Genomic DNA, 56,240 nt, shown 5'->3' on the forward strand with positions numbered 1-56,240 from the left:
ACCTCGCGGTCGCCATCTATGTCGCGCACTGGCTCGGCTTGCCGCTCGCCCCTTCGGCGATCGCGGCGGGCGCTGCGGTCGCGGCTATCACGACGATCGGGTCGGTGAGCCTTCCCGGACAGGTGAGTTTTCTCACCTCGATCGCACCGATCTGTGTCGCGATGGGCATTCCGATCGAGCCGCTCGCGCTGCTCATCGCGGTCGAGATGATCCCCGACCTCGTGCGCACCGTCGGCAATGTGACGATGGACGTCGCCGCGACGACGGCGATTGCGCGGATGGGGCCGGCGCACTCGGCCGTCGGCGATGCGGGGGCCGAAGGATTGGACGGCGGGGAGGGCGCCGCACCCTCGTTGCCCGCGCTCGCTACCGCTCGCGCGCACGAATTTGAAGGAGCAAAGCCATGACCCGCGTTTCACTCGACGATGCCGACGTCCGGATCCTGGGGTTCCTCCAGGAGGATGCGACGCTCTCGGTCGCTGCCGTCGCCGCGAAGGCCAATATGTCGCAAAATGCGTGCTGGCGGCGGATCAAGCGGCTCGAGGAGAGCGGGGTGATCTCGCGGCGCGTGACGATCCTCGACGCGAGCGCGCTCGGGCTCGATCTCACCGTCTTCGTGAGCCTGCGGGCTTCCGAGCATAGCGAGGCCTGGCTCGAGATGCTCAATTCGGCGATCCGCGACATTCCCGAGGTTGTCGAATTCTACCGCATGACCGGCGACGTCGACTATCTGCTCAAGCTCAGGGTCGAGAATATGGCCGCCTATGATGCGGTCTACCGGCGCATCATCCGTTCGATCCGGCTCACCGATGTGAGCTCGGCCTTCTCGATGGAAGAAATCAAGTTCACCACCGCGCTACCGCTCACGGCGCGCCCGTCCTGATCGTCAGGGACGGGCGCGGCGCGGCGGGTCAGCGCGTGTAGCGCTTGCCGAGTTCGGTCGCGCGCGAGGTCAGCGGCTGTTCCTTGCCCGCGATGAAGATCGCGGTCGGCTGGGTGAGCGGTTCGAGCGGATCGCCGTCCCAGATCACAATGTCGGCGGCCTTGCCGGGCGCGATCGAGCCCATCTGGTCGGCGACGCCGAAGATGCGCGCCGGCGCGAGCGTGAGCGCCTCGATGCCGGCGGCATAAGGAAGGCCGCGCGATACCGCGAGGCCCGCATTGTAGCGCATCTCGCGCACGCGGTGCCCGGCATCGTTGCCGCCGATCGCGATCTCGACCCCTGCCGCCTTCAGGATCGACGCGTTCTGGAGCGAAGCACCGAGCATGTCGAAGTTCGAGGGAATATTCGAGGTCGGGTTGATGAGCACGGGGACCTTTGCCGCCGCGATCTCGTCGGCGACACGCCAGGCCTCCTCGGCGCCCGAGAGGATGATCTTGAGCTTGTAGTCGCGCGCAAGCTTCAGCACCTGCTGGATGTCGGCGGCGCGGTGGACGACGACGATCAGCGGCATCGTGCCGGCGAGCACGGGTTTCAGCGCCGCGACGTCGGCCTGCGAGAGCTCGAAGGGATATTCGTCGCGCGGCGCCTGCCGAGCCAGATCGAAGATCTGGCGTAGCTGGACGAACTCTGCGGCACGCGAGCCGCCGATACGCGCGGCGCCGTCCTCGCCGAGTTCGAGCATCATGCCGACTCCGGGGCGATGCAAGATGGTCGCACCCTCGCCGAGCGAAATGAGCGCCGCCTTGCCCGCGAAGGGCAGTTCGCGTTCCTTCTCGCTGTCGTCATAGTCGGGCATCACGACCGCATGAGTGACGCCGCCGAGCCGGGCGATCGGAATGAGCGTCGAGGCGGGATTGAGCCCGTATTGGACGTCGAACGAGGCGCTGATCCCCGAATTATGGGTCTTGTTGTCGACCGAGCCGTCGACCGAGCTGACCTCGATGAGACCGAGCGCGGTGTTCACCGCGATGAGCCCGGGGGTGACGATCGCGCCCTTGGCATCGATTATGCGCACGCCCGCGGGGACCGCGACATTCGAACCGGCGGCGGTAATCCGTCCGTCGCGCACGATCACCGTGCCATTCTCGACTTCGCCGACCGGGCCGGGGGTCAGGAGATGGGCGTTGGTGATAGCGAAAGTCTGCGCTGCGGCCGTGGGGGCAGCCGCAGCGAGGGCCAGGGCGAGGCTTACGAAAACTGGGAGCCGTCGTTGCATCTCATTCCTCCCCGACCGGTTGGCCGATTTCAAAATCGCTTCGGTAGCGTGTGGCGGGATCGCTCGTGTCGAGGACGAGCGCGCCGTCGATGAAGACTTTCTCGGCGATCGCGTAGACGCTGAACGGATTCTTGCTCCACAGCACGACGTCGGCCATCTTGCCGGGCTCTAGCGAGCCGGTCTTGTCGGCGATCCCCATGATCTTCGCGGGATTGATGGTGATCCACTTGATCGCCTCCTCCTGCGGAATGTCTATGCCTGCGCGGCGTCCGGCCGCCATGGCAACCGCGCTCTCGACGTTGAGCCGCTGGATCAGCCTTTGTTCGTCCGAATGGATCGCGACGCAGACCCCGGCCTTGCTCAGGATCGCGGCATTTTCCTCGATCGCGTCATAGGCTTCCATCTTGAAGCCCCAGCGGGTCGCCCAGGTCGCGACGCAGACGTCGTCGGCGACGAGCAGGTCGGCGATCTTGTAGGCTTCGACGGCGTGATGGAAAGCGCGCGTCTTGTAGCCGAACTCATGGCCGACATCGAGCATCACCGCCATTTCGTCGGCGCGGTAGCAATGGTTCTGGACGAGGATGTCGCCCTTGAGAACGCCGGCGAGCGTCTCGAGTCCGAGGTCGCGCTTCGGTGCTTCGCCGCCTTCGCCGCGCGCGCGCTTCTTTTCATAGGCGTCGACCTTGCGGCCATATTCGGCGGCGTCGATCCACGCGCGGCGGAAACCGGCGACTTCGCCCATGCGGGTCGCGGGTGCACGGCCGCGGCTGCCGTAGCGGCCCTTGGGGTTCTCGCCGCACGCCATCTTGAGCGTGTAGGGCGCGCCCGGGAATTTCATCTGCTGGACCGTCACCGCGGGCACATTCTTCACGCTGACGCCGCGTCCGCCGAAGAGGTTGGCGGAGCCCGGCAGGATGAGGAGGCTGGTCACGCCGCCGGCGCGAGCCTTGGTGAAGACCGGGTCCTGCGGCCAGATCGAATGCTCGGCCCAGACATGCGCGGTATAGGGATCGATATTCTCGTTGCCGTCGGCATGGCCTTGGACGCCCGGCGCCGGGAAGACGCCAAGGTGCGAGTGGGCGTCGATGATGCCCGGGGTTACCCATTTGCCGCGCCCGTCGATGACGCGCGCGCCCGAAGGCACGGCGATGTCGGCGCCGACCGCGACGATCTTGCCCGACGCCATCAGCACGGTGCCATTGTCGATCCGCGTGCCGGTTCCGGTGAGGATCGAGGCGCCGACGATCGCGGTGTCGGCGGCGGGGCGCGGTGCGTAGGTGCTCTGGAAAGGTTCGGGCGCCGGTTTGGCGGGCTCTGCTGCGGGCGCCGGGCTCGTCGCCGGACGGGCCGACGAGACATCGGAAGCGCAACCCGCAAGGAGTGCGAGTGCGGTGCCGAGGAGCGCGGCGCGCGCGGTGCAGCGGCTGCGGAGTGAGGGGGGAGCTATCGAGACATGTCGTGTCACGCCGGGGTCACCTTGTGCGAAGCGATGGGAAGGGCGGCAATTCGGCCGCCGTGCGGAGGTGCACGGCGGCCGGACGGGAGACGGATCAGAAGTTCTTCCTGACGCTCGCGTACCAGTAGCGCGGGTTCGGCGAATAGAGCGAGCCCATATAACCGAAGGCGCTGGAATCGAGCGGCGGATGCGCATTGGTGATGTTTCGCACGCCGACCCGGAGTTGGGTGCCGTCGGTGAAGCCGCCCTTGAGGTCGTACTGGAGATAGAGGTTTCCGGTCGTATAGGCCTTGAGCAGCAGATTTTCGCCGTTCACCGAAATATCGTTGTCGAGCACGCTTCCGGTGTAGCTCACGAAGCCGCCCGCGGTGAACTGACCAAGCTTCCACGTCAGCGAAGCCGAGCCGCGCCACTTGGGAAGCCCGTCCTGACGGATCAGGCTGCCGCCCTCGGGAATGATCGTGTCAATGTTGATCGTTCCCGCCGCGCGCGCATCGAGCAGCGTCTGGATGTCGGGCGAGGCGTCGCGGAAATATTTGAGCAGATAGGCGGCGTTGGCATTGAAATCGAAGGTGCCGATGCCGGTATCGCGAACCGAAAGGTTGAAGCCGAAATCGATGCCGCGAACCGTTTGCGGTTCGAGGTTGCGATAGATGTCGTCGACATACTGAACCTGCCCGACGGGCGCGATGCCGGTGCCGGCGAACAAGGCAATATCGTCGGCGGTCGGCGCCGCGCGCACGACATTAGGATCGGTCGAACCCTGCAGACGCTGGAGATAGTCGTTGATGAGCGCATTGCCCTCGCCATAGACGCCGACGATGCCCTTCTGCTTCACCTGCCAATAGTCGACGGTGAAGGTCGTGCGAACGCTGCCGCTGTTGAATATCGGCGGCTGGAGCACGGTACCGACGGTGAAGGTGCTCGACGTTTCGGGCTTGAGGTCGGGATTGCCGGCGCGGCGGCCGGTGGTCACGAAACTCTGTGCACAGTTGCCGAAGGTCGCGATGCGGCCCGCACGCAAGTCCGCCTCGCAGCGGATATAGTCGGTGCGCGTGTTGCCGCGGGTGACGATGGTGGCGTTGGTCTGTTCGAGGTTTGGAGCGCGGAAGCCCTGGGCCCAGGAGCCACGGATACGCCAGCCTTCGAACAGGTCCCAGGCCGCCGCGACCTTCGGCTTGGCGATGCTGCCGAAGTCCGAATAATGTTCGTAGCGGCCCGCAAGCTGCACTTCGAGACTGCGGATGAGCGGAATTTCCATCTCAGGCGCGATCAGCGGCACCGCGAGTTCGGCATAGGCGGCGTAGACGGTGCGCGAACCTTTAGTGTCGGGAGTCGGGCTGACCCCGAAGAGGTCGCTGTCCTGAACGATACCGGTGACGGTGTCGGTCCATTTGATCGTGCCGTCGACCCGCTCGTCGCGGTCGTCGAGCTGCGAGTCCCGGCGGACTTCGCCGCCGATCGCCATCCCGACATTGCCGGCGGGCAGCGCGAAGAGGTCGGCCTTCGACGCCTTGAAGTCCCACATGGCCAGCGTCGCCTTGCCGCGGCGTGTGCTTTTGATGCGGATCGCGTCGAGCGCGGCCTGGTTGCTCGGGCTGGTGTCGATGCCGGTCGGGTCGGCCGGGTTGCCGCCGTTGAACGGATTATAGGCCTCGGGGGTGGAGAGGGCGAGATTGCGCTGGAGCAGCGTCGCGCTGATCCCGTCCTGCACGTCGCGCACGCTCGACTCCGAATAGACCGCGGCGGTTTCCCAGTTGAACCCGAGGGCTTCGCCTTTCAGGCCGAGAACGGCGCGATATTGCCGGTTGGTCACGTCGACGATCGTCGGCCCCAGATCGGTGAAGCGATAATTGGTCATCGTCACTGGAAGGCCTGCGGCGGGAGCGTCGATCCCCGGAAGGCGATTTGGGTTGACGCTGCCGTTTGCGAAGGTGACCGGCCCGAAGGGATTCCAATAGTTCGATGCCGGAATCGACATGCGGATCGAGCCGATCGTGAAAACGCTGTCCTGGACGCTCCGGGTCTTTCCGTAATAATAGCCGGCTTCGCCGAACAGCGTGACGCCGTCCGTAAGGTCGTAATGGCCGCTCGCGAACAGGTTGATGCGGTCGAGTTTCGGCGAAATCGAGATCGGGTAATTGGCCTGCGAGTTCCAGCGTGTGTTGCGATCGGCGCCGGTCGTCGCGCGGGTGCCGTCGTCGATGCAGATGCCGCCGGCAAGCGCCGCTGAGCATCCGCCGTTGGCGGTCGGCTGGATCGAGAAGACCCCGGCGTTCGTCGTGACGTTGACGCCATTCTGACGGACACGGACCCCGGTGGTGAAGTCGCCCCATGGCGACAGCGTGTTGCGGTCGTCGAGCGCATTGTTGCCCGCAAAGACGGTGCCGGCGAAATCAGGGAAGTCGCGATGGTCGGCGGTCGCGGTGAAGTCCTGGTCCTGCGACGTCAGCGCGGTCCGGCGGGTATAGTTGAAGAGGACCGAGATATTGCCGCGGTTTTCGGCGAGGTCCTTGCCGAGATAGCCGGAGGCATTGAACTCGCGAAGGCCGGTGCCCTCGCCGCCGCCATATTGAAGCGACAGGCTGCCGCCGTCGATATTGTCGCGCAGCACGGTGTTGACGACACCTGCGACTGCATCGGTGCCATAGAGCGCCGCGGCGCCGTCGCGCAGGACTTCGACGCGCTGGACGCCGTACACGGGGATGGCGTTGGTGTTGTAGGTGATGACGGGAGCGAGCGAGGCGCTGGCCTGGCTTCCGGGATGCTGGACGACGCGGCGGCCGTTGAGGAGCACGAGCGTGTTGCCCACACCGAGACCGCGCAAATCGACCGAGCCGATGTCGCCGCGCGCAAAGTTGCTGCTCGTCTGACCGCTGCTGCTGTTGAAGGAGACGTCGCCCATTTGCGGGATCGAGCGGAAGAGGTCGTCGCCCGAGACGGCGGCGGTGGCTGCGATCTCGCTTTCACCGACGACGGTGACAGGAAGCGCGTCGGTAATCTTCGAGCCCTGGATGCGGCTGCCCGTCACGACGATGTCGGAAGCGGCAGGATCGGCGGCATTTGTCTCCTCGCCTGCGCTATCTTGCGCAAAGGCGGCGCCGGTGCCTGCGAGGCAAAGCGATGAGGATGCGAGCAGCAAGGCCCGGCGAAGCGGTGTATTAAGCTTAAGCATGCGTTGTCCCCTGATTGTCGACCCTGTGTCGTCCTCCATGCGAGCGGATGGATCGTTGACGCCCATCTCAATTCGCTCTGACGCAACGCCGGTTGAAATCCCCACCGCAATACGGCAGAAAATTTCAACCGGCTCTGCCGGAAGGCAATATTATGTGGGGAGAGCCCATAGCAGCCGTTCCGGCATTGTCTATTGATTTAATCGACAATCTCGAAAGAAGCGTCGACTTCGACCGCGAAATTGAACGGCAGGCGGTAGACGCCGATCGCGGATCGCGCATGTTTCCCGGCTTCGCCGAAGACGTCGACGATGAGGTCCGAGCAGCCGTTCATCACCGCCGGAATCTCGAAGAATTCGGGGCCGGCCTGGACATAGCCGCCGAGCCTGAGGACGCGGACGCGGTCGAGATCGCCATCGGCCGCCGCCTTGAACTGGGCGATGAGGTTGATCGCGCAGAGCCGCGCGGCGATGATGCCGTCGGCAAGGCTGCAATCGACCCCGACAGTGCCCTTGATCCCGCCGTTGGCATGGGTCGAGAGCTGCCCCGAGACCTGCACGATATTGCCCGAGCGTGTCGCCGAAACATAGTTGGCGACGGGTGGGCAGACCTGCGGCAGTTCGATCCCGAGACTGGCGAGACGGCTTTCGATGCGAGACATATTCACTCCTTGGTTGCGAGAGAGGGTAGGTGTTCGGCGGGCGCGGGTTCGCCCGCGGCGGCTTCGCGCGCCATGCGGCGGCCTTCCCAGCGGTCGATAACCGCGGCAGCGACCGAATTGCCGACGACGTTCGTGGCCGAGCGGCCCATGTCGAGCAGATGATCGACCGCGAGGATCAGGAGCAGCCCGGCTTCGGGCAGCTTGAAGTAAGCGAGCGTCGCCGAGATCACGACGAGCGAGGCGCGCGGGACGCCCGCCATGCCCTTCGAGGTCACCATGAGCAGGAGCAGCATGGTGATCTGCTGACCGATGGTCATGTCGATGCCGTAGGCCTGCGCGATGAAGAGCACGGCGAAGGTGCAATACATCATCGAGCCGTCGAGGTTGAAACTGTAGCCGAGCGGCAGGACGAAGGAGACGATGCGCCGATTGACGCCCTGCTTTTCGAGCTCCTCCATCGTCCTGGGGTAAGCGGCTTCCGAGCTCGCGGTCGAAAAAGCGAGAAGGACCGGCGTGCGGATGCCGCGAAAGAGACCGAAGGCGCGCGCGCCGATGATCGCGAGCGCCGCGAGGAAAAGCACGAGCCAGAGCACCCCGAGCGAGAGATAGAAGCCCGAGACGAAGCCCGCATAGGTGACGAGCACGCCCGGGCCCTGCGTCGCGACCGTGGAGGCGAGCGCGGCGAAGATCGCGACGGGCGCGGTCTTCATCACGAAACCCGTCACCTTGAGCATGATCGCGGCGACCTGCTCGACGAGCGCGAGCACGGCGGGGGCCTTGTCGTCGATCGCGGCGACCGCCGAGCCCACGAGGACCGAGAAGACGACGATCTGGAGGATCTCGTTCTCGGCCATCGCCTGGACGATCGATTGCGGGATGAGATGCGTGACGAACTGCTTGAGCGAGAAGTCGCCGGTCGCGACGACGCCTTCGGCGCCCGTCGTCGGCAGCTCGAGCGCGAGGCTCGCGCCGGGCTGGAGCAGGTGGACCATGACGAGACCGATCGAGAGCGAGACGATCGAGGCGCCGATGAACCAGCCCATGGTCTTCGCGCCGACGCGGCCGATCGCGGCGGCATCCTCCATATGCGCGATCCCGGCGACGAGCGTCGCGAAGACGAGCGGCGCGATGATCATCTTGATGAGGCGCAGGAAGAGGTCGGTGAGGATCGAGAGATTGTCGGCGATTTCGGCCGCCTTGGCGGCGGGGAAATGTGAATTGACGAACCAGCCGGCCGAGATGCCGGCGGCCATGGCGAAGATGAGGATGAAGGCGAAAGCTCTGTTCATGACTGTCCCGTTCCGGCTTCGCCCCGGCCGGGGCGTACAGAAGGCAGAGACGCAGGCGCGGCGAGGTTCCGCAGCAGCAATGCGGTCGACAAGCGCATTTTGTTGCGACATGGCGGGCGCGGACCGAACAGGCTGGTGGGGTTATCCGCCGCCGCTGCGTCAAAGCAGGGCAGGGTGCCAATCAGATAATCGAGGAGACGCGCGTGGCCAGTTTTCGGAAGATGCTTGTAGCGGGAACGGCAATTGCCGCCGGTCTTGGCTGGGCGGGCCAGTCGGTGCTTGCCAAGCCGGCCGGCGAGGTAGTCGCGATTACCGGCGCGACGATCTTCGATGCGACGGGCAAGGATCCCTATCGCGGCACGGTTGTCGTGCGCGATGGCCGGATCGAGGCGGTCGGCGCCGACGTCAAGGTTCCGAAGGGCGCGACGATCGTGCGCGCCGATGGCAAGGCGCTCCTGCCGGGTTTCATCGACGTCCACACCCATTGGTCGCCGTCGGGTTCGCCCGGTACGCTGCCGCAGATCGCGAGCGCCTATCTGGCCAGCGGCGTGACGACGGTGAACGACTTCCATCAGCAGCCCGAGGCCTTTGCGCCGCGCCGTGCCTGGCTTGCGGACATCTATTCGCCCCACGTCAATTTCGTCGCGCGCATGAGCACGCCGGGCGGGCATGGCGCCGACTGGGGCGATACCAACACCACCAAATGGGTTGCGACCGCCGAGAGCGCGCGGCGCGAGGTGCAGGCTCTCCAGTCCTACCGTCCCGATTATATCAAGGCATTCGCCGACGGCTGGCGCTACGGGCAGCTCCCGGAAGAAACCTCGATGAATGTCGAGACGCTCGCCGCGCTCGCCGACGAGGCGCACAAGCATGGCCAGCGCGTCCTCACTCACACGGTGACCGTCGAGCGCGGCAAGCTCGCCGCCGACGCCGGGATCGACGTGATCGCGCACAGCATCCAGGACGGCGTGCTCGACGCAGAGGCGATCGCCCGGATCAAGAAGGCGGGCACCTTCTACGCTCCGACGCTCGCTATCTATCAGCTCAAGCCCGATGAAATGGGCCCCGGGCGCAAGGACGATGCCGCGACGCGCCTGCGCATCCGCAAATATGGCTATGCCGAAGAAAATGTCCGCAATCTCCATGCGGCTGGCGTCACGATCGCGGTCGGGACCGACGCGGGCATCGGCGGTGCGAAGCATGGCATCTCGACACTCCAGGAAATGGAGCTGCTCGTGGCGGCCGGGCTCACGCCCAAGGCGGCGCTGCTCGCGGGCACGTCGAACAGTGCGCTCGCGCTCGGTCTCGCGGGCGACCGCGGCACGATCGAAAAGGGCAAACGCGCCGATCTCATTCTGATCGACGGCAGGCCCTGGGAGACGATCGGCGACGTCGAGAAGATCGACCGCGTCTATGTCGACGGCAAGCTCGTTCATGGCGGCGGCGTCAAGCTGCCCGCGGGCAATGCGGCGACGTCGCTTCCGGCGCTGCCCGCGGCAGCGCTGATCGACGATTTCGAGCGCGCCGACGGGCGCAGCTCGCTCGACACGCTGCGCCTCACCGACATGGACGGCGGTGTCGAGCGCTCCGCGGTGGTCATGAACCGCGTCACCCATGCGGGCGGTAACGGCTCGGCGCTCGCCTTCGCGGTGCAGATGTCGCTCAAGGACAAGCCCGAGGGCGGCGTTCTCGTGCCCTTGAGCCGCGGGTCGGTGCGTCCGGTCGATGCGCGCAAGTTTGCGGGTGTCCGGCTCGATATGCGCGGCGCCGGCCGCTATCTCCTCGTCGTCAACACGCTCGCGGGCGAATTCACCGCCCCGATCGAGGCGAAGGAAGGCTGGTCCGAGCTGCGTGTGCCGTTCAGCGCGCTCGTGGCGACGCGGCCCGGCCGCGGCGACGCGCCGTCCTGGCGCGGCGACGATCTGGTGCAGGTCGGGGTCGTCGTCCAGCGCGATGCCGGCGCGAGCGCCTGGGGCGAAATCGACAATCTCGGCTTCTACTGACGCGTATCGACCGGGGCGGCGTGCGCCGCCCCAATTCTGACGGGCTCTCCCGTCCGCGGTGTGCGCCCCCACGGGTGCTCGCCGCGGTGACCCCCGCACCGGCATCGCGGTTCGCCGCGGCGCCGGTGCGGGTTTTTTGGTCAGAGCGTCTGGAGCAGGCGTTCGACGAGCTGGCGGCGGGGCTCGATCGACGAGATCAGGCAATATTCGTCGAGCGTATGCGCGCCGTCGCCATCGACGCCAAGGCCGTCGAGCGTCGGGACGCCGAGCGCGGCGGTGAAATTGCCGTCGGAGCCGCCGCCGACCATCGGTACCTCGGCGAGATCGAAGCCGAGCGCCGCAGCTTCGCTCCGCGCGGTCTCGAAGAGCCTCGCGACGCCTTCGCTGCGTTCGTAGGCGGGCCGGTTGATCCCGCCGCCGACCTTTACCGCGACATCGGGGCCGATCGGCTCGAGTCCGAGAATGGCGCGCTCCATCCGTTCGCCCTCGGCGCTATTGGTGATCCGCACGTCGACCGCGAAACGGCACTGATGCGGCACGACGTTGATCGCGGTGCCGCCGCTGACCTTGCTGACCGTTGCGGTCGTGCCGCGATCATAGTCGGTCATGTCCTCGATATTCAGTATCTGGCGCGCGGCTTCGCGGATTGCGCTGCGTCCGTCTTGGTGGCGCGAGCCCGCGTGCGCGGGCCGGCCTTCGACTTCGACGTCGAACCAGCCGACCCCCTTGCGCGCAGTGACCGCAGCGCCGCCGGGCCGCGCGGGCTCCATGACGAGCACATGGCTCGACCGGCGGCCGAGGTCTTCGACGAGCGTGCGTGTCGTCGGGCTGCCGATCTCTTCGTCCGGCGAGAGAAGGAAGCGGATCGGCCGTCCGAGCGCGGTGCCGAGGCGCGCTGCGTTGCGAAACGCCACCAGCGCCAGATAGATGCCGCCCTTCATGTCATAGACGCCGGGTCCGTAGAGCCGGTCGCCGTCGCGGCGCACCGGGAGCGGGCCCGCGAGCGTGCCGACGGGGTGGACGGTGTCGACATGGGTGACGACGAGAATGCCGGGCCGGTCATTGTCGGCGCCGGCGTGGAGCACCGCGCAATCGCCGAGCCCGTCGCGGCCCGGGATGCGTTCGATCCGGATGGGTTCGCCGGCGACCTCCTCGAGAATCATGTCCTGCATCGCGTTGATCGCGGCGGCGTCGTGGGTGGGGCTTTCGAGGGCGAGCCATTGGCTGAGCGTCGCGACCGCCTGTTCGTCTGATGTCATGATGGGCCTTCTTGCTGCTGAGTCGATGCCCGGCCGAAGGGCTTGACGACTCATAGGCGTTGCTGTCATCTCGTTCAACATGACAAATCAGGTTCACATATATGAACGATAGCGTTCGCTCCGCATCGCGCGTCCTCGACCTTCTCGAGCTGCTTGCCGGCGCCGAGGACGGGCTGTCGCTCGCCGAGGCGTGCGAGCGGCTCGGCGCGCCCAAGAGCAGCACGCTCATGCTGCTGCGGACCCTTGCGGGGCGCGGCTATGCGGTGCGGGGCGAAGGCGATCGCTACCGGCTTCACGCGGACTTCCGCAGCGGCGGTTTCGGCTGGGGCGGGCAGGCCGCGCGGCTCGTCGCGGTCGCCGAGCCCGTGCTGCGCGAGCTTGCCGACACGATCGGTGAAACCGCGATACTCGCGACCCTCACCGACAAGGGCATGGTCCGCCTTCTCGCCAAGGCGGTGACGCACGAGAATATCCGCTACGATATCGACATTGGCCAGGAGCTGCCCGCCTATTGCACCGCGATCGGCCGCGTCCTCCTTGCGCAGATGCCGCGCGAGGCACGTGCGCCCTTTCTCGACCGCATCGACCCGGTGGCGGTCACGCCGCACAGCCTGACCGACCGCACCGCGATCGAGGCGCGGATCGACGAGGCGGCGCGCGAGGGCATATCGGTCGTTGCCGAGGAATATGCGCTTGGCGGGACCGGAGCGGCGGTACCGATCCGGCTCGCCGATGGCCGCGTCGTCGGCGCGGTCAACGCGGGCTGCATCTCGCCGCGCTTCGTCGGCAAGGAAGAGGCGATAGCGGACGCGCTCCGCGCTGCGGCCTCGGCCATTGCGGCGCGCCTCGACAATCGCGGTGCCGCATGAGCGGGCGCGTCCTCGTCTGCGGTGCGGGCGCGGTCGGCGGCGCGGTCGGCGCGGCGCTCGTCGATGCGGGGCATGACGTCGAATTCGTCGACATGGACGGGGATCATGTCGCGGCGCTGCGCGACCCCGGACGCGGTCTCGTCATCGAAGGTCCGGTCCGCTCGCGGGCGGGCTCGGTCCGCGCCTGGCGCCCCGATGAGCTTTCGGGACGATGGGACAAGGTCATGATTTGCGTGAAGGCGCACCACACCGCCGCCGCTGCGACGATGATCGCGCCCCATCTTGCCGACGGCGGCTGCGTTCTCACCTTGCAGAACGGGCTCGCGGCGCGGCTTGCCGCCGATGTGCTCGGGCGCGACCGCGTCGTCGTCGGCTTCGTCAATTTCGGGGCTGACCGGACCGGTGACGGCAGGATCATGCTCGGCAACCGCGGCGCGGTGGCGCTTGGCGAATGGGACGGGCAAACGACTGTTCGCCTCGGCGAGCTCTTCCGCCTGCTCGGCGATTTCGAACCCGATGTGATCGCCACCCCCGACATCTGGGCCTTCATCTGGGGCAAGCTCGCTTATGCCGCGCTGCTCTTTGCCGAGGCGACGGCGATGGCGGGGATTGCCGCGACGCTCGACCGCCCCGAACTGCTACCACTCTGGCGCAAGCTCGCGGGAGAGGCGATCCGGACGGCGCGCGCCGAAGGCGTCGAGCCAGCCGGATTCAACGGGTTCGAGCCCGCGGCGTTCGGACCGCGAGCGCGCGCCGCCGAAAGCGCCGCGAGCATTCGCGCGATCGCCGATTTCTATCGCGGCGGCGCCAAGCCCCATTCGGGCGTTTGGCGCGACCTCGCCGTTCACCGCCGCAAGACCGAGGTTGATGCGCAGCTCGGCATGGTCGCGGACATCGCGGCCGCGCGCGGGATCGCAACGCCCGCCTTGTCGGGGCTGATTGCGCTCATCCACCGGATCGAGGGCGGCACCGCGATCCAGGACGACGCCCATCTCGCTGAGCTCGCCCATGCCCTCGCTGCCTGACCTCGCGGGCCGCTCCGTCGCCGTCAGCGGCGTCGGCTCGGCCTTCGGCGTCGCGATCGCCGAGGCGTTTCGTGCGCAGGGCGCGCATGTCTATGGATGCGATCTCGATCCCTCGGGCTTCGACCCGCTGGTTGCCGCGGGTATCGGCTGCGCCAGGGTCGATCTTCGCGACCGCGCGGCGGCGGCAGACTGGATCGAGGCGGTCGCCGGCGAGGCGGGCGGCATCGACATCCTCGTCAACAATGCAGGCGGCGTCGCCGGACAACAGCACCAACCGTTCGAGACACTGTCCGACGCCGACTGGAATATCGTCCTCGACATCAATCTCAACGCGGCGATGGCGCTGTCGCGCACCGCCACGCAGCATATGGCGGCGGCGCGATCGGGCGCGATCGTCAATATCTGTTCGGGCGCCTCGCTGCGCGCCTCGCTCACCGGCATCCAGGCCTATTGCGCCGCGAAGCACGCACTTCTCGGGCTGACCCGGCAGCTCGCACATGAGCTCGGACCGCAGGGTATTCGGGTCAACGCCATCGCACCGGGCCTTGTGCTCACCGGCGAGGCGACGCGCCGCCAGTGGGATGCTTATGGCCCCGAGCGGCAGGCCGATATCCTCGGCGGTGTTGCGATGCGCCGGCTCGGCAGCGCGGAGGACATCGCCCGGGCGACGCTGTTTCTCGCCTCGGACTGGGCGGGGTTCGTGACCGGCCAGATATTGAGCGTCGATGGCGGTATCCGTTGAGGGAGCAAGGATTATGACCGACGGGACGGCACGTGAGCCCTGGCAGTGGGAAGAGGCCGAATGGCGCGGGCGCGTGAACCGCGTGCGCGCGGGACGGCGCCTCGCCCCGGCCGCCTGGCCGGAGGGCAAAGGCTTTGCGGTCGCCATCTCGTTCGACAGCGACCATGAGACCAACGAGCTGCGCGATGGCGGCAATTCGATCTCCCGGCTGAGTTGGGGCGAATATGGCGCACGCGTCGGCGTGCCCCGCATTTTGGACCTGCTCGCGCGCCATAGCGTGCCGGCGAGTTTCTACGTGCCCGCGGTCGCCGCGCTGCTCCATCCAGACGAACAGCGCCGCGTCGTTGCCGAAGGCCATGAAATCGGCCTTCACGGCTGGATCCACGAGCGCAATTCGGTTCTGCCCGAGGCTGCCGAACGCGACCTCATGCTGCGCTCGGCCGACACGATCGAGGCGGTCTGCGGCGTGCGCGCCGTCGGCATCCGCACGCCATCGTGGGATTTCGGGCCGGGCACGCTCCGGACAATCCGCGACATGGGGCTCGCCTATGACAGCTCGCTCATGGCCGACGAGGATTGCTACGAGCTGCTGCTCGATGGCGAGGAATGCGGCGTCGCCGAACTTCCCGTCGAATGGATCCGCGACGACGCGCCCTATTTCCTGATGGACCGTTTCGGATCGGCGCGGCCGCATCTCGCGCCCGGCGACGTGTTCGACATTTTCCGCCGCGAGCTCGATGCCGCGTGCGACGCGGGCGGAGTGTTCCAGCTCACCCTCCATCCGCACATCATCGCCGCGCGCTCGCGCATCTGGATACTCGACGAGCTGCTCGGCCACGCCGCCGCGCGCGGGGCCTGGTTCGCCACTCACCGCGACGTCATCGCGCATGCGCGCGGTGGCGTTGCGGATGCGGGACCCCGCGGAGAAAAAGCATGAACCTGAAAATGTCTGGTGGGGTGAACCCGCAAGGCTGCGTCTTAACCAACGAGGGCGGGCCTTTCAGGCCGAATCAAGCGTCCGCCCTCACTTCAAAGGAGCCGCTGTCCGCCATGAAAGCGAAACTGTCCTTCCAGTCGTCCCTTGCGAGGACCTGTCTCGGGGCCACGGCCGCAGCGGCTCTTCTTGCCCTTTCGGCTGCCTCGTTCGCGCAGGCGCCTGCCGGCGAGCCGGTCTCCAAGCTCAACGATCGCCGGCCGTTCCTCGCGCCCGGTGCGACGACGAGCGACGATCCCGTGCGCATCCCGATGAAGCCCGTCGCCGAAACCGGCCCCGAGCTCGTTGTTCGCGGTGGGCGGCTGTTCGACGCGGTGAGCGACGGCGTCCGCCCCGCGACCGTCGTCATCCAGGGCAATCGCATCAAGGCGGTTCTGCCGCCCGATGCGACCGGCTGGGGAGCCGACGCGAAGATCATCGATGCCGCGGGCAAGACGGTGATGCCGGGGCTCATCGACATGCATACGCACGTCACCTATCCCGACCGCGCCTCGCCGTTCGACGAGCAGGGCAGCGAAGGGGCAGGGACGCTCCGCGGTCAACGCAACCTTCGCTATTTCCTGGAGTATGGGTTCACCTCGGTCCGCGACCTGAACGGCGTCAGCAACGCGCCGTTCCTGCTCAGCCAGTGGAGCGCCGCGGACATGATCCCTGCGCCGCGCGTCTTCGCGGCGGGCTGGATCATCACTGGCACCGGCGGCCACGCGACCGAGCGTCCCTCGATCCCTAGCCATGGTCCAGATTACGCCAAGGAGGTCGACGGCCCCGACGCTTGGCGCGGCATGGTCCGCAAGGCGTTCAAAGAAGGCGCGAGCGTCATCAAGATCGCGAGCCACTTCGCGCCCGACGAGGTGCGCGCCGCGATCGAAGAGGCGCACCTGCTGGGCCTCAAGGTCACCTGTGACTGCGAGACCATCTACACCGAGATGGCGGTCGACGCTGGCATCGACATGATCGAGCATCCGCTGCCGCGCTCGGATGCCGCGATCGCCAAGATGGCGAAGAAGAAGATCGCCGCGGTGCCGACCTTGCAGGTCTACCAGAATCTGCTCGACCGCGCCGGCGGCTTCTACGGTTCGACGTCGCGCCGCTTCACGATGACGAGCCAGGGCAATTTCGACGAGTTCAAGAAGATGAAGGCCGCGGGCATCATCATGGGCGTCGGCACCGACACGATCGGCGACGCGAGCCTGATGGTTCCCAACAGCTATATCGCCGAGCTCAAATGGTTCGTGCGCGGCGGCTATTCGGTCACCGACGCCCTGAAGGCGGGAACGATCGTCAACGCGCGTCTCCTCGACATGGGCGACGAGCTCGGCAGCATCGAACCCGGCAAGCTTGCGGACATCATCATCGTCGATGGCCGCCCCGACGAGAATCTCGACGATCTTGCGAAGGTCCAGCAGGTCATCAAGGACGGTCAGTGGCTGATCAAGGATGGCGAACTCGTCACCCCGCGTCACGTCTCGACACCGCTCGTCAAACCCTCGCCCCCGGCGGACGTGAAGTGATGCTCCGCGCGTCGCTTGCCAAAGCCTAGGGGAGGGCGCGCGATGGACGCGACCGAGGCCGCCGCCGGACGTATCGAACCGACGCGCCGCGAAACCGCGCGCGCGCTCGGTTCGGCGATGATCGGCAACTGGTTCGAGCTCTTCGATTTCATCATCTACGGCTATTTCGCGGCGCAGATCGGTCATGCGATGTTCCCCGAAGCCGATCCGGTGACGATCATCCTGTCGAGCTTTGCGACCTATGGCGTCGGCTTCGTCATGCGGCCGGTCGGCGGCGTGGTGCTCGGCCATTTCGGCGACCTTTACGGCCGCAAGAGTGCGCTCGTCTTCACCATGCTCCTCATGGCGGGCGCCACCGGCGCCACCGGCCTCATTCCCGCCTATGCGACGATCGGGATCGCGGCGCCGATCCTGCTCGTCATTTGCCGGCTCCTCCAGGGTTTTGCCGCGGGCGGCGAATGGGGCGGGGCGACGACCTTCCTCGTCGAATATGCGCCGCCGCACCGGCGCGGCTTCTACGGCGCGCTCCAGCAGCTCAGCACGAGCGTCGCGATCCTCTCGGCGCTCGGCACGTCGCTCCTGCTCAACGCGCTCCTCACCGAACAGCAGATGATCGACTGGGGCTGGCGCATTCCCTTCCTGCTCGGCTTCCTCGTCGCGCCGGTCGGCTTCTACCTGCGCCGCAGCGTCCGCGAGACGCCGCGCTACCGCGCCGCGAGCGAGGACCGTTCGGCTAGCCCGATCCGCGAAGTGATCGCGCATCACCGCGGCGCGGTCGCCAATGTCTTCGGCGTCGCGATCATCTGGTGCGTCGCGGGCTATACGTTCGGCGCCTTCCTCATCAGCTATGCGACCGAGCTTCTCCATATCGAGCGCGGCACGGTATTGCTCGCGATCACCGCCGGTACGCTCGTCAATCTCGCCGTGATCCCGCTCGCGGGGCATCTGTCGGACCGCTTCGGGCGCAAGCCCTTTCTCGTCGCGAGCGCGACAGGATTTCTGCTGCTCGTCTTTCCGCTCTTCCATGCGATGGCGAGTTTCCAGGCGCCGTGGACCATCTACGCGACGGCGATCACCGCGGGCATATTGAGCGGCCTATACAGTGGCTGCGCGCCGACCTTCCTTTGCGAACTCCTGCCGACGCGGGTGCGCTATTCGGCGCTGTCGGTCGGCTACAATGGCGCCGTGATGCTCTTCGGCGGCTTCGCGCCCTTCATCGCCACCTTGCTCATCCAGCAGACGGGCGCGCTCGCGGCGCCCGCCTTCTACGTCATGTCGGCCGCCGCGCTGACGCTCGTCTTCCTGCTTCGACTGAAAGCGCCCGATCAGGCCACCGCGCTCGATCGCTAGCCGCCAACAACCAACCAAGAGGGTCCCGACTTATGAAACGACTGGCCGCTGCCGCCGCCTTCGCGTGGCTGATGACGACGAGCGCCGCGATCGCAGGTCCCGTCCCGACGCCGAAGGAGGTGCTCGGGCACGACATGGGCGAGGACCGCTATGTCGCGAGCTACAGCGAGACCGCGATCTACTGGAAGCGGCTCGCCGAGGTCAGCGACCGGATCAAGCTCGTCGATATCGGCCCGACCGTCGAGAAAAGGCGCCAGCTCATGGCGATCGTCTCGTCGCCCGAGAATCTCGCGATGCTCGACAAATATAAGGACATCTCGGAGCGGCTTGGCCGCGCCGAAGGGCTGACCGACGAGCAGGCGCGCGCGCTCGCCGCCGAAGGCAAGGCGGTGATCTGGGTCGATGGCGGCATCCATGCAAGCGAGACACTGACCCATTCGGCGATCATCCAGCAGGTCTACGACCTTGTGAACAGCGACGACGCCGAGGCGAAGCGCATCCGAGACAATGTCATCATCCTCTTCGTCGCGAACAATCCGGACGGCCAGGAGCTCGTCGCCAACTGGTATATGCGGATCAAGGATCCGGCGAAACGCGAGGCGGGCTTCGAAAGCCTGCCCAAGCTCTACCACGCCTATGTCGGCCACGATAACAATCGCGATTTCTACATGGCCGAGATGCCCGAGACGCAGAATATCACCCGCGTCCTCTTCCGCGACTGGCGTCCGCAGGTCGTGCTCAACCAGCATCAGACCGGCCCCGCCGGAACGGTCGTCTTCATTCCGCCCTTCCGCGACCCGTTCAACTTCAACTTCGATCCGCTCGTGATGACGAGCCTCGAGGAAGTGGGGGCGGCGATGCAATCGCGTCTCCTCGCCGAGGGCAAGCGCGGCGGCACGTCGCGCGATGGCGCGCATTACGACACCTGGTACAATGGCAACCTCCGTTCAATCTCCTATTTCCACAATGCGATCGGCATCCTCACCGAGACGATCGGCAAGCCCGTTCCGATCGATATCGAGCTCGTCCCCGAGCGCCAGCTCCCGGGCAACAACCAGCCGGCGCCGATCGCGCCGCAGAAATGGCATATCGGCCAGTCGCTCGAATATAGCATGTCGATCAACCGCGCGGTGCTGAGCTATGCCGCGGCGAACCGCGAGAAGCTGCTCTTCAACATCTACCGGATGGGCGCGAACAGCATCGCGCGCGGCAGCGAGGACAGTTGGACGATGACGCCGACGCGCATCGCCGAGATGCACGCCGCCTCGGCCGCGACCGGCGCCAAGCCCGTCGCGACCCGCACCCGCGGCAGCAGCTCGATCGATCCCCGCTTCTACGACGCGGTCATGAAGAACCCGGCGAACCGCGACGCGCGCGCCTATGTCATCGATCCCGGCCAGCGCGACTATCCGACCGCGATCCGCTTCCTCAACGCGCTGATCAAGCTCGGCGTCGACGTCGACCGCGCGAGCGCGCCGTTCACCGCCAACGGCAAGTCCTGGCCGGCGGGCACCTATTTCGTGCGCACCGCGCAGGCCTATCGCCCGCATATCCTCGATATGTTCGAGCCCCAGGATTACCCTGAGAATTTCGAATATCCGGGCGGTCCGCCGATCCCGCCCGCCGACGCGACGGGCTATACCCCGGCCTTCCAGATGGGTGTCGGCTTCGAGCGCGTGCTCGATCCGCTCGACGTGCCCTCCGAGCGCCTCTCGACCCTGCTCGCGACCGCGCCGGGCAAGATCGTCGGCGAGGGGAAGGCGGGCTATCTCGTCGGGCATGGCGCGAACAACAGCTTCATCCTCTCGAACCGGCTCCTGAAAGCGGGTGTCCCCGTCTCCTGGCTCGCCGATCCGGTGGCGGTGGCGGGCGGCCCGGCCGAAACCGGCGCGCTCTGGGTTCCCGCGAACCCGGCGGCCGCGCGTATCGTCGAGACAGCGGCGACCGAACTCGGGCTCGACGTCGAACGCGCCGTAGCAGCGCCTGCGGGCGACCGGACTGCGATGAAGCGGCCGCGCATCGCGCTCGTCGATATTTACGGCGGGCTCATGCCGACCGGATGGATGCGCTGGATCTTCGACCAGCATGAATTCTCCTTCACCATCGTGCGGCCGCAGCAGCTCGATGCCGGCAAGCTGCGCAAGGATTTCGACGTCGTGATCCTCCCGCATGCCGCCTTCCAGCTCCAGGAAGGCCGCGCGAGCGGCGACGGCATGTTCCGCGGTCGCGGCGACGACAAGCAGCCCAAGCCCGAAGAAATCCCCGCCGAATATCGCGGCTGGCTCGGGACGGTGACGAGCGCGAAGACGATCCCGGCGCTGAAGGCCTTCGTCGAGGACGGCGGCTCGCTGATCGCGATGGGCGGCTCGGCGCAGGCGGTGGCGCAGGCAATGGACCTGCCGGTCGAGGATGCGGTGGCTGAGACGGTCGACGGCAAGACCGCGCGTCCGCCTCGCAGCAAATTCTATGTGCCGGGCGCGCTGGTCGAGGCGTCGGTCGATCGCGCGTCGCCCTTTGCGTACGGCATGCCCGAAAAGGTCGATCTCTTCTTCGACGACAGCCCGGTGTGGAAGCTGAAGCCGGGTGCGACGGGCGTCCAGGTGCCGGTGCGCTTTACCGGCGTGCCGAAGCTCAAGAGCGGCTGGGCGCACGGGCTCGACCGGCTCGACGGAAGCGCGGCGATCGTCGAGGTCGATCGCGGCAAGGGCCGCGTCGTCCTGATCGGTCCCGAGGTTGCGCTCCGCGCGCAGACGCATGGCGCCTTCAAGCTCCTGTTCAACGCCATCTATCTGGGCGCTGGCCATGGCAAGCGCTGAGGCGAAGACCAGGGCGCGCGCGGCAGGACGCAGCGAGACCTCCGCGGCGCCAGCGCGGGATGCGGGCGCGCCCGCGAAGCGCGCGCATGCGCTGCAGGATCTGAGTTGGCCCGAGTTTCGGGACCGGCTCGCCGGCAATCCCCCGATCCTGCTTCCGCTCGGCAGCCAGGAGCAGCAGGGGCCGCACGCGCCGATGGGCGATTATGTCCTCGCCGAACGGCTCGCGCTCGCGGCCGCCGAACGCGCGGGCGCAATCTGCGCGCCGGTGCTGCCGTTCGGACATGCGGATTTCTTCCGCGGCGCGGCGGGCGGCATTCAGCTTCGTGCTTCCACTTTCTCGATGATCCTCGAGGATATGGTCACCGCCTTTCTCGACCATGGCCTCAGCCATATCGTCATCTGCAACGGCCATTCGACGAACGCGCCGCTGATCGCGCAGGTCGCGCAGAAGCTGAGGGCCGAGCGCGGCGTCATGATCGCCTCGCTCAATCTCTGGCGCATGATCCCCGACAGCCTCTGGGAGGAGGTTCATGGCGCGGGCAGCGCGCGCGCGCGCGGCCATGGCGCCGATCCCGTCACCTCGGTCGGTCTCCATCTCACCCCCGAACTGATGCGCATGGGTGCGGCGCGCCCGGCGATGCGTTCGAACGCCTTCGGCCTGCCGACGACGAGCCTCTTTGCAGGCGTCACCTTCGGCGGGTTCGAGGTCGGGCTCCCGCTCGACGTGACCGAGGTCGCGTCGAACGGCGTGGGAGCGGGCGATCCGACCCTTGCGTCGGCCGAGGCCGGCGCGCGCTTCTCCGAATGGATCGTCGCGGCGATCACCGACTTCGTCACGCATTTCCGGCGCTGCGATCCGGCACGGCCGCACCTCGGACCCGAACCGGCATGAGCGAACCGATGGCAGACAGGGCATTGGCGGCCGCCCACGCGCAGCTACTCGGGGCGGCGAAGGGCGCGGCGGCGGTGCGCGCCTTCTTCGATCCCGCGACCTCGACCATCTCCTATGTCGTCCACGATCCCGCGACGATGCGCGGTGCTGTGATCGACAGCGTCCTCGATTTCGATGCCGCGTCGGGCAGGACGTCGACCGCGTCGGCGGAAGCGATCGTCGCCTATGTGCAAGGCGCCGGCATCGCTATCGACTGGCTTCTCGAGACGCACGCGCATGCCGACCATCTCTCGGCCGCGCCCTGGCTTGCCAAGATCCTCGGCGGCACCATCGCGATCGGCGAGTATATTCGCGACGTCCAGGCGGTGTTCGGCGACATCTTCAACGCCGGGGCGAGCTTCCGCCGCGACGGCTCGGACTTTGGCCGGCTGTTCGCCGACGGCGAGCGCTTCGCGATCGGCGGCTTGCCGGTGACCGTGCTTCATGTGCCGGGGCATACGCCTGCGTGCGTCGCCTATGTCATCGGCGACGTCGTTTTTGTCGGCGATACGATGTTCATGCCCGACTATGGTTCGGCGCGTGCCGACTTTCCGGGCGGCGACGCCGCACAGCTCTTCCGCTCGCTGCGGCGCATCCTCGACCTTCCGGCGGAAACGCCGCTCTTCATGTGCCACGATTATCTGAGCGCGGAGCGCAACGAGCATCGCTGGGAGGCGACGGTCGGCGAGCAGCGCGCGGGCAATGTCCATGCGCGCGACGGGATTTCGGAGGACGAGTTCGTCGCCCGGCGGCGCGCGCGCGACGCGGGGCTCTCGATGCCCGCGCTGCTGCTCCCTGCGGTGCAGGTCAACATGCGCGGCGGGCGGCTGCCGCCCGCCGAGGATAACGGCGTCGCCTACCTCAAGATACCGGTCGACCGGCTGTAGGCGCCGGCGGCCCGTAGGCCCCCTGACGAACGGAGAGATTATGAGCATCAGGACCCTGACCCCCACGCTTCGCGTGTCGCCGCAGATCGATCCGGCCGATGTTGCGGGGCTTGCCGCTTCGGGCTTTCGCGCGATCATCTGCAATCGCCCCGACGGCGAAGAAGCGGGTCAGCCTGCCGCGTCTGCCATCGCGGCGGCGGCCGAGGCCCATGGCCTGCGCTTTGTGCATATCCCCGTCGTCTCGGGACGGATCGGGGAGGGCGATGCCGCGGCGATGGCGCGCGCGCTCGCCGAACTGCCCGCGCCGGTCCTTGCCTATTGCCGCTCGGGCGCACGGTCCGAGCAGCTCGCCGGAATGGCGGCCGCACGCGGCAGCGACGGCGGGACGGCTCGCTACGATATCGTCGTGATCGGCGGCGGGAGCGCGGGGATTGCAGCCGCTGCGAGCATCCTGCGCCGCCGTCCGGGTGTGTCGCTCGCGATCGTCGAGCCGAATGAGGATCATTATTACCAGCCCGGCTTCACGATGGTCGGCGGCGGCATATTCGCGGCCGAGGCGACGCGGCGGGGCGAGGAGGGGCTGATCCCCGCAGGCGCCGAATGGATCCGCGGCGCCGCGGCGTCCTTCGATCCCGCAGCCGACCGGGTCACACTCGCCGACGGGCGCGTGCTCGGCTATGGCGCGCTCATCGTCTGCCCCGGGCTGAAACTCGACTGGGACGCCATCCCGGGGCTTGCCGAGGCACTCGGCGCCGATGGCGTGACGTCCAATTATCGCTACGATCTCGCGCCCTATACCGATCGGCTCGTGCGACGGTTCCGCGGCGGGCGGGCGCTGTTCACGCAGCCGCCGATGCCGATCAAATGTGCGGGCGCGCCGCAGAAGGCGATGTATCTCTCCTGTCATCGCTGGGAACGCGCCGGACTGCTCGGCCAGGCCGATGTCCAGTTTCATACCGCAACCCCGTCGCTGTTCGGGGTCGCGGCCTATGTGCCCGCGCTCGAGGCCTATATCGCGCGCTACGGCGTCGATCTGCAGCTCGAATCGCGGCTCGTCTCGGTCGACGGTCCGGCAAAGGTCGCGCTGTTCGAGCAGCGCCGCGGCGACACGGTCCGCCGGGTCGAGGAACGCTTCGACATGATCCATGTCGTGCCGCCGCAGGTCGCCCCCGAGTTCATCGCGTCGAGCCCGCTCGCGGCGCCTTCGGGCTTTGTCGCGGTCGATGAGGCGACGCTCCGCCACAGCGTTTACGCCAATATCTTCGCGCTCGGGGACGTCGCGGCCACGACCAATGCGAAGACCGCTGCCGCCGCACGCAAGCAGGCCCCGGTCGTCGCGCTCAACGCGCTCGCGGCGCTCGACGGCGCCGCGCCGGTCGCCGCCTATGACGGCTATGGGAGCTGTCCGCTCACCGTCGAGGCCGGGCGGATCGTCCTTGCCGAATTCGGCTATGGCGGCAAATTGCTGCCGACCTTCCCCAAGTGGCTGATCGAGGGCACGCGGCCGTCGCGTCTCTCCTGGCTCCTCAAGGAGAAGATCCTTCCGACCGTCTACTGGAACGGCATGCTTCGCGGCCGCGAATGGCTCGCGGCGCCCGCGCCGCTTGGTTCGGGCGGGTGACGCTCGACACGCTCCAATATCTGCTCGGCGGCCTGTCGGGCGGAATCGTCGGTTTCACGCTCGGGCTGGTCGGGGGTGGCGGCTCGATCCTCGCCGTGCCGCTCATGGTCTATCTCGTCGGCGTCGCCAGCCCGCATGTCGCGATCGGGACGAGCGCGCTCGCGGTGGCGGCCAACGCCGCTTCGGGGCTTGCGCAGCACGCGCGGGCCGGAACGGTCAAATGGCGCTGCGGCTTTCTTTACGCGGGGAGCGGCGTCGTCGGGGCGCTGGCGGGCTCGACCATCGGCAAGGCGATCGACGGCCAGAAATTGCTTTTTCTCTTCGCGCTCCTGATGCTCGGCGTCGGGGTGCTGATGCTGCGCGGGCGGAATAATCCGGGGATCGAGGGTGCCGCGTGCAATCGCCACAACGCCCCCAAGGTGCTCGGCTATGGTCTCGGGACCGGCGGCTTTTCGGGCTTCTTCGGCATCGGCGGCGGGTTCCTCATCGTCCCCGGGCTGATCGCGTCGACGAAGATGCCGATCCTCAATGCCGTCGGCACGAGCCTCGTCGCGGTCACCGCCTTCGGGCTTACGACCGCGATGAGCTATGCGATGTCGGGTCTCGTCGACTGGACGCTTGCCGCCATCTTCATCGTCGGTGGGCTCGTCGGCGGCGTTGCCGGGGCCCGTGCCGCACGAAAATTGTCGAGCCGCGGCACGCTGACGATGATCTTCGCCGGACTGATCTTCGCGGTGGCGGCCTATATGCTGTTTCGCAGCAGCGCCGCGCTTCTCGCGGGCGCTGCCGGTTGATGTCCCGGGCGATGGCCGTCATGCTCGCGCTTCGCCCCCGATCCGCATGGGCGCAAACCCGCTTTACCGACCACGGAGACATGCTGCGATGACCACCCCGGATCGAGGGTCTTCTCCCGAAGCGGCAGGCTCGCGCGATGCGCCGCCAAAGGGACTTGCACGCTGGAAGCTTGTCGGACCCGGCATCGTGGTCGCCGCAACGGGGGTGGGTGCGGGCGATCTCGTCGCGACGCTCGTCGCGGGCGCGCGCTTCGGTTACGCCCTGCTTTGGGCTGCGGTGATCGGCTGCATCGTCAAAATCGCGCTCGCCGAGGCGACGGGCCGCTACCATCTCGCGACCGGCTCGACGATCCTCGAGGGCTGGCGTTCCCTCGGCCGCTGGACGAGCTGGTATTTCGGAATCTACATCATCCTCTGGGGCTTCGTATACGGCGGCACCGCGATGAGCGCGACGGCGCTGCCGCTGTCGGCGCTGTTCCCGGGACTCCTGCCCTTCTGGGCGTGGGGTGCCCTGTCGGGCGTGCTCGGCGCCGCCTTCGTGCTGCTCAACCGCTACGCGATTTTCGAAGCGGCGATGAAGCTTTTCATCGGCATCATGTTCATTGTCGTCGTCGGCCTCGCGATCCTCGTCGTCCCCGATGTCGGTGCGGCCGCTGGCGGGCTGGTTCCGCGACTTCCCGACGGCTCGGTGATATACACGCTCGGCCTCATCGGCGGGGTCGGCGGAACGATCACGCTCGCCGCCTATGGCTATTGGGTCAACGCCAAGGGCTGGAACAGTCCCGTCTGGATGGGGATGATGCGTTTCGACAATCGCGTCGCCTATATCGTTACCGGCATCTTCGTCGTCGCGATGCTCATCGTCGGCGCCGAACTGCTCCACGCGGCGCAGATCGCTCTCGCAAGCGGCGACCGCGGCCTGCTCGATCTCGAAGCCGTGCTCGCCGAGCGCTTCGGGCCGCGCATCGCGACGATCTTCCTCATCGGGTTCGTCGCGACGACTTTCTCGTCGATCCTCGGCGTATGGCAGGGGGTGTCGCTCCTCTTCGCCGATTTCGTCCGCAACCTGAGAGGCACCCACGCCGCCGGCGACCGGAGCGATCTCGAGACAAGCACCGCCTATCGCTTCTATGTGCTCTGGCTGACCTTCCCGCCGATGATCCTGCTCACGCTCGGTCAGCCGTTCGCGCTCATCATCGCCTATGGCGCGTTCGGCGCCTTTTTCATGCCGTTCCTCGCGCTGACCCTGGTCTGGTTGCTCAACGGGCGGTCGGTCCCGCGCGAATGGCGCTCGGGATGGCCTTCCAACATTCTGCTCGCGCTCGCCTCTGTCCTGTTCGTCGTCCTCTGCGCGCATCAGATATGGACGATGATCTAGCCGACATCCCCGCGTCGCCGTGAATTCGGGGACGGCGCGCGGACGTCAGTCGAACCAGGGTCCGACGAGCGGGTCGGCGAGCCGCCGCCGCGCGGCCTTCGCGAGCCGTTGGACGCGGAGGCGATAGGAGGCGCTCTCGAGGCGCCAGCGGCGGGGCGCGATCGAGGGGCCGAACAGCGCACGCGCCATCTCTTGCTGGCTTGCCGCATCGAGCAGGGCATCGCCGGCGCGTAATTCGAGAATCCACTGTGCGGCCTTGCGTTCGCGGGGCATCATCGATGCGGGGAGGTCGCCGCGCTGCGCCAGCATCACGAACTGGCGCAGCGCCGCGAGCTTCGGTCTTGCGGAGATGAGGCCGGTGATGCGGTGCTCGACGAGGATCGGGCCGCCGAGCAGCGTTCCGTCGTGGAGATCGAGACGGATCGCCCAGCAGCCGTCGCTGAGCAGCCAATGCTCCCGGTGCGACGCATCGACGGCAACCGAGACGAAGGGGGCGACCGCGCGAACGTCGAACAGGTCGTCGGGCACGGCGTCGCCGGTGGCCGGGCGTCCGCTGAGGACGTGCGGGTCGCGTTCGATGCTCCAGATAGGCCGCGCGTCGGGTGCCGCGAGGGCGGGGTCGACCCACGCGAGAAGTCCGGTGTCGGCGAGGACGTCGGGCGACATGGCGGTGCGGCGCGCCCACAGCCGGCGGTAGAAGTTGCTGCGCCGCAGCCATTCCCACGCGAATGCCCGCCGGTCGCAGAGCAGGAGCGGTGCATAGGCATCGGGCGTGCGCCAGTCGGCGGCGGCGGCCCTCGCGATCACGCGAAATACCCGGAATATATTCTGAATATATCCATATGCTCGCAGCCGTCCTGGGGCGCCCGCCGTCAGCCGCGCGCGGGGGGTGCGGAGAAGGGAGCCCGGTAGGAGCAGGAACGGTGCGTGCGCGAGACGTGCGAGGGCGCGTGGTGGCGGCGGAATCGCGGGCGGCGACCCGGCGGTTCCTCGGCGACGGCAAGACCTACACCCGCCCGCCGCACTGACACCAGCGACACGCCTACGGGGGGCGCGCGCCGCGGCGCCGCCGTCCGTCGCGGGGTCCTGTCCGCTCCCACGGGACCCCGCGGATCCCGCCGCCATGTCACGCCGATCGGCTCCCTCTCGACGAGTGTCCGCCATGCAAGACCTCAATATCATCGACCGCTTCATGGACGTCTTCATCCGCTACATCGACAGCGGCTTCGGCCTGCTCGGCGGCGACGTCGCCTTCCTGACCAGTATTCTCATCGGGATCGACATCACGCTCGCAGGGCTCTTCTGGGCGATGGGCGGCGAGAATGAAGTCATCGCAAAGCTTCTGAAGAAGATTCTCTATGTCGGTGTTTTTGCTTTCATCATCGGCAATTTCTCATCGCTTGCCGACATCATCTTCCGCTCGTTCGCGGGGCTCGGGCTGACGGCGGGCGGCGGCGGCATCAGCGCCGATGACCTCTTGCGGCCCGGGCGGCTCGCGGGCGCGGGATTCGAGGTTGCGCATCCGCTCATCGAGCAGATCGAAAATCTTGTTGGCCCGATCGGCTTTTTCACCAATTTCCTCCAGATCGTCGTGCTGCTGATCGCCTGGGTCATCATCATCCTCGCCTTCTTCATCCTCGCGGTGCAGCTCTTCATCACCATCATCGAATTCAAACTCGTGAGCCTCGCGGGCTTCACGCTCATACCTTTCGCGCTCTGGGGCCGCACCGCCTTCCTTGCCGAACGCGTCCTCGGCGCGATCGTCACCTCGGGCATCAAGGTGATGGTGCTGGGCGTCATCGTCGGCATCGGTTCGGGGCTGTTCACCGAGCTGCTGGGATCGGCCGTCGCAGGCGATCTCGAGGTCGAACAGGCGATGGCGCTCGCGCTAGGCGCGCTGGCGCTCCTCGGCCTCGGCATCTTCGGCCCCGGCATCGCCTCGGGTCTCGTCGCCGGCGCGCCGCAGCTCGGGGCCGGAGCGGCGGTCGGGACCGTCGCCGCCGCTGCGGGCACGATGATCGTCGCGGGCGGCGCGGGCATGGCGGCCGCCCGCGCGGGCGGTGGCGCGGCCTTGGGCGCGGTGCGGGCGGGAACCGCGATGGGAAGCGCAGCGAACTCCGCCTACACGCTGGGTCAGGAAACGCGGGGTTCGACGTCGGTCGGTGCCGGTCTCGCCGGCGTTGGAACGGCCGCGAAGGGGGCGGCAGGCAATGCGCTTCGCGGCGCATCGGAGCGTCTCGGTCTCGGCGCGGCCGCCGAGCGCGGGCGCGATGCCGCCTGGAATGCCGGAACGACCGGCGGCGGGCAGGGCGCGTCGCCTGGGTCGGCTCCTCCGTCCGAGACGCCCGCCTGGGCGAGCGCGATGAAGTCCGATCAGCGGCGGCGGTCGGCCCGGCAGGCGGCGGTGCACACGCTTTCGAGCGGCGATCGCGGCGGCAGCGGCGCCAACCCCGAAATCAGCGAAAAGGAGGATTGAGCTCATGCGATTCAAACGATCGGTACAGCGCTACGGGCGCTCGCCCGAGCCCGTGACCCCCTATCAGCGCGCGGCGCAGGTGTGGGACGACCGGATCGGCTCGGCGCGCGTCCAGGCGCGCAACTGGCGGCTCATGGCGCTCGGCGGGCTGTTCCTGTCCGCGGGCCTTGCCGGCGGTCTCGTCTGGCAGTCGGTGCAGAGCCGCGTCACCCCTTATGTGGTCGAGGTCGACCGGCTCGGCGAGGCGCGTAGCGTTGCACCGGCAATGGAGGCTTACCGGCCGACCGATCCGCAGATCGCCTGGGCGCTTGGCCATTTCATCCGGAATGTGCGCGGGGTCTCGCTCGATCCGGTGCTCATGCGCGAGAACTGGCTCTCGGCCTATGATTTCGCGAGCGACCGGGGCGCGCTCTTCCTCAGCGAATATGCGCGCTCGGCCGATCCCTTTGGGCAGGTCGGAACGCGGTCGGTGTCGGTTCAGATCGTGAGCGTCGTGCGCGCTTCGGAGCGCAGCTTCCAGGTCAAATGGTCCGAGCGCGTCTACGAACGCGGCAGCCTCGTCTCTTCGTCGCGCTGGACGGCGATGCTGACTATCGCCGTTCGCACGCCCAAGTCCGCCGAGGCACTGCGCAAGAACCCGCTCGGTCTCTTCGTCGAGGCGATCGACTGGAGCCGCGAATATGAGGCGAGCGAAGGGGCTGCGGCGCCATCGGAGCGACCGCCCGTGCCCGTCCCTGCGCCCGCGGCGCCAGCGGAGGAGGGAGGCGGCATCGGCGTTCCGCAGGACATCCCGACGACGACAGACCAGCAGAGGATCATCCCATGACGAAGAAGCTTCTTGGCGCCGCACTGACCGCTGCGTTCCTCTTTCCCCATGCCGTTCATGCCGCGCCGGCCAGTGCGTCGGCGCGCGTCGAGGCCGCGAACCGCGAGGCGCTGCGCGAGCCGTCACCGCACGGATTTGTCGGGGCGGCGCAAATCTATCCCTTCGCCGAGGGCGGGGTCTACCGGCTGATCGCCGCGCCCGAGCGCGTGACCGATATCGCGCTCCAGCCCGGCGAGGAGCTGATCGCGGTCGCGGCGGGCGACACCGCGCGCTGGACGGTCGGCGACACGGTAAGCGGGGCGGGCGCGTTGCGGCGCACGCACATCATGATCAAACCGCTCGCGCCCGGGCTCAAGACCAACCTCGTGATTACCACCGACCGGCGCGTCTATCACCTCGCGCTCGAAAGCGGGGTCCGCGCGGCAATGGCCTCAGTCGGCTGGACCTATCCCGCCGACGCGCTGCTCGCGATCGAGCGAAGCGCCGAGGCGGCCGCGAGGAGCGCTCCCGTTGCGAGCGGCCTCGACCCGGCGGCGCTCGACTTTGCCTATGTCATCCGCGGCGATGATCCGGTCTGGCGGCCGCTGCGCGCCTTCGACGATGGGCGGCAGGTCTTCATCGAATTTCCCGAAGCGATCGCGCGCGATGTCGCCCCGCCCTTGTTCGTGGTCGGCGACAATGGCGCCGCCGAACTCGTCAACTATCGTGTCGCGGGCCGCTTCTACATCGTCGACCGCCTCTTCGGCGTGGCCGAGCTGCGGCAGGGCGAGAAGAAGCAGACGGTCGTTCGCATCTGCAGCAGCGACCGGATCGGCAGGGCGCGCTGCAAGGGGAAGGGCAAGTGAACGCCCCGATCGATGGCGGCGGCCGCAGCGATCCCGCGGCGGAGACCAGCGATCCGGCGGTGCCGGGTGCCGCTGCGCCGAAAATCGATCCCGAGACGCTCGTGCTGCGTGGCACGCCGCGGCGCGCTGTCCGGTTCCGGCGCGAGCTGATCATCGCGCTCGCGGTGACGGTGTCGCTCGGCATCGCGGGTGCCGCATGGATCGCGCTGAAGCCGGCGACCTTTCGGCTCGTCGCCCTCGACGAGGAGGGAGCGAAAAAGGCCGGAGGCGCGCCCGACGTGCTGGTCAAGGCGCCCGGCAGTTACGACGCCGTGCCCGAGCTCGGCCCGCCGCTGCCCGGCGACCTCGGCCGTCCTATCCTCGCGCGCCAGCGTGCCGAAAGCGGCCTGCCTCTCGGGCCGGCGGATGCAGTTACGGATGACGGCGCCGCGGCCCGCAGACAGGCGGTCGAGGCGGAAGCTGAGGCGGCGCGGCAATCGGGGGTGATGATGAAGCTTGCCGGGACGAGTGGTACGCCGGCGGCCTTGGCTGTGCCTGTCGCGGCAAAAGCGGCCGCTGATGTCGACGCGGGTGCGGCGCTGGCAGGTACCGCAGCCGCGGGCGGCGCCTCTGTTGGGACCGCGGGCGTGGTCGAGGTCAATCCGCACCGGATCGCAGCCGCGCCATCGCCCTGGCTGCTGAGCAGCGGCAGCGTGATCGCCGCGTCGCTCGTCACCGGTCTCAATAGCGACGTGCCGGGGCTCGTCGTCGCGCAGATCACCGAGAATGTGCATGACAGTATCACGGGGCGGGTGTTGCTGATCCCGCAGGGGGCGCGGCTCGTCGGGCGCTATGACGACCGGACCGCCTTCGGGCAGCGCCGCGCGCGTGTGATCTGGCAGCGGATCATCTGGCCCGACGGCTCGTCGCTCCGGATCGGGGATGTGCCGGCGAGCGACGCGATGGGGCAGGCGGGGCTTGCCGACAGCGTCGACCTGCACAGCGGATCTTTGCTCAAGGGCATCGCGCTGTCGACGCTTCTTGGCGCCGGCACCGAAGTCGGCTTCGGCGGCGAGGAAAGCGAGCTCGTCCGGGCGCTGCGCCAATCGGCGCAGCAAAATGGCGCGCGGGCGGGGGACCGCCTCGTCGAGCGCCATCTCGACATTCCGCCGACGATCCGGGTGCGCCCTGGCTGGCCGCTGCGCGTGATCGTGCATCAGGATCTCATACTCAAGCCGTGGAGGCCATGATGGTCGACATCAAGCTCGGTAAATTGCCCGACCGGACACCGGTCAAACTCACGATCCATTTGCTTCCCGACCTCGAGGCGCTGCTCAAGGATTATGCCGCCGCCTATGAGGCGGCCTATGGCAACCGGGAGAGTGTCGCCGATCTCATTCCGTTCATGCTCGCGAGCTTTCTGGAGGCGGACCGCGGCTTCCATCGCACACGCTCGAAATAGGACTTCCGTGGGGCGGTCATTTGGTGTCGGGACCGGGGAGGCGATAGTGGCGCGCATCGCGCGGGCAGCGGATCGCCCAGATGATCGCGGGCAGCGTGCGGACCAGTTCGCGCGCGGCGAGGGCGAGGATCAGGAAGGCGATTTCGGTCATGCTCGGCTCCGGTCGGCGGGACGGACGGACAGGATCGGCGTCCCCCGTTTGCCGCGTTACCGCCGTCAGATAGCCGCTTGGGCAGGACGGGATCTTGTCTGGCGGGCGGTCTGCCGGACATGATCTCGTCGGCCAATCCTGTCATAATGGCGGATTTGCGCATCCTTCGTCATTCATTTCGATAGATGTGGAATTGATGTTGACTCCTTGGGCGCGTGGAGTCATTTCAATAGACATCGAAATGAGGAGCCGATCATGGATTCGAGTGCTGCCGTAGGAGCGCTGGGCGCGCTCGCGCAGGAACATCGCCTCGCGCTGTTTCGCCTGCTCGTGCAGGCGGGACCGCGCGGGATGGCGGCGGGTGCGATCGCCGAGGCGCTCGGCATTCCGCCAAGCTCGCTGTCCTTCCATCTCGCGCAGCTTCGCTCGGCCGAATTGATCGCGCAGGAGCGGCAGCACCGGACGATCATCTACCGGGCCAACTATCCCGCGATGAACGCGCTCCTCGCCTATCTCATGGAAAATTGCTGCGCCGCCTCGACCTGCGAGGGCGAGGGGGCGTGCGACGGTGTAACGACAGACGAAAGGGAAAGCGCATGAAGAGACTGCACGTCCATGTCGGGGTCGAAGACCTTGCTACCTCGATCCGCTTCTACAGCACGATGTTCGGCGCCGAGCCGACGGTCCTGAAGCCCGATTACGCCAAATGGCTGCTCGACGATCCGCGCGTCAATTTCGCGATTTCGATGGGCAATCATGCGCAAACCGGCATCCAGCATCTCGGCGTCCAGGTCGAAAGCCCGGCGGAGCTCGGCGAGGTCTATGGCCGGATCAAGGCGGCCGAGCGTCCCGTGCTCGAAGAGGGCCGCACGACCTGCTGTTACGCCAAGTCGGAGAAGAGCTGGATTTCGGACCCAGACGGCGTCGTCTGGGAAGCCTTTTACACCGACGGCGAGGCGACGACCTATGGCGACAGCCCCGCGCTCGAAACCCTTACAGCGAGCGTTGCCGAGACAAAATGCTGCGGGCCGGCCGCGGCGGCGGCCTGATGACCGCGCGCGCGGCGGGGCGTTCCCGCCGCGCATAGGCCTATGGCTGAATTCGATTGGACGGAACGCCCCGCGGCGGCGTCTAAGGCCCTGCGAACCACAATCGAAACGGCGAGAGGAAATTTATGGACATGATGACGAGCGAGCTGTCGCGCCGGTCGATGCTCGGACTGTTTTCGCTGGCGGCGGCTTTGCCGCTCGCCGGATGCGCCGGAAGCGCGCGTGCTGGCGCCGCGGCGCCGGGCACGTCCGCGCCCGAGGCGGGCGCATGGCAGACCCGTCATGTCGCCTCGAAAACCGACGGTCTCGATATCGTCCTTCATGAAGCGGGGCGGGGCAAGCCGCTCGTCATCGTCCATGGCGGCGGCAGCAATGCCGAGCCCTATCGCCGCCTCGGCGACATGCTCACCGCTCACTTCCGGGTCGTGCGCGTCGAGCGCCGCAACTATGGCGTGAGCGGCACGCGCGCCTCGCCGATCACCTGGGAACAGGAAGTCGGCGACGTCGGCGCGGTGATCGAGGCGGTCGGCGGCCGCTGCCATCTCTTCGGCCATTCGGCGGGCGCGCTCGTTTCGCTTCATGTGGCGCGGCGCCGTCCCGAACTCGTCGACCGGCTCGCGCTCTACGAGCCGCCGCTGCTCGGCGGCGGACCCGGCGTCGTCGCGGTGAAGGCGAAGTTCGACGCGCTGATCGCCGAGGGGAGGAAGGATGAGGCATTGATCCTCATTTACGGCCATTTCGTCGGGCTGCCCGAGGATGTCGTGCGCGCGTCGATCGGCACGCGCGGACCCGACGTCTACGGTCTCCTGCCGGGCGCGTCGGCCGACCTCGAAGCGCTGACGACGCTCGACACCGATCCTGCCGACTGGGCTGGGATCAAGCTCGAGACCTTGCTCCTCGTCGGCGAAAAGAGCGCGGCGCATCCGCTGCTCGACAGCAGCGCGGCGCTGGCGAAGGTGCTTGCGAACAGCCGGACCGTGACACTGCCGGGACAGGCGCATAGCGCGCAGGTCTCGGCGCCCGATCTCGTCGCCGCTGCGATCGACCCCTGGTTCCGGGCAAGCTGATCATGGCAAGGGGGAAGGACATGCCCGTCGTCGTGATCGGCGCCGGCCAGGCGGGGCTTGCCACCGGACGGATGCTCCAGCGCGCGGGGATCGATTTCACGATCCTCGAAGCGGGGCAGCGCGCCGCCGGGTCCTGGCCGGCCTATTATGACTCGCTGACGCTGTTTTCTCCGACAGCCCATTCGTCGCTTCCCGACCGTGCGATGCCCGGCGAAGCTGATGCCTATCCGGGGCGCGATGCGGTCGCCGCCTATCTTGAAGACTATGCCGCGCATTTCTCCCTGCCTGTCCGCCTCGGCGCACGGGCCGCTTCGGTCACGCCCGGAGATGGCGGGGCGCTCGATGTGCGGCTCGAAGACGGCAGCGCGCTTGCCGCATCGGCGGTTGTCGCCGCCACCGGGACCTTCGGCGCGCCCCATGTGCCGGCGATCGAGGGCGCGACGCGCTTTTCGGGCAAGATGTTACATTCGGCCGCCTACCAGCGCCCCGCCGACTTCGCGGGGCAGCGCGTGATCGTCGTCGGCGCCGCCAATTCGGCGGTGCAGATCGCCGCCGAACTGGCGCGCCATGCCCGCGTCACCCTCGCGACGCGCGAGCCGGTCCGTTACGTGCCGCAGCGCTTTCTGGGCCGGGACGTGCATTTCTGGTTCAAATGGACCGGGATCGATGCCACCAACCTTTTTTCGGATCAGGGGACGCCGGTTCTCGACGATGGCCGCTACCGGCTGGCGATCGACGAGGGGCGGCCCGAGCGGAGGCCCATGTTCAAGGCAATGACCGAAGAGGGCGTGATCTGGGCTGACGGGCGCGAGGAAGCGGTCGATGCGATCATCTTCGCCACCGGCTTTCGCCCCGACCTGCCGTTTCTCGCCGCGGACGCGGCCTTCGACGAGCGTGGACGCCTTCGCCAGCGCCGCGCCGCCTCGACCGCGATCGACGGGCTCTATTTCGTCGGGCAGCCGGGGCTCACCCGCTACGCATCGGGTGCGCTGCGCGGCGTCGGTCATGATGCCGCGCATGTGGTGCGGCAGATTGCGCGGCGCCTCCACGCTTGACGGGGGCGCGGCCAGCATTGCCTGCCGGGCTCGGCGCGCGCGCGCAGTGGACGCTCGCGGCGCTTCAACTCCTGTCGTGGGGCTCCTTCTTCTACGCCTTCACGGTCCTTGCCCTCCCGATGGAGCGCGAACTCGGCTGGTCGCGGCCCGCGATTATGATGGCGATGTCGCTCGCGCTCGTCGTCGCCGGCCTGCTCGCACCGTTCGTCGGTCACGCGATCGACCGCGGGCACGGACGGCGCGTGATGACGGCGGGCAGCCTTCTCGGCGCCGTCATGCTCTGCCTGTGGTCGGTCGGCAGCGCCAAGCCTTTCCTCTATGCGGCCTGGACCGGCCTCGGCGCGGCGCAGGCGATGACTTTCTACGACGCCGGTTTTGCCGCGCTGACTCGGCGGCTCGGCGACGGTGCGCCGCGTGCGATCATGCGCATGACATTGCTCGGCGGCTTCGCGGGCACGGTGTTCATTCCGCTGACCGGTTGGCTCGTCGACCATATGGGATGGCGCGACGCGCTCATGGTGCTCGCCGCGATCAATCTCTTCGTCGCGGCGCCGCTCCACTGGCTTGTCCTCGCGGGCGACCGCGCGGACGAGGGCGCCGCGGACACCGTCCACGCGCCGCGCGGCGCGTGGATGGGGGCGCTCCGCCAGCGCGCCTTCTGGATGCTCGTCACCACCTTCGGCACCTGGTCGCTCGCCTTCGGTTCGCTGACCTTCCACCTCCTGCCGCTGTTCGCCGAGCGCGGTCTGTCCGACAGCATGGGGATCGCCTTGCTCGCCGCCGTCGGGCCGCTCCAGATTGCCGGGCGCATCGGCCTCATGCTCCATCGCGGCGAGATGCCGTCGCGCCTGCTCGGGCGCACGCTCACTGCCGCGCTCGTCGCCGCGCTTCTCCTGCTGCTTGTTGCCGGCGCGAACATCTGGCTGATCGCGGCGGCCATCATGCTCTACGGCATCGCCAACGGCATGGTCACGATCCTGCGCGGGATCGCGGTCGCCGACTATCTCGGGGTCGCCGGCTTCGGCCGCAAAAGCGGCATGATCGGCGCGATCAACGGCTTCGCGCTGGCGCTCGCGCCCTATGTGGCGGGGCTGTTGTGGAGCGGCGGGGGCTACAGGCTGATGCTGACGGGGCTCGCCGTCGCGGGCGCGGCAGGCGCGCTGGCCTTCTGGTCGCTGCCGCGGCCTGCATCGCGCGCGGCTCGGGGCTGAGGGCGGTCAGCCGCGCGGCGCGAGGCCATCGAAAAGAATGTCGAGGAAATCGGCCGCCACATCCTTTGGCGGATTGCGCCAGCGCGCGACGCCGTTGAAGGCCGCGAAAAGGAGCCGGCTTGCGACGCGCGGGTCGCAGGACCGGAGCGAGCCGTCGGCAATGCCCTCCGCGATCATCTCGGCGGCGGCGTTGCCGAGCGCGAGCTGCGCCTTGCGACTCGTCGTCCGCTCGTCCTCGGCCATCTCGCTCGCGTCGGTAAGCACGAAGCAGCGCCCGAAATCCTCGCTGACGATCTCGGCATAGCGCTGGAAGAAGGCGGTGAGACGCGCGCGTCCGTCGGCTTCGCGGCGGGCATGGCCGACCGCTTCCATCAGCTCCTGCCGGGCTATGTCGCCGCAGGCGGTGAGGAGTGCGTCCTTGCTTTGCGAATAATGGTAGAGCGCGGCGCGCGTCATGCCGATCTCGCGCGCGACATCCTCGAGCGTCGCCTGGCGGAAGCCGAGGTCGCTGAACACGCGCGCGGCGGTACGGAGCACTTCGATGCGCCGGTCGCCGAAGCGATTGTTGGGCCGCCCGCGCGGCTTGGTGATGGTTCGTGTCGCCATGAAAGTCTCCGTAGCGATGACTTGTGGCCTGCGAACCTTCGGGTCAAGGCCATGGACGGCTGTGCCGCCCATGGCCGCCCCCTCAGATGCTGACGCCGCCGCCGACGATCAGCGTCTGCCCGCTGACATAATTGCTCTCCGGAATGCAGAAGAGATGGACGCCGCCCGCGGCTTCCTCGGCGGTTCCGGCGCGCCCGAGCGGCACCATCGCGGGAAGCGCAGAGAGCGCCGCCTGCGGCACGCCGGCCTGGACTTCCTTGCCCTCGATCAGGATTTTCGACGCGGGATCGTCGAGCGGCTTGGTGAGCCGCGTCTCGATGAAGCCGAAGGCGACGCAGTTCACGCACACCTTGTAGCGGCCCCATTCCTTGCTCATCGTCTTTGTCATGCCGACGAGCGCCGACTTGGCCGACGAATAGTTGATCTGCCCGGCATTGCCATGCGTGCCGGCCATCGACGAGATGAGCACCACCTTGCGGAAATTCTCCTCGCCGGCGGCCGCTTCCTGCTTGGCGAAGAGGCGGATCGGCTCGGCGGCGGCGCGCAGGATCCGGAACGGCGCGACGACATGAACGTCGAGCATCTTCTGGAACTGGTCGTCGCCCATCTTCTGGACCACGCCGTCGAGCGTGTAGCCGGCGTTCGAGACGATGATGTCGAGGCCGTTGAAGGTCTTTACCGCGGTGTCGACGAAGCGGTCGCCGAAGTCGGCGTCGGTGACATTGCCGACGCAGGCGACGGCGTCGCCGCCAAGGGCCTTGATCGCGTTCACGACCTCGGCCGCGGGATCTTCGTCGAGATCGTTGACGACGATGCGCGCGCCGTCACGCGCCAGTTTGAGCGCGAGTTCGCGGCCGATGCCGCGACCCGATCCGGTGATGAGGGCCACCTTGCCCGCGAGTCTGCTCATAATCGTCTCTCCCTGATGTGGTGTTCTGGTCAGTTGATCCGGATGACGGCCTCGCCGTCGATCGTCGTGGCGCCCTTGTCGGTCACGGTCCGCACCGCGACGCGCGCGCAGCGGCTATCTCCGTCGTCGAAGATCTCGGTGACCTCGCCGGTCGCGGTCACCGTCGCATAGAGCGGGGTGATCGAGGTGAAGCGGACATTCCAGGAGAGAAGCCGCTCCTGCGGCACCCAATGGGTGATAAGCTGCGCGAGATAGGCCATCGACAGCATGCCGTGGCCGAACACATCGTCCATGCCCGCGGCCTTCGCGAAATCGCTGTCGATATGGAGCGGAACATAGTCGTTCGACGCGCCCGCGAAGAGCGCGAGCGTCGCGCGGTTGATCGGTCCCTGGACGTGCGGGGGGAGCGTGTCGCCGACGGCGAGCGCGGCGAGGTTGGTGCTATTGGTCATCGCTGGGGTTCCTCTCATCCGTTCCGCACGACGGTGACGACACGCATTTCGACGCAGAGCTCGCCGGCCGCATTCTCGGCCTTCGTGTCCTGAACGATGAATTCGAGCGCGCCGCCCTTCTTCTCGTAGATGTCGCTCGTCGTCGTGGTCAGCGTTATCGTCTCGCCGGCGTGGATCGGGCGGTGGTAGGTGAAGCTCTGCTCGCCATGGAGGATGCGGTGCATGTCGACCCCCATGTCGCCCAAGAGATTGCCGCGCGTCGGCGGCGCGCCGAGCGCGAGGCTGAAGACGAAGGTGGGCGGGGCGGGGAGGGCCGGATGGCCCGCCGCGCGCGCGGCCTCCTCGTCGAAATAGATGGGGTTCGTCTCGCCCGTCGCATGCGCGAAGAAGCGGAGCTGGCCCTTCTCGACGTCGATCGTGCGCGGATCGGAGGTGAAGCCCTTGAAGCTCTGGTCGATCATCGCTTCCTCCTATGCCTGGCCGAAGAGCGTGACGACGCAGGCGCCGCCAAGACCGAGATTATGCTGGAGCGCGTGCCGCGCTCCCTCGACCTGGCGCCGGTCGGCGGTGCCGCGGAGCTGATGGGTGAGTTCGAAGCATTGGGCGAGGCCGGTTGCGCCGAGCGGGTGGCCCTTCGAGAGCAGGCCGCCCGAGGGATTGGTGACGACCTTGCCGCCATAGCTGTTGTCGCCGTCCTCGATGAACTTCTCGGCGCCGCCTTCGGGGCAGAGGCCGAGCGATTCATATGTGACGAGTTCGTTCGCGGTGAAGCAGTCGTGGAGCTCGACGACCGCGACGTCCCCGGGGCCTATTCCGGCGGCCTCATAGACCTGGCGGGCCGCTTCCTTCGCCATGTCGTATCCGATGACCTTCATCATCGACGGCTCGAAACTCGTCTCGGTATCGGTGGTCATCGCCTGCGCGACGATCTCGACGCGCGCGTCGAGGCCGTGCTTCGCGGCAAAGGCGGGCGAGACCAGAATGGCTGCCGCAGCGCCGCAGGTCGGCGGGCAGGCCTGGAGGCGGGTGAGCGGACCATAAAGCTTCGGCGAGGCCATCACCTCCTCGAGACTGATCGGGTCGCGGAAGAGAGCGAGCGGGTTGTTCGCGGCATGGCGGCGCGCCTTCACTGAGATTTTCGCGAAGGTCTCGTCCTTCGCCCCATAGCGCTCCTGATAGTCGCGCCCGCCGCCGCCGAAGAGCTGCGCCGCCCAGGGCGCCTTCTCGTCCGCACCCTGAATCGCATGGGTCACATCGGTGTGCCGCTCCATCGGCGCCTTGCGGTCGTGGAAGACATTGCCGAGCGCGCCGGGGAGCATTTGCTCGAAGCCGACGGCGAGCACGCAGTCGGCGCCGCCGAGCGCGATGAGCTGGCGCGCGAGGTAGAGCGCGGTCGAGCCGGTCGAGCAATTATTGTTGACGTTGACGATCGGGATGCCGGTGCATCCGACGCGGTAGATTGCTGACTGGCCCGCGGTGGAATCGCCATAGACATAGCCCGCATAGGCCTGTTGGACATGGCTGTAGTCGAGACCGGCATCGGCGAGCGCCAGCTTGATCGCCTCTTCGGCCATGCTGTCCCAGTCGCCGGCCTGACTCGGTTTCTGGAACGGCACCATGCCGACTCCCGCCACGCGTGCTTTGATCGTCATTTCTCGTCTCCTTTTTGGCGCGCGCTACAGCGAGCGGGCGATCAGCGTTTTCATGATTTCGTTGGTACCCGCGTAGATCCGGGCGACGCGCGCGTTGGTCCACATGCGCGCGATCGGGTATTCGGCCATGTAACCGTAGCCGCCGTGAAGCTGCAGGCATTCGTCGGTGACGCGGCCCAAAGCCTCGCTCGTCCAGTATTTCGCCATCGCGGCGGTCGCGGCATCGAGTTCGCCCGCGAGCAGGCGGACCATCATCTCGTCGATGAAGACGCGCGCGACGACGGCCTGCGTTTTGCACTCGGCGAGCTTGAACTGGGTGTTCTGGAAATCGGCGATCGGCTTGCCGAAGGCGGTGCGCTGGCGAACATAGTCGGTGGTGACGCGCACCGCTTCTTCCATCTCGACGACGCAGTTGAGCGCGACCGAGGTGCGCTCCCATGCGAGCTGCTCCATAAGCTGGTAGAAGCCGCGGCCTTCCTCGCCGCCGAGCAGATTGGCGTTCGGAACGAACAGGTCGTCGAAGAAAAGCTCGGACGTGTCCTGCGCGTGCATGCCGACCTTGTGGAGGTTGCGGCCGCGGCGAAAGCCTTCGGCTTCCTCCGGTTCGATGACCAGTAGCGAGATGCCCTTGGCGCCCGCCGCCGAAGGGTCGGTCTTGGCGACGACGATGACCACGCCGCAATTCTGGCCGTTGCTGATGAAGGTCTTCTGGCCGTTGATGACATAGCCATCGTCGGTGCGGCGTGCGGTCGTGCGCACCGCCTGCAGGTCCGAACCGGTCCCCGGTTCGGTCATCGCGACCGCGCCGATGAGCTCGCCGGTCGCCATGCGGGGGAGCCAGCGATGCCGTTGCTGCTCGGTGCCATAGGCGAGGATATAATGGGCGACGATGCCCGAGCTCACATTGTTGCCGGTGCCGAAGCCGCCCCAGAGACCGGCGCGCACGACTTCCTGCGCGATCACCGCCTCATGTGCGAGGGTGCCACCGCCGCCGCCATATTCGGCGGGGATGCTCGCGCAGAGCAGCCCCGCGGTCCCGGCGCGGCGCCAGGCGTCGCGATCGACGACGCGGTCGGATTCCCAGCGTTCGGCATGCGGCACCAGCTCGCGCGCGACGAACTTGGCGGCTTCGTCGGCGAGCAGGGCGAGCTCGTCGTCCATCCATGGCGAACGATTCATGTCGATTCCTTTAACTAACGCGACAGTTAGATAAATCGAGATTGGCGCGAGTCAAGCGGCATGCCGAAAACCGCGTGAAGCTCAGGGCTGCGCGGCGATATCGCGCTTGATCTTCGCCGCGATCGACCAGCGATGGACCTCGGACGGGCCGTCATAGATGCGAAAGGCGCGTAGTTCGCGGAACACGCGCTCGACGATCGTGTCGCGGGTCACCCCGAGCCCGCCCAATATCTGCACGCAGCGATCGGCGACGCGGTAGAGCGCCTCGGAGACGGCGACCTTGGCCATGCTCGACTCCTGGCTCCCGCGCTCGCCCGCGTCGAGAATATCCGCGCACCAGTCGGTCAGAAGCTCTGCGGTCTTGAGGTCGATCAGATTGTCGGCGAGCATGAACCCGACCCCTTCATGGTCGATCAGCGGCTTGCCGAAGGCGGTCCGCTCGCAGGCATGGAGCGCGGCGATGTCGTGCGCGCGCTGCGCCGCGCCGGTCCAGCGCATGCAATGGGTGAGGCGCGCGGGCGCGAGGCGGACCTGCGCATAACGAAGGCCCTGGCCGACTTCGCCAAGGACATCGGCGTCGGCAACGAAGAGGTCGTCGAGCCTAATCACCGCATGGCCGCCGGGAAGGGCGCTGTCGAGGGTGTCGAGGACGCGTTCGATGACGATCTCGGGACGGTCCATGTCGGACAGGAACATCGTGGCGCCTTCGTCGGACGCCGCCATAAGGATGGCGAAGCGCGCGCCGGTCGCGCCGGTGATCAGCCACTTGCGGCCACTGATGCGCCAGCCCCCCGGGACGCGCTCGGCGCGCGTCTTGAGGAGTGAGGGATCCGATCCCGCGCCATTGTCGGGTTCGGTCATCAGGAAGACCGAGCGGGCCTTGCCGCTGGCCAGCGTCTCGAGCCGCTCGGCCTTTTGCGCGTCGCTCGCAACGCGCTCGAGCAGGTGCATATTGCCCTCGTCGGGAGCGGCGATGTTGAGCGCGACAGGCCCGAGCGGCGAATAGCCGGCTGCGCGGAAGAGACGCGCGGTGTCGCGCATCGACAGCGCGGGGCGATCGGCGGCGGCAAGGTGCGGCGCGACCAGACCGGCGGCACGCGCCGCGCAGCGAAGCTCTTCGACAAGTTCGGCCGAAGGCCCGTGCCCGCCCCAGCGTTCGTCCTGCTCGAGCGGAATGACGATGTCGCGAACGAAGGCGGATGTGCGTTCGGCGAGCGTGTCGATAGTCTCGGGCATCAGCGTCTCTCCCATGGCTGGCTTGATTTAATTACCCGTCGAGTTAGTTAATTAAATATTCGAGTCAAGCATGGGAGACGCGCGATGTTCACCGCCGAGGACGATATGGAAGGGACCGGCCCGGTCCGCGCTGGACAGGCGATCGATCCTGAACGCGTCGCCGACTGGCTCGCATCGCGCGTCGCTGTCACGCGTCCGCTGACGATCAGCCAGTTCAAGGGTGGCCAGTCGAACCCGACCTATCTGCTGACGGACGCGGCGGGCGCGCGCTATGTGCTGCGCCGCAAGCCGCCGGGGGCGCTGCTCGGTTCGGCGCACCAGATCGAGCGAGAATATCGCGTGATGGCGGCGCTGGCGCCGACCGGCCTGCCGGTGCCGCGCGTGATCGGCCTTTGCGAGGATGCGGCCGTCATCGGGTCGGCCTTCTATGTCATGGCCCATGTCGCCGGTCGGTCCTTCTGGGACCAGCGGCTCCCGGGGCTCGCGGCGGAGGAGAAGAACGCGCTTTACGGCACGATGGTCGAAACGCTCGCGGCATTGCATCGCATTGATCCGGCGGCGGTCGGGCTTGCCGATCTCGGGCGTCCCGACGGCTATGTCCGCCGCCAGGTCGATCGCTGGACGAAGCAGTATCGCGCGTCCGAACGGGAACGGATCGCCCCGATGGAAGCGGTGATCGAATGGATTGGGACGCATGCGCCCGCGGGAGAAGCGGGCGTGCTCATTCATGGCGACTTTCGGCTCGACAATCTGATCTTTGATGCGAAGACGCCGCGCATCGCCGCGATCCTCGACTGGGAAATTTCGACCCTCGGCGACCCGCTCGCCGATCTCGCCTTCCAGCTTTTCGCCTATTTTCTGCCGCCCGACATTCTCAACGGCATCGCTGGGATCGAGGCCGATCTCGGCCTGCCGTCGGAAAGCCGGCAACTCGCGCTCTACGAACAGGCTTCGGGCCGCAGCGTCGGCGCCGACTGGCCGCTCTACCGTATCTATATCCTCTTCCGCCTCGCGGCGATCTTCCAGGGCATCGAAGGGCGCGTGCGCGACGGGACCAACTCAAATCCGCGCGCCGCAAAGCTCGTCGGGATGACGGAGCCGCTGGCGCGCCTCGCGCTAGACCGGATCGAGGACTGGGAGCGCGGCCGCCGGGGTTAGGCGGGGGCTTCGTCGGAGAGGCGGAGGATCCGCTGGCGGAGCATCTCGATGAGCGGCCGCGCCGCGGCGGTGTGGTTCCAGCCGATCCGGGTCGCGATGTGGAACGGCAGCGGCGGCACAGGCGCCCAGTCGTGCCAGACACGGAAGGTTTCGTCGAACTCGGGCGCCGCCGCATAGCGCGAGAAGGCAAAGGAGAAGCTGTCGGTGCGCTCGACGATCCGCAGCGAGAGCGCGAAGCTATCGACGATGAGGTGCGGCACGCTGTAGGGCGAGTTGGAGACGCTCGCGACGCTGTTCATGAAGGGGGTATGCGGGTCGGCGGGCGACGGCCCGACCATCGGGTAGGCGAGCAGTTCCTCGAAGGTCGGCGGCTCGACGCGGTCGAGCGGATGGCCGCGCCGCACGAAGGGCGATACCGCGAGGCTCGCGATATCCTCGACCTGGATCGCACCGTTGCTGCGCAGCGCTTCGAGCGAGCCGATCGCAAAGTCGAGATCGCCCGACTGGAGCAGCGCCGAGATTTCCTCGACCGATTCGGCGGACGTCGCGACCTCGATCCCGGGATAGCGCGCGGCGAAGATCGGCAGGACCTCGAACCAGAAGAGCCGGAACGAAGCGGGCGCGGCGCCCATGCGGACGCGCCCGCGATCGGTGGTGCGCGCGCTCCGGGCGAATCGCTCGAGCGTCGCGGCTTCGGCGAGCAGGCGGGTGCCGCCTTCGATGAATTCTTCGCCCTCGCGGGTCAGGCGGATGCCGCGCGGACCGCGTTCGAATACCTGGATGCCGAGCGAATCTTCGAGGATCTGGACGCTGCGCGTGAGCGCCGACTGGGTGATGTTGAGCGTGGCCGCGGCCTTTGCAAAACCGCCCTGCCGCGCAATCTCGATGACATGGTTTACCTTGCGCAAATCCAGCATTTCGCTCTCCGCCTATCTCAGCCGCGCACAGACCCATCGATAAAAGACATTGGACAGATGGACCCAAAACGGGCTGGCTTTGCGCGCCGCCTTAGCATGGCGAGGGCAGCGAGACGCAACAAGACAAATGGGACAGGGGATAGGAATGTTTGTTCAGGCGATCTTGCGCGCAGCGCAGATCAGGGGCGACGAGGCCGCCACGATTTGCGGGGACAGGGTCCGGAGCTGGTCGCAATCTGCCAATCGCGCGGCGCGTCTCGCGGGCGCGCTCGCCGGACTGGGAGCCGGGCGTGGCGACAGGGTCGCGATCCTCGGCGTCAATTCCGATCATTATCTCGAAGCGATGCACGCGACCTGGTGGCTCGGCGGCGTGACCGTCCCGATGAACACCCGCTGGGCTCTCGCCGAGCATCTCTACAGCGCCCGCGACGCGGACTTCGAAATCGTCTTCGTCGATGCGGCCAATCTCGCGGTCGGCGTGGACCTTCAGCAGGCCGGGGCCGGTCTCGGGCCGTTCATCTATATGGGCGAGGGCGACGTGCCCGCGGGCATGCTCTCGATGGAGACGCTGATCGCCGAGACCGCGCCGATGGCCGCCGCGCCCGCGGCTAACGAGGCGCTGGCAGGGATCTACTACACCGGCGGCACGACGGGGCATCCCAAAGGCGTCATGCACTCGTCGCTGTCGCTCTGGGCGGGCGCGACCTGCCTCGCGATGGAGATGCAGGGCCCGCGGCACCACCGCTATCTCCATGCGGCGCCGATGTTCCACCTCGGCGATCTCGCGCAGGCCTATGCGACGACCGCCAAGGCGGGCTGCCATGTCTTCGTGCCGGGCTTCACCGCGGACGGCGTTGCGCGCGCGATCCGCGACCATAAGGTCGAGGTGATCCTGCTTGTTCCGACGATGATCGGCATGCTGCTCGACAGCCCGAATTTCGATCCGGCCGATCTCGCATCGCTTGAGGTGCTGATGTTCGGCGGCTCGCCGATCTCCGACGCGGTCCTCGGGCGGATGCGCGCCGCGCTTCCGGGCACGCGTCTCATCCAGGGCTTCGGCCAGACCGAGACGATGGCGACGGGCTCGATGCTGCCTGACGACGGCAAGCCGCTCGAGGTCTCGGATCCCCGGCGCCAGTCGACGGGGCGCGCCGCCTACGGCATGCAGCTCGGCATCTTCGACGAGGCGGGCGAGCCCGTCGCTGCGCGCTCGACCGGCGAAATCTGGATCCGCGGCGCGAGCGCGATGCTCGGTTACTGGAACAAGCCCGAGGAAACCGCCGCGGCGCTGACCGATGGATGGGTGCATACGGGCGACGCAGGCTATCTCGACGAGGAAGGCTATCTCTTCGTCTGCGACCGGGTGAAGGACATGGTGATCTCGGGGGGCGAGAATGTCTTCTCGGCCGAGGTCGAGAACGCGATCGCCTCGCACCCCGAGGTCGCGCAGGTCGCGGTGATCGGCGTTCCCGACGACCGCTGGGGTGAGAGGGTCCACGCGATCATCGTGCCGGCTCCGAGCTGTGCGCCGGTGCTCGAAGATATCCAGCAGCACTGCCGCGCGCTGATCGCGGGATACAAGATCCCGCGCAGCGTCGAGCTGCGCGCCGACCCGCTTCCGCTCTCGGCGGTCGGCAAGGTTCTCAAGAACAAGCTTCGCGAGCCGCACTGGCAAGGCCGCGCCCGACAGGTGAGCTGAGCGCCTCGGCGCCGAGCTCCTTACGCATTCACTGGAAAGCCCTTCTATGTCCGAAGTCCTCCCGACCGCCTTTGCGAGCACCACCGCCAGCGCCTTGCGCGAAAGGTTGAAGATACCGCTCATCGCGGCGCCGATGTTCAAGGTATCGAGCCCCGCGCTCGTCACCGCCGTCTGCCGTGCCGGCGCGATCGGTGCCTTTCCGTCGATCAATGCCCGCACACCCGGCCTCTTCGACGAATGGATGCGCGAGCTGGGCGAAGCGCTTTCGATCCCCGCCGACGACGGCTCTCTGCCGGCCCCGCTCGCGGTCAACCTGCTGACCCATGACAGCAACCCGCGTTTCGAGCCCGACTTCGAGATCGTCTGCAAATGGCGGGCGCCGATCGTCATCACCAGCGTCGGTCGGCCCGAGGTCGTGATGGACGCGGTGCATGGCTATGGCGGGCTTGTGTTCGCTGATGTCGTGTCCTTGCATCATGCACGCCGCGCCGCTGCGTGCGGTGTCGACGGCATGGTTCTTCTTTGCGCGGGAGCCGGCGGGCAGACCGGGCGCCTCAATCCGATGGCGTTCGTCGAGGCGGTGCGCCAGTTCTACGACGGCATATTGATCGTCGCAGGCGGCATCACACGCGGCTATCAGCTTCGCGCCGTCGAGACCATGGGCGCAGACCTGGCCTATTGCGGCACGCGCTTCATCGTCACGCCAGAGAGCAATGCGCCCGCCGATCACAAGGCGGCCATTATCGGTGCCGAGATCGACGACGTCTGGGACAGCGACGCGATGAGCGGCATTCCTGCGAGCATGTTGCGCAGCTCGCTCGAGCGGCTCGGCCTCACGCCCGAGACGCGCTGGCTTCAGGAAAAGCGGGAAAAATACGACTGGGGCTCGGTCAAGGAAACCCCGGGCGTCTTCTCGCTCGGCCATGGTGCGGGCGACGTCGTCAGGGAGGAAAGCGCCGCGTCGATCATCGCGCGGATGGAGGAGGAATATCACCGGTCCGCGGCCGAATGACGACCGCGCCTTGCGAGCACAAACGCCGCCTGCGGACCTGTCCGCAGGCGGTGCTCGGCGTTGGAAATCCGCGAGCTTCGGACCCGTGCAGGGGACGCATCACCCTATGTAAATTCGAGATTGGACAGGACGCCGCCCGGCGCGTCTTCTCCAATAGCGACGTGACCCGGAAAAGAGGTCCCGCGGGGGAGGTTAGGCGGCGGCAGGCCCATAGGGTCAGGCCCGCTTTCGATGCTCCCTCAACGATAACGGTGCGGCCTTCGTCGATGGACGAGGAACTTCGTGCCCAGAGAGGATTGAGGAGTTTCAGATGCGATTGACCATGAAGGCGCGCTACCTGGTGGGGGCCAGTTGCCTCGGAATGACGCTGGTGTCGGTGCCCGCGGTGTTCGCGCAGGAGGCGCCGGCGCAGGAGACCGCGCGGCCGCAGACCGGGATCGAGGACATCGTCGTGACTGCGAACCGCCGGACCGAGAATGTGCAGGACGTGCCGCTGTCGATCACCGCGATTTCGTCGAGCGACATCCAGAGCGAGCGTATCCAGTCGACCTCCGATCTCGGCCGTCTCGTGCCGACGATCACCGACGCCGGGCTGCCGGCCGTGTCGGGCGGCGGTCTCACGATCCGCGGCATTCGCGGAAATGACCGCTCGGCGGGTGCCGATCCGCCGAACGGCCTGTTCGTCGACGGCGTCTATTTCGGCCGCCCCGAAGACGGCGATGCGCTTCTGTTCGACGTCGAGCGCATCGAGGTTCTGCGCGGTCCGCAAGGCACATTGTTCGGCAAGAATGTGGTCGGCGGTGCGATCAACGTCACGACGCGGGCGCCGACGCAGGAATTGCACGCGACGGTCATCGGGACCTACGGCAACTACAACCGCATCGAGGGTCAGGCTGTCGTGTCGGGCCCGCTCAGCGATACCATTGCGGCGAGCCTCGCAGTCCAGTCGCAGTCGTCGGACGGCTACGCCCGGAATGTCATTACCGGCAACGATCTCATGGGGACGAGCCGCAATGCGATCCGCGGGCGCGTCGACTTCGAGGTGACGCCCGAGTTCACGAGCAGCTTCTCGGCCAATTACGAGCGCGTTCGCGACGGCGGCCTGGCCTCCTATCAGGTGTCGAACCCCGGTCTACCGGCGATCTACTATCCGCCCGGTCTCAACCAGCCGAAGGAAGTGTCGCAGAATATCGACGGCTTCCGCAACCGGAACGCGTTCAGCTTCATCGCCACGCAAAATTATCAGGGCGAGAGTATCGGCTTCAAGTCGATCACGGCCTATCGCGGATCGTCGAACCACACGCTCTACGACGTTGACGGGTCGCTGAGTCCGATTACGAGCCAGGAGCAGTTCGACCGCTACCGGCAGTTCAGCCAGGAGCTGCAATTGTCGTCGCCGGAGGATGCGACGACGCTGCGCTGGGTCGCGGGTCTCTATTATTTCCGGGCCACGACCGACCAGCTCTCGGTGAATATCATCCGTCCGCCCGACGGCACCTTCGTCAATGTGCTCAACAACCAGCTCGGGTTCGGGCCGGGGCCGCACGTCACGCCGAACTCGCAGGACGTGCTGACGCTCAACTATGCGGCCTTCGGTCAGGCGACGCTGGCGATCACCGACCAGCTCAATCTCACCGCTGGCATCCGCTATACGATCGAGAAGAAGAAGGGCATGTCTGCAACCTTCGGCGACCGTGACGTATCGCTCTTCCCGGGACTGCCCGAGCTGCCGCTTCCGGCGGCGGGCGGGCCGCTGACCGGGCGGATCGAGGGCAATATCGACCGGACGTGGAAGGCCTGGACCCCGCGCGTCGCGATCGACTATTCGCCCGCCGAGGACATCATGTTCTATGCCTCGGCATCGCGCGGCTTCAAGGGCGGCGGTTTCACCGGCCAGAACGGGTCGCTGGCGACGATCAGCCGTACGTTCAATCCCGAATTCGCGTGGAACTACGAGCTTGGGCTGCGCTCGCGCTTCCTCGACAACCGGGCGCAGGTCAACGCCACGCTGTACCAGATGGATTACAGCAATCTGCAGGTGACGACGATCATCGGCACCTCGCGCGTGACCGACAATGCCGCCGATGCGCGCATCCGCGGGGCCGAGGTCGAAACCGAGTTCATTCCTGTCGAGGGGCTGACGACTTCGCTGTCCTATGCCTACACCGATGCGAAGTACCGCAACTATATCGACGGTTCGGGGCGCAATCTCAGCGGGAACAAATTTCCCGGCGTATCGCGGCATGTCGTGAACCTGCGCGCCGATTATGAGTGGGATGTCGGGGAAGGGACGCTGACGCTGTCGGGAGGCCTGACCTATCGGAGCAAGCGGCCGAACAACTCGGTGAACTCGCCCGAGGTCACGGTGGCGCCGGTCACGACCTACGATGCGTCGCTCGCATATGAGAAGGGCAGCGTGGAGCTCCGGCTCTGGGCGCGCAATCTCACCAACGAGCGCTATGTCGTGACCGCCAACGACGTGACGGCCTTCTTCTATCTTTCGCCGACCTCGGCGAATGCGACGACGTCGAGCTTTCTCGTCAACTATTCGGCGCCTCGGACCTTCGGCATCACCGGGACCTGGCGTTACTGACGATCTTCCGGGGGGCACCGGACACTGGCCGGGCGGCGTAGCGATGCGCCGCCCGGTTTTCTTTTTGTAGCGGACCAGTGTTCGATTGAGTGAGGAAATACCGCCCGGAGCGCGATCGGCGGTCGCGGGGCAAAAGTGGGCGCCGGTTGGACCGGCGCCCACCCGCTCATGCCGGCTTAGTGCCCGGCATGCTCCTTATGATCGCCCTGCGCTGCGTCGCTGGCCGATTTGTCCTTGTCGCAGCAGCAACAGCTCTTTTTGGCTTTGCCTTCCTTCTTTTCGCAACATTCGCACTTCGGCTTTTCGGCCGTCGGCTCGGCCGCGAGAGCAGGCGTGGCAATGCCGAGCGCAAGCGCGCTCATGACGATACGGTTCAACATGATAAGTCTCCAAAGAATGTGGTCGTGAATGCGGGATTCACGCCATTCGCGGAGGGGGCGTCGCCGGCCTTACATCCGCGCCATCGAAGCGGGCGGGATGCAATGGATACCAATCCGGCGACCGACCCTGTTGTACCTTGAAAGATGCGACCGGGTCTACGGACACCGGGGGCTGACACTTTTTTGCGCAGTCGCGAAAGCCGCTGGCCGGCGGGATCTGTTTTGCGGGACCGTCTGCCGGCGCTGACACCGTCTCGGGAGCGCCGGCCGTCTCGTGACACGCCATCGCTGTCGCCGGAGGTTCCTGCGACATCGCAATCGCACAGTTTCCGAAGCTCGTCAGGGCGAGCGACGCGACGGCGAAGAGGAGCAGAAAATGGCGGAGTGCCGACGTCATTGACCGATCAGTAGCGGGATCGACTTCGCGGGAAAACAATTTTCGCATATTTGCCGTCCTGTCGGCCGCACCTAGACGGTGCCCGGCAATCCCGCCTCCTGTGCCGGGGTCACGACCGGTTCGTTCCGGTCCTTCCGTTCGGAATAGCGATCGACAAGCTGGTCGGCATGGCCGCGCGTCAGGACGGTGAAGCGCACCAGCTCCTCTGCCACATCGACGATCCGGTCATAGTAGCTCGAAGGCAGCATGCGGCCCGCCTCGTCGAATTCCTGATAGGCTTTCGCAACGCTCGACTGGTTGGGGATGGTGATCATCCGCATCCAGCGTCCGAGGATGCGGAGCGTGTTGACGCTGTTGAACGACTGCGATCCCGCCGAGACCTGCATGACTGCGAGCGTACGGCCCTGCGTCGGGCGGAGGCCCTTATAGGCGAGCGGCAGGTGGTCGACCTGCGCCTTCATGATCCCGGTAATCTGGCCATGACGTTCGGGGCTGCACCAGACCTGGCCCTCGGACCAGATGGAATGCTGCCTGAGCTCCTCGACTGCCGGATGATCGTCGTCGGCGATCTGGTCGGGCAGGGGAAGGTCGGACGGATCGAAGATACGCGTCTCGCAGCCGAAGAGCTGGAGCAGGCGCGCGGTCTCTTCGACGACGAGGCGCGAATAGGAGCGCTCGCGCAAGGAGCCGTAGAGCAGCAGGATGCGCGGCGCAGGATCGAGCGGCCCAAGACCTAGCGCGGGCTGGGTCCTCAGATACTCGGGGCTGAGCGCGGGAAGATGGTCGGCATCGGTGAGCGCGCGCAGGCGCGTGAAATTATGGTCTGTCATGTGAGTCAGGCTTCCGAGGGCGTGCTTGCCGGGAACCAGCGGCGCCCGAGACGGAATGCGACGCTGACCAGGAGGATGAGGACTGGGACTTCGACGAGCGGGCCGATGACCGCCGCGAAGGCGACCGGCGAGGCGAGGCCGAAGGCGGCGATCGCAACTGCGATCGCGAGCTCGAAATTGTTGCCGGCGGCCGTGAAGGCCACTGCGGTCGTGCGGGGATAATCGGCTTCGATGAGCTTGCCCATCCAGAAGCTGATGAGGAACTGCACCACGAAGTAGATGGTCAGCGGGATCGCGATCCGGACGACGTCGCCGGGGATCGTCAGGATTTCGCTGCCCTTGAGGCTGAACATCGCGACGATGGTGAAGAGCAGCGCAACGAGCGTGATCGGGCCGATCTTTGGCAGGAAACGTGTTTCATACCACTCGTCGCCCTTGGCGCGGGCAAGGAGCCGGCGCGTCAGATAGCCGGCGAGAAAAGGGATGCCGAGATAAATGAGCACTGCCTCGGCGATGGTCCAGAAGCTGACGTCGATGACGCTGCCTTCGAGCCCGAAGAGCGGGGGCAGAACCGAGAGGAAGAACCAAGCGTAGACGCTGAAGAAGAGGATCTGGAAGATCGAGTTGAAGGCAACGAGCGCTGCGACATATTGATTGTCGCCTTTCGCGAGCTGGTTCCACACGATGACCATCGCGATGCAGCGGGCGAGCCCGATGAGGATCAGGCCGGTCATATATTCGGGCTTGTCCGACAGGAAGAGGACCGCAAGCGCGAACATCAGCACCGGTCCGATGATCCAGTTCTGGATGAGCGAGATCGCGAGCACGCGCTTGTCCTCGAACACGCGCGGGAGCTCGTTGTAGCGCACGCGCGCGAGCGGGGGATACATCATCAGGATCAGGCCGATCGCGATCGGGATGTTCGTCGTCCCGATCGACAGCGCGTCGATCGCGGCAGGAAGTCCCTTGAAAAGTGACCCGAGTGCGACGCCCAAGGCCATCGCGAGAAAGATCCAGAGGGTCAGGTAGCGGTCGAGGAACGACAGGCGTTCGGTCTTTGCGGTGGTCATGACGATATCCTCAGGCCTGCACGCGGTTGCCGTCGGCATCGACCACCTGTTCGCCGTCTTCCTTGGCGAAGGCGCCGAGCTGGCGGGCAGGGAGAATGTCGAGCACGTCTTCGGACGGGCGGCAGAGCCTCACTCCGAGCGGCGTCACGACGAGCGGGCGATTGATGAGGATGGGATGCGCCATCATCGCATCGACGAGTTCGCTATTCGCAAGACCGGTGTTGTCGAGCCCGAGGTCCGCATAGGGCGTGCCTTTCTGGCGGAGCAGGTCGCGCGGCGCGATGCCGGCGCGCTCGATCAATTGCTCGAGCATGGCGCGCGACGGCGGCGTCTTCAAATATTCGATGACGTGCGGCTCGATACCGGCGTTCCGGATCAGTGCGAGCGTGTTGCGCGAGGTCCCGCATTCGGGATTGTGATAGATGATGATGTCGGTGGTCATTCGCCGGCCTCCCGTTCGCCGGTTGCGCCTTCGCTGCGACCGATTTCTTTGAGTTTGCGGGCCATCGCCATCTCGTCGATGCTGTCGTGCGGCAGCGCGAGAAAGAGCGATATGCGGTTCGAGAGATAGTGTAGCGCGCGCTCGAAGGCTTCGCGCTGGCCCGGCCCTTCGACCGCGGCGGGGTCTTCGATCCCCCAATGAGCGGTCATCGGATGGCCCGGCCAGATCGGGCAGGTCTCGCCGGCGGCATTGTCGCAGACGGTGAAGATGAAATCGAGCTTCGGCGCATCCGGGCCCGAGAATTCGTCCCAGCTCTTCGAACGGAGGTCGCCCTTCTCGAACCCGAGTTCGCCGAGGAGCGCGATCGCGGCGGGATGCACGTCGCCCTTTGGAAAGCTGCCGGCGCTGTAGGCGCGGAACCGGCCTTCGCCCAAATGGTTGAGCAGTGCCTCGGCGAGGATCGAGCGGGCGCTGTTCCCTGTGCATAGAAACAGCACGTTGTAAGTCTTGTCGGTCATGTCGTCTCTCAGCCGTTGCAGGAAATACTGGCGAAAATGTCGGCGCACATGTCGGGCGCGCCCTGGCAACAATCCTTCATCAGGAAGGTCAGCAACCGGCTCATGCCCTCATAGTCGGCGCGGTAGTGGATCAGCCGGCTCTCGCGTTCGGACTGGACGAGGCCCGCGCGCTCCAGCGTCGCAAGATGGTGCGACATCGTCGATGGCGGCACCTTGGCGCTCTCGGCGATCGTTCCCGCGATCATTCCGTCGGGGCCCGCGGTAACGAGCATACGGAATACGGCGAGGCGGGTTTCATGGGCTAGGGCGCCCAGAGCGTCCACGGCCCAGACTTGGATGTTCACATCAGTCATAAGAATCGATCCTTCTAGATGTATCGAAATATCGAATCTGCGGAAGTCCGCAAGAGATATTTCGAAACTTCTGGAATTATACCGATCGACAGGTTGCAAATGGCTCAGGCCAGCGACGGGCCGAGCGATTCGATGATCCGGCAGTCGCTGATGGTATCCTGACTGCAGCTCCGGAGCATGGCGCGCAGCGCGTCGCGCATCTTGGCGAGGTCCACCATCTTGGCCTCGATATCGTCCAGGTGCGACGTTGTGATCCGGTCGACCGCGCCGCAGGGCTGCGAGGGATCATCGGCAAGTGTGAGAAGCTCGCGCACGTCGTCGAGGCGGAAGCCCAGGTCGCGCGCACGGCGAATGAAGGTCAGGCGCTGGCGATGGGGCTCGCCGTAGCTGCGATAGTTCGCGCTTGTCCGGGCAGGCGGAGTGAGAAGACCTTCCTTCTCGTAATAGCGGATCGTTTCGGTTCGTGTTCCCGTTGCTGCCGCAAGTTCGCCGATCCGCATGAGTCAAACCTTGTAGTTTCTACAAGGATGTCGATAGCGCCGTGTGGCTGGCAATGGCAAGTCGCGTGCCGGTCAGTGCCCGCCGAACCGGACTCGAACCCCGCCATTGACCACAAAACCGTCGGTCGGCGCCCAGGCCTCGACCGTCCAGCTTCCGTCGGGGGCCCGTTGCGGCAGGAGCAGCCGGTCATATTTGGTCTGCCGGATGTCGAGGATGTTCTCGGCATTCACGAACAGGCTGACTTTTCCGAGCGTGATCTCGCCGAGAGCGCCAAGTTCGAAATAGGGCCGGCTCCGCGCCCGATATGGATTGTCGTCGAGCTGCTGACGTCCGGTGTAATATGCCTCGATCCCGACGCGACCCTTGCCATGCTCCTCCCACATTCCCACGAGCCCGGCCGTGTGCCGGGGTGTGCGCGGCGTGGTGCGACGTCCGATGCCGGAAGGCACGGGCTCGCTTGCGTCAACGAACACATAGCTGCCAGTGACCGAGAACGCGTGCCAGCGATAGCGCAACATCACTTCACCGCCACGGGTGCGCGTCGTTCCGGCCGCATTGACGAGGCGGACGCTATCTGCGTCGACCTCCTCGACCTGCACGGCGTTCTCGATATCGGAGGCGAAGAGCGTCAGGCTGGCCTCGAGCGGTCCTTTCGCATAGCCGAAGTCGAGCGAAGCGGTCTTCGCGGTTTCCGCTTTGAGCGCATCTACCGGCTCCAGGCGCGACAGGCCTGCAGCCTCGATCTCGTCGACAAAAGGGGTGGGGGCATAGAAGCCCTTGCCGAACGACGCACGGATGGTCCAGGGGCCGGGACGATAAAGCGCGGAAACGCGCGGACTTAGACGGGTGCCGTAATCGCTGTGAAAGTCGGCACGAGCGCTCCCGGCGAGCAACAATTCATCGGTAACTTCCTGTTCAACCTGCCCAAACAGGGCAGGGACGGTGTAGCTGTAGTCGAAGACCGGAAATGTTCGCGACCGATATACGTCGGCCTGGAAAGCGCCCCCTACGAGCCAGCTTGTCGGCCCGGCTTCGCCTGCGATGGATGTTTCCGCGAAATAGGTGTTCTGGCGATCCGTCTCCGCGCTGCTCCCGAAGAGCTGTCGATGTCGCTGCGTCATCGCGGACGCACGAATTCCGATCTTCCCAAGTCCCTCGACCGGAAATTCCGCGACCAATCCGGCGTCGAGGCGGCGACTGTCTTGTGTGATTGGAAAGGGCTGGCCGTCCGGAGCCACGCGGTCGCCGAGTGTGCCGCCTGCGCGGTCCTCGCGCGTTGCGCCGAAGGTGACCAGA

General features: G+C 66.8%; 53 protein-coding genes (2 of these 53 only partly in view). 29 read left to right on the forward strand and 24 right to left on the reverse strand.

Going from position 1 to position 56,240, the window contains the following annotated elements; translation table 11 throughout:
* Window positions 1–407: the 3' end of a dicarboxylate/amino acid:cation symporter gene (locus tag KEC45_RS06875; protein WP_252171724.1), read on the forward strand. Its footprint begins 937 nt before the window's first position; 407 of the gene's 1,344 nt are visible here — the last part of the coding sequence; its start codon lies off the left edge, out of view; the stop codon is at window positions 405–407.
* Window positions 404–883 (forward strand): Lrp/AsnC family transcriptional regulator, encoded by a 480-nt coding sequence (locus KEC45_RS06880; protein ID WP_037512420.1) that lies wholly within the window; start codon window positions 404–406, stop codon window positions 881–883. Before KEC45_RS06875 ends, KEC45_RS06880 begins: the two co-directional genes overlap by 4 nt.
* A 28-nt stretch (window positions 884–911) precedes the next feature.
* Here the strand turns inward: KEC45_RS06880 and KEC45_RS06885 are convergent, their stop codons facing one another.
* The 5 genes from KEC45_RS06885 to KEC45_RS06905 form a co-directional block, all read right to left on the reverse strand.
* On the reverse strand, window positions 912–2,159 hold the full coding sequence (locus tag KEC45_RS06885) for an amidohydrolase family protein (RefSeq protein WP_252171725.1): 1,248 nt from the start codon (window positions 2,157–2,159) through the stop codon (window positions 912–914).
* Window position 2,160: 1 nt separating this feature from the next.
* Window positions 2,161–3,624, reverse strand: a complete 1,464-nt coding sequence (locus KEC45_RS06890; RefSeq protein ID WP_252171726.1) for an amidohydrolase — start codon at window positions 3,622–3,624, stop codon at window positions 2,161–2,163.
* A gap of 85 nt (window positions 3,625–3,709) precedes the next feature.
* A complete protein-coding gene (locus KEC45_RS06895) occupies window positions 3,710–6,790 on the reverse strand; it encodes a TonB-dependent receptor (protein ID WP_252171727.1) in 3,081 nt (1,026 codons plus the stop codon).
* Window positions 6,791–6,987: 197 nt separating this feature from the next.
* Window positions 6,988–7,449, reverse strand: a complete 462-nt coding sequence (locus KEC45_RS06900; RefSeq protein WP_252171728.1) for a RidA family protein — start codon at window positions 7,447–7,449, stop codon at window positions 6,988–6,990.
* A gap of 2 nt (window positions 7,450–7,451) precedes the next feature.
* Window positions 7,452–8,738 carry a dicarboxylate/amino acid:cation symporter gene (locus KEC45_RS06905; protein WP_252171729.1) on the reverse strand — a complete coding sequence of 429 codons (1,287 nt, stop codon included), beginning with the start codon at window positions 8,736–8,738 and terminating at the stop codon, window positions 7,452–7,454.
* 203 nt (window positions 8,739–8,941) lie between these two features.
* Here KEC45_RS06905 and KEC45_RS06910 point away from each other — a divergent pair, with 203 nt between their 5' ends.
* Complete coding sequence (locus KEC45_RS06910) at window positions 8,942–10,741, forward strand: amidohydrolase family protein (protein WP_252171730.1); 1,800 nt, start codon at window positions 8,942–8,944, stop codon at window positions 10,739–10,741.
* Window positions 10,742–10,881: 140 nt separating this feature from the next.
* Here the strand turns inward: KEC45_RS06910 and KEC45_RS06915 are convergent, their stop codons facing one another.
* Window positions 10,882–12,000, reverse strand: a complete 1,119-nt coding sequence (locus KEC45_RS06915) for a M20 family metallopeptidase (protein WP_252171731.1) — start codon at window positions 11,998–12,000, stop codon at window positions 10,882–10,884.
* 101 nt (window positions 12,001–12,101) lie between these two features.
* On the opposite strand from KEC45_RS06915, the gene KEC45_RS06920 reads away from it, so the two are divergent.
* From KEC45_RS06920 to KEC45_RS06980, 12 genes are all read left to right on the forward strand, one after another.
* Window positions 12,102–12,869 (forward strand): IclR family transcriptional regulator, encoded by a 768-nt coding sequence (locus KEC45_RS06920; RefSeq protein ID WP_252171732.1) that lies wholly within the window; start codon window positions 12,102–12,104, stop codon window positions 12,867–12,869.
* Window positions 12,866–13,894: a ketopantoate reductase family protein gene (locus KEC45_RS06925; RefSeq protein WP_252171733.1), complete on the forward strand. Its 1,029-nt coding sequence runs from the start codon at window positions 12,866–12,868 to the stop codon at window positions 13,892–13,894. The genes KEC45_RS06920 and KEC45_RS06925 overlap by 4 nt, the downstream gene beginning before the upstream one ends.
* On the forward strand, window positions 13,878–14,636 hold the full coding sequence (locus KEC45_RS06930; protein WP_252171734.1) for an SDR family NAD(P)-dependent oxidoreductase: 759 nt from the start codon (window positions 13,878–13,880) through the stop codon (window positions 14,634–14,636). Before KEC45_RS06925 ends, KEC45_RS06930 begins: the two co-directional genes overlap by 17 nt.
* 13 nt (window positions 14,637–14,649) lie before the next feature.
* The gene (locus KEC45_RS06935) at window positions 14,650–15,573 is read left to right on the forward strand and encodes a polysaccharide deacetylase (protein WP_252171735.1); all 924 of its coding nucleotides are present in this window, start codon (window positions 14,650–14,652) and stop codon (window positions 15,571–15,573) included.
* A gap of 113 nt (window positions 15,574–15,686) precedes the next feature.
* Window positions 15,687–17,141 carry an amidohydrolase family protein gene (locus tag KEC45_RS06945; protein ID WP_302851617.1) on the forward strand — a complete coding sequence of 485 codons (1,455 nt, stop codon included), beginning with the start codon at window positions 15,687–15,689 and terminating at the stop codon, window positions 17,139–17,141.
* A gap of 42 nt (window positions 17,142–17,183) precedes the next feature.
* Window positions 17,184–18,491, forward strand: a complete 1,308-nt coding sequence (locus KEC45_RS06950; protein ID WP_252171736.1) for an MFS transporter — start codon at window positions 17,184–17,186, stop codon at window positions 18,489–18,491.
* 32 nt (window positions 18,492–18,523) lie between these two features.
* Window positions 18,524–21,307 (forward strand): M14 metallopeptidase family protein, encoded by a 2,784-nt coding sequence (locus tag KEC45_RS06955; protein WP_252171737.1) that lies wholly within the window; start codon window positions 18,524–18,526, stop codon window positions 21,305–21,307.
* Complete coding sequence (locus KEC45_RS06960) at window positions 21,294–22,199, forward strand: creatininase family protein (RefSeq protein WP_252171738.1); 906 nt, start codon at window positions 21,294–21,296, stop codon at window positions 22,197–22,199. Before KEC45_RS06955 ends, KEC45_RS06960 begins: the two co-directional genes overlap by 14 nt.
* Before the next feature lie 8 nt (window positions 22,200–22,207).
* Window positions 22,208–23,125: an MBL fold metallo-hydrolase gene (locus KEC45_RS06965; RefSeq protein WP_252171739.1), complete on the forward strand. Its 918-nt coding sequence runs from the start codon at window positions 22,208–22,210 to the stop codon at window positions 23,123–23,125.
* A 40-nt stretch (window positions 23,126–23,165) separates the two neighbouring features.
* A complete protein-coding gene (locus KEC45_RS06970) occupies window positions 23,166–24,746 on the forward strand; it encodes a bifunctional protein tyrosine phosphatase family protein/NAD(P)/FAD-dependent oxidoreductase (protein WP_252171740.1) in 1,581 nt (526 codons plus the stop codon).
* Complete coding sequence (locus tag KEC45_RS06975; RefSeq protein WP_252171741.1) at window positions 24,707–25,540, forward strand: sulfite exporter TauE/SafE family protein; 834 nt, start codon at window positions 24,707–24,709, stop codon at window positions 25,538–25,540. The genes KEC45_RS06970 and KEC45_RS06975 overlap by 40 nt, the downstream gene beginning before the upstream one ends.
* 88 nt (window positions 25,541–25,628) lie before the next feature.
* A complete protein-coding gene (locus KEC45_RS06980; protein ID WP_252171742.1) occupies window positions 25,629–26,918 on the forward strand; it encodes an Nramp family divalent metal transporter in 1,290 nt (429 codons plus the stop codon).
* A gap of 45 nt (window positions 26,919–26,963) precedes the next feature.
* On the opposite strand, the gene KEC45_RS06985 is transcribed toward KEC45_RS06980, so the two are convergent.
* A complete protein-coding gene (locus KEC45_RS06985) occupies window positions 26,964–27,725 on the reverse strand; it encodes a hypothetical protein (protein ID WP_252171743.1) in 762 nt (253 codons plus the stop codon).
* Between the two features lie 355 nt (window positions 27,726–28,080).
* On the opposite strand from KEC45_RS06985, the gene trbL reads away from it, so the two are divergent.
* Genes trbL through KEC45_RS07010 form a run of 5 tightly spaced genes read left to right on the forward strand, consistent with a single transcriptional unit; the run spans window position 28,081 to window position 32,506 of the window.
* Window positions 28,081–29,394 carry a P-type conjugative transfer protein TrbL gene (gene trbL, locus KEC45_RS06990; protein ID WP_252171744.1) on the forward strand — a complete coding sequence of 438 codons (1,314 nt, stop codon included), beginning with the start codon at window positions 28,081–28,083 and terminating at the stop codon, window positions 29,392–29,394.
* Window positions 29,395–29,398: 4 nt separating this feature from the next.
* Entirely contained in the window at window positions 29,399–30,220 is an 822-nt protein-coding gene (gene trbF / locus KEC45_RS06995) for a conjugal transfer protein TrbF (protein WP_252171745.1), read from the forward strand.
* Window positions 30,217–31,065 (forward strand): P-type conjugative transfer protein TrbG, encoded by an 849-nt coding sequence (gene trbG / locus KEC45_RS07000; RefSeq protein WP_252171746.1) that lies wholly within the window; start codon window positions 30,217–30,219, stop codon window positions 31,063–31,065. Before trbF ends, trbG begins: the two co-directional genes overlap by 4 nt.
* Window positions 31,062–32,294 carry a TrbI/VirB10 family protein gene (locus tag KEC45_RS07005; protein WP_252171747.1) on the forward strand — a complete coding sequence of 411 codons (1,233 nt, stop codon included), beginning with the start codon at window positions 31,062–31,064 and terminating at the stop codon, window positions 32,292–32,294. Before trbG ends, KEC45_RS07005 begins: the two co-directional genes overlap by 4 nt.
* The gene (locus KEC45_RS07010; RefSeq protein WP_252171748.1) at window positions 32,294–32,506 is read left to right on the forward strand and encodes a DUF2274 domain-containing protein; all 213 of its coding nucleotides are present in this window, start codon (window positions 32,294–32,296) and stop codon (window positions 32,504–32,506) included. The genes KEC45_RS07005 and KEC45_RS07010 overlap by 1 nt, the downstream gene beginning before the upstream one ends.
* 16 nt (window positions 32,507–32,522) lie before the next feature.
* Here KEC45_RS07010 and KEC45_RS21865 read toward each other — a convergent pair whose 3' ends face one another.
* Window positions 32,523–32,657 carry a hypothetical protein gene (locus KEC45_RS21865; RefSeq protein WP_302851618.1) on the reverse strand — a complete coding sequence of 45 codons (135 nt, stop codon included), beginning with the start codon at window positions 32,655–32,657 and terminating at the stop codon, window positions 32,523–32,525.
* A gap of 255 nt (window positions 32,658–32,912) precedes the next feature.
* Between KEC45_RS21865 and KEC45_RS07015 the strand changes: the two genes are divergently transcribed.
* From KEC45_RS07015 to KEC45_RS07035, 5 genes are all read left to right on the forward strand, one after another.
* Window positions 32,913–33,257 carry a helix-turn-helix transcriptional regulator gene (locus KEC45_RS07015; protein ID WP_252171749.1) on the forward strand — a complete coding sequence of 115 codons (345 nt, stop codon included), beginning with the start codon at window positions 32,913–32,915 and terminating at the stop codon, window positions 33,255–33,257.
* Complete coding sequence (locus KEC45_RS07020) at window positions 33,254–33,706, forward strand: ArsI/CadI family heavy metal resistance metalloenzyme (protein ID WP_252171750.1); 453 nt, start codon at window positions 33,254–33,256, stop codon at window positions 33,704–33,706. Before KEC45_RS07015 ends, KEC45_RS07020 begins: the two co-directional genes overlap by 4 nt.
* Window positions 33,707–33,831: 125 nt before the next feature.
* Window positions 33,832–34,773 carry an alpha/beta fold hydrolase gene (locus tag KEC45_RS07025; RefSeq protein WP_252171751.1) on the forward strand — a complete coding sequence of 314 codons (942 nt, stop codon included), beginning with the start codon at window positions 33,832–33,834 and terminating at the stop codon, window positions 34,771–34,773.
* 20 nt (window positions 34,774–34,793) lie between these two features.
* Entirely contained in the window at window positions 34,794–35,828 is a 1,035-nt protein-coding gene (locus KEC45_RS07030; protein WP_252171752.1) for an NAD(P)/FAD-dependent oxidoreductase, read from the forward strand.
* Between the two features lie 17 nt (window positions 35,829–35,845).
* Window positions 35,846–37,039, forward strand: a complete 1,194-nt coding sequence (locus tag KEC45_RS07035; protein WP_252171753.1) for an MFS transporter — start codon at window positions 35,846–35,848, stop codon at window positions 37,037–37,039.
* 6 nt (window positions 37,040–37,045) lie between these two features.
* Here the strand turns inward: KEC45_RS07035 and KEC45_RS07040 are convergent, their stop codons facing one another.
* The 7 genes from KEC45_RS07040 to KEC45_RS07070 all read right to left on the reverse strand — a co-directional run bounded on the left by KEC45_RS07040 (window position 37,046) and on the right by KEC45_RS07070 (window position 43,074).
* On the reverse strand, window positions 37,046–37,645 hold the full coding sequence (locus tag KEC45_RS07040) for a TetR/AcrR family transcriptional regulator (protein WP_252171754.1): 600 nt from the start codon (window positions 37,643–37,645) through the stop codon (window positions 37,046–37,048).
* A gap of 82 nt (window positions 37,646–37,727) precedes the next feature.
* Window positions 37,728–38,555 (reverse strand): SDR family NAD(P)-dependent oxidoreductase, encoded by an 828-nt coding sequence (locus tag KEC45_RS07045; RefSeq protein WP_252171755.1) that lies wholly within the window; start codon window positions 38,553–38,555, stop codon window positions 37,728–37,730.
* A 29-nt stretch (window positions 38,556–38,584) separates the two neighbouring features.
* Window positions 38,585–39,007 (reverse strand): MaoC/PaaZ C-terminal domain-containing protein, encoded by a 423-nt coding sequence (locus KEC45_RS07050; RefSeq protein WP_252171756.1) that lies wholly within the window; start codon window positions 39,005–39,007, stop codon window positions 38,585–38,587.
* A gap of 14 nt (window positions 39,008–39,021) precedes the next feature.
* Window positions 39,022–39,468 (reverse strand): MaoC family dehydratase N-terminal domain-containing protein, encoded by a 447-nt coding sequence (locus KEC45_RS07055; protein WP_252171757.1) that lies wholly within the window; start codon window positions 39,466–39,468, stop codon window positions 39,022–39,024.
* A 9-nt stretch (window positions 39,469–39,477) separates the two neighbouring features.
* Window positions 39,478–40,659, reverse strand: a complete 1,182-nt coding sequence (locus KEC45_RS07060; protein WP_252171758.1) for a lipid-transfer protein — start codon at window positions 40,657–40,659, stop codon at window positions 39,478–39,480.
* Between the two features lie 24 nt (window positions 40,660–40,683).
* Window positions 40,684–41,838 (reverse strand): acyl-CoA dehydrogenase family protein, encoded by a 1,155-nt coding sequence (locus tag KEC45_RS07065; RefSeq protein WP_252171759.1) that lies wholly within the window; start codon window positions 41,836–41,838, stop codon window positions 40,684–40,686.
* Between the two features lie 81 nt (window positions 41,839–41,919).
* On the reverse strand, window positions 41,920–43,074 hold the full coding sequence (locus KEC45_RS07070; RefSeq protein ID WP_252171760.1) for an acyl-CoA dehydrogenase family protein: 1,155 nt from the start codon (window positions 43,072–43,074) through the stop codon (window positions 41,920–41,922).
* 84 nt (window positions 43,075–43,158) lie between these two features.
* Here KEC45_RS07070 and KEC45_RS07075 point away from each other — a divergent pair, with 84 nt between their 5' ends.
* Window positions 43,159–44,232 (forward strand): phosphotransferase family protein, encoded by a 1,074-nt coding sequence (locus KEC45_RS07075; protein WP_252171761.1) that lies wholly within the window; start codon window positions 43,159–43,161, stop codon window positions 44,230–44,232.
* Here KEC45_RS07075 and KEC45_RS07080 read toward each other — a convergent pair.
* The gene (locus KEC45_RS07080; RefSeq protein WP_252171762.1) at window positions 44,229–45,149 is read right to left on the reverse strand and encodes a LysR family transcriptional regulator; all 921 of its coding nucleotides are present in this window, start codon (window positions 45,147–45,149) and stop codon (window positions 44,229–44,231) included. The two genes, KEC45_RS07075 and KEC45_RS07080, sit on opposite strands and share 4 nt — an antisense overlap.
* Before the next feature lie 145 nt (window positions 45,150–45,294).
* On the opposite strand from KEC45_RS07080, the gene KEC45_RS07085 reads away from it, so the two are divergent.
* From KEC45_RS07085 to KEC45_RS07095, 3 genes are all read left to right on the forward strand, one after another.
* Window positions 45,295–46,848, forward strand: coding sequence for a class I adenylate-forming enzyme family protein (locus KEC45_RS07085; RefSeq protein WP_252171763.1), 1,554 nt, complete (start codon window positions 45,295–45,297; stop codon window positions 46,846–46,848).
* A 46-nt stretch (window positions 46,849–46,894) separates the two neighbouring features.
* Window positions 46,895–47,860: a nitronate monooxygenase family protein gene (locus KEC45_RS07090; RefSeq protein WP_252171764.1), complete on the forward strand. Its 966-nt coding sequence runs from the start codon at window positions 46,895–46,897 to the stop codon at window positions 47,858–47,860.
* 310 nt (window positions 47,861–48,170) lie between these two features.
* The gene (locus tag KEC45_RS07095) at window positions 48,171–50,453 is read left to right on the forward strand and encodes a TonB-dependent receptor (RefSeq protein ID WP_252171765.1); all 2,283 of its coding nucleotides are present in this window, start codon (window positions 48,171–48,173) and stop codon (window positions 50,451–50,453) included.
* A 176-nt stretch (window positions 50,454–50,629) separates the two neighbouring features.
* Here KEC45_RS07095 and KEC45_RS07100 read toward each other — a convergent pair whose 3' ends face one another.
* The 8 genes from KEC45_RS07100 to KEC45_RS07135 form a co-directional block, all read right to left on the reverse strand.
* Entirely contained in the window at window positions 50,630–50,833 is a 204-nt protein-coding gene (locus KEC45_RS07100) for a hypothetical protein (RefSeq protein ID WP_252171766.1), read from the reverse strand.
* A gap of 468 nt (window positions 50,834–51,301) precedes the next feature.
* Window positions 51,302–52,060 (reverse strand): arsenical resistance protein ArsH, encoded by a 759-nt coding sequence (gene arsH / locus KEC45_RS07105; protein ID WP_252171767.1) that lies wholly within the window; start codon window positions 52,058–52,060, stop codon window positions 51,302–51,304.
* Window positions 52,061–52,065: 5 nt separating this feature from the next.
* Complete coding sequence (gene arsB / locus KEC45_RS07110) at window positions 52,066–53,130, reverse strand: ACR3 family arsenite efflux transporter (protein WP_252171768.1); 1,065 nt, start codon at window positions 53,128–53,130, stop codon at window positions 52,066–52,068.
* 10 nt (window positions 53,131–53,140) lie between these two features.
* On the reverse strand, window positions 53,141–53,572 hold the full coding sequence (gene arsC / locus KEC45_RS07115; RefSeq protein WP_252171769.1) for an arsenate reductase (glutaredoxin): 432 nt from the start codon (window positions 53,570–53,572) through the stop codon (window positions 53,141–53,143).
* The gene (locus KEC45_RS07120) at window positions 53,569–54,090 is read right to left on the reverse strand and encodes an arsenate reductase ArsC (protein WP_252171770.1); all 522 of its coding nucleotides are present in this window, start codon (window positions 54,088–54,090) and stop codon (window positions 53,569–53,571) included. Before KEC45_RS07120 ends, arsC begins: the two co-directional genes overlap by 4 nt.
* Before the next feature lie 8 nt (window positions 54,091–54,098).
* The gene (locus KEC45_RS07125) at window positions 54,099–54,443 is read right to left on the reverse strand and encodes a helix-turn-helix transcriptional regulator (RefSeq protein ID WP_252171771.1); all 345 of its coding nucleotides are present in this window, start codon (window positions 54,441–54,443) and stop codon (window positions 54,099–54,101) included.
* 104 nt (window positions 54,444–54,547) lie between these two features.
* The gene (locus KEC45_RS07130; protein ID WP_252171772.1) at window positions 54,548–54,943 is read right to left on the reverse strand and encodes a helix-turn-helix domain-containing protein; all 396 of its coding nucleotides are present in this window, start codon (window positions 54,941–54,943) and stop codon (window positions 54,548–54,550) included.
* Between the two features lie 72 nt (window positions 54,944–55,015).
* On the reverse strand, window positions 55,016–56,240 hold the 3' portion of the coding sequence (locus KEC45_RS07135; protein WP_252172024.1) for a TonB-dependent siderophore receptor. 734 nt of this gene lie beyond the right edge of the window; the window shows 1,225 of its 1,959 coding nt (coding positions 735–1,959); its start codon lies off the right edge, out of view; its stop codon occupies window positions 55,016–55,018.

This window comes from Sphingopyxis sp. USTB-05, from assembly GCF_023822045.1.
In the GTDB taxonomy this organism is placed as follows: domain Bacteria; phylum Pseudomonadota; class Alphaproteobacteria; order Sphingomonadales; family Sphingomonadaceae; genus Sphingopyxis.

Excerpts from the sequence above, each read along its gene's own strand:
- KEC45_RS06880 (WP_037512420.1), top strand. The coding sequence starts at position 404 with ATGACCCGCGTTTCACTCGACGATGCCGACGTCCGGATCCTGGGGTTC.
- KEC45_RS06885 (WP_252171725.1), bottom strand. The coding sequence starts at position 2,159 with ATGCAACGACGGCTCCCAGTTTTCGTAAGCCTCGCCCTGGCCCTCGCT.
- KEC45_RS06895 (WP_252171727.1), bottom strand. The coding sequence starts at position 6,790 with ATGCTTAAGCTTAATACACCGCTTCGCCGGGCCTTGCTGCTCGCATCC.
- KEC45_RS06900 (WP_252171728.1), bottom strand. The coding sequence starts at position 7,449 with ATGTCTCGCATCGAAAGCCGTCTCGCCAGTCTCGGGATCGAACTGCCG.
- KEC45_RS06905 (WP_252171729.1), bottom strand. The coding sequence starts at position 8,738 with ATGAACAGAGCTTTCGCCTTCATCCTCATCTTCGCCATGGCCGCCGGC.
- KEC45_RS06915 (WP_252171731.1), bottom strand. The coding sequence starts at position 12,000 with ATGACATCAGACGAACAGGCGGTCGCGACGCTCAGCCAATGGCTCGCC.
- KEC45_RS06920 (WP_252171732.1), top strand. The coding sequence starts at position 12,102 with ATGAACGATAGCGTTCGCTCCGCATCGCGCGTCCTCGACCTTCTCGAG.
- KEC45_RS06925 (WP_252171733.1), top strand. The coding sequence starts at position 12,866 with ATGAGCGGGCGCGTCCTCGTCTGCGGTGCGGGCGCGGTCGGCGGCGCG.
- KEC45_RS06930 (WP_252171734.1), top strand. The coding sequence starts at position 13,878 with ATGCCCTCGCTGCCTGACCTCGCGGGCCGCTCCGTCGCCGTCAGCGGC.
- KEC45_RS06935 (WP_252171735.1), top strand. The coding sequence starts at position 14,650 with ATGACCGACGGGACGGCACGTGAGCCCTGGCAGTGGGAAGAGGCCGAA.
- KEC45_RS06945 (WP_302851617.1), top strand. The coding sequence starts at position 15,687 with ATGAAAGCGAAACTGTCCTTCCAGTCGTCCCTTGCGAGGACCTGTCTC.
- KEC45_RS06950 (WP_252171736.1), top strand. The coding sequence starts at position 17,184 with ATGGACGCGACCGAGGCCGCCGCCGGACGTATCGAACCGACGCGCCGC.
- KEC45_RS06955 (WP_252171737.1), top strand. The coding sequence starts at position 18,524 with ATGAAACGACTGGCCGCTGCCGCCGCCTTCGCGTGGCTGATGACGACG.
- KEC45_RS06960 (WP_252171738.1), top strand. The coding sequence starts at position 21,294 with ATGGCAAGCGCTGAGGCGAAGACCAGGGCGCGCGCGGCAGGACGCAGC.
- KEC45_RS06965 (WP_252171739.1), top strand. The coding sequence starts at position 22,208 with ATGGCAGACAGGGCATTGGCGGCCGCCCACGCGCAGCTACTCGGGGCG.
- KEC45_RS06970 (WP_252171740.1), top strand. The coding sequence starts at position 23,166 with ATGAGCATCAGGACCCTGACCCCCACGCTTCGCGTGTCGCCGCAGATC.
- KEC45_RS06975 (WP_252171741.1), top strand. The coding sequence starts at position 24,707 with ATGGCTCGCGGCGCCCGCGCCGCTTGGTTCGGGCGGGTGACGCTCGAC.
- KEC45_RS06980 (WP_252171742.1), top strand. The coding sequence starts at position 25,629 with ATGACCACCCCGGATCGAGGGTCTTCTCCCGAAGCGGCAGGCTCGCGC.
- trbL (WP_252171744.1), top strand. The coding sequence starts at position 28,081 with ATGCAAGACCTCAATATCATCGACCGCTTCATGGACGTCTTCATCCGC.
- trbF (WP_252171745.1), top strand. The coding sequence starts at position 29,399 with ATGCGATTCAAACGATCGGTACAGCGCTACGGGCGCTCGCCCGAGCCC.
- trbG (WP_252171746.1), top strand. The coding sequence starts at position 30,217 with ATGACGAAGAAGCTTCTTGGCGCCGCACTGACCGCTGCGTTCCTCTTT.
- KEC45_RS07010 (WP_252171748.1), top strand. The coding sequence starts at position 32,294 with ATGGTCGACATCAAGCTCGGTAAATTGCCCGACCGGACACCGGTCAAA.
- KEC45_RS21865 (WP_302851618.1), bottom strand. The coding sequence starts at position 32,657 with ATGACCGAAATCGCCTTCCTGATCCTCGCCCTCGCCGCGCGCGAACTG.
- KEC45_RS07015 (WP_252171749.1), top strand. The coding sequence starts at position 32,913 with ATGGATTCGAGTGCTGCCGTAGGAGCGCTGGGCGCGCTCGCGCAGGAA.
- KEC45_RS07020 (WP_252171750.1), top strand. The coding sequence starts at position 33,254 with ATGAAGAGACTGCACGTCCATGTCGGGGTCGAAGACCTTGCTACCTCG.
- KEC45_RS07025 (WP_252171751.1), top strand. The coding sequence starts at position 33,832 with ATGGACATGATGACGAGCGAGCTGTCGCGCCGGTCGATGCTCGGACTG.
- KEC45_RS07030 (WP_252171752.1), top strand. The coding sequence starts at position 34,794 with ATGCCCGTCGTCGTGATCGGCGCCGGCCAGGCGGGGCTTGCCACCGGA.
- KEC45_RS07040 (WP_252171754.1), bottom strand. The coding sequence starts at position 37,645 with ATGGCGACACGAACCATCACCAAGCCGCGCGGGCGGCCCAACAATCGC.
- KEC45_RS07045 (WP_252171755.1), bottom strand. The coding sequence starts at position 38,555 with ATGAGCAGACTCGCGGGCAAGGTGGCCCTCATCACCGGATCGGGTCGC.
- KEC45_RS07050 (WP_252171756.1), bottom strand. The coding sequence starts at position 39,007 with ATGACCAATAGCACCAACCTCGCCGCGCTCGCCGTCGGCGACACGCTC.
- KEC45_RS07055 (WP_252171757.1), bottom strand. The coding sequence starts at position 39,468 with ATGATCGACCAGAGCTTCAAGGGCTTCACCTCCGATCCGCGCACGATC.
- KEC45_RS07060 (WP_252171758.1), bottom strand. The coding sequence starts at position 40,659 with ATGACGATCAAAGCACGCGTGGCGGGAGTCGGCATGGTGCCGTTCCAG.
- KEC45_RS07065 (WP_252171759.1), bottom strand. The coding sequence starts at position 41,838 with ATGAATCGTTCGCCATGGATGGACGACGAGCTCGCCCTGCTCGCCGAC.
- KEC45_RS07070 (WP_252171760.1), bottom strand. The coding sequence starts at position 43,074 with ATGCCCGAGACTATCGACACGCTCGCCGAACGCACATCCGCCTTCGTT.
- KEC45_RS07075 (WP_252171761.1), top strand. The coding sequence starts at position 43,159 with ATGTTCACCGCCGAGGACGATATGGAAGGGACCGGCCCGGTCCGCGCT.
- KEC45_RS07080 (WP_252171762.1), bottom strand. The coding sequence starts at position 45,149 with ATGCTGGATTTGCGCAAGGTAAACCATGTCATCGAGATTGCGCGGCAG.
- KEC45_RS07085 (WP_252171763.1), top strand. The coding sequence starts at position 45,295 with ATGTTTGTTCAGGCGATCTTGCGCGCAGCGCAGATCAGGGGCGACGAG.
- KEC45_RS07090 (WP_252171764.1), top strand. The coding sequence starts at position 46,895 with ATGTCCGAAGTCCTCCCGACCGCCTTTGCGAGCACCACCGCCAGCGCC.
- KEC45_RS07095 (WP_252171765.1), top strand. The coding sequence starts at position 48,171 with ATGCGATTGACCATGAAGGCGCGCTACCTGGTGGGGGCCAGTTGCCTC.
- KEC45_RS07100 (WP_252171766.1), bottom strand. The coding sequence starts at position 50,833 with ATGTTGAACCGTATCGTCATGAGCGCGCTTGCGCTCGGCATTGCCACG.
- arsH (WP_252171767.1), bottom strand. The coding sequence starts at position 52,060 with ATGACAGACCATAATTTCACGCGCCTGCGCGCGCTCACCGATGCCGAC.
- arsB (WP_252171768.1), bottom strand. The coding sequence starts at position 53,130 with ATGACCACCGCAAAGACCGAACGCCTGTCGTTCCTCGACCGCTACCTG.
- arsC (WP_252171769.1), bottom strand. The coding sequence starts at position 53,572 with ATGACCACCGACATCATCATCTATCACAATCCCGAATGCGGGACCTCG.
- KEC45_RS07120 (WP_252171770.1), bottom strand. The coding sequence starts at position 54,090 with ATGACCGACAAGACTTACAACGTGCTGTTTCTATGCACAGGGAACAGC.
- KEC45_RS07125 (WP_252171771.1), bottom strand. The coding sequence starts at position 54,443 with ATGACTGATGTGAACATCCAAGTCTGGGCCGTGGACGCTCTGGGCGCC.
- KEC45_RS07130 (WP_252171772.1), bottom strand. The coding sequence starts at position 54,943 with ATGCGGATCGGCGAACTTGCGGCAGCAACGGGAACACGAACCGAAACG.